This window comes from Paenibacillus sp. FSL R5-192, from assembly GCF_000517845.1.
Lineage (GTDB): Bacteria > Bacillota > Bacilli > Paenibacillales > Paenibacillaceae > Paenibacillus > Paenibacillus amylolyticus.
This window is the reverse complement of the sequence record NZ_ASPR01000047.1, coordinates 57,672-115,342: the sequence shown is the minus strand read 5'-3', so window position 1 is coordinate 115,342 and position 57,671 is coordinate 57,672. Positions and strand designations below refer to the sequence as shown.

Annotated in this window: 58 protein-coding genes (2 of these 58 cut by a window edge); 25 read left to right on the top strand and 33 right to left on the bottom strand. The window is 44.7% G+C overall.

Features of this window, described 5'->3' with window-relative positions:
• Together C161_RS23305 and C161_RS23300 are read left to right on the top strand one after the other, a co-directional pair.
• On the top strand, nucleotides 1-181 hold the final stretch of the coding sequence (locus C161_RS23305) for an ABC transporter permease (RefSeq protein ID WP_036673135.1). 551 nt of this gene lie to the left of the window's left edge; only the last 181 of its 732 coding nucleotides appear in the window; its start codon lies off the left edge, out of view; its stop codon occupies nucleotides 179-181.
• A 29-nt stretch (nucleotides 182-210) separates the two neighbouring features.
• Nucleotides 211-564, top strand: coding sequence for a YxeA family protein (locus C161_RS23300; protein WP_036616662.1), 354 nt, complete (start codon nucleotides 211-213; stop codon nucleotides 562-564).
• A gap of 84 nt (nucleotides 565-648) precedes the next feature.
• Here C161_RS23300 and C161_RS23295 read toward each other — a convergent pair whose 3' ends face one another.
• Complete coding sequence (locus tag C161_RS23295) at nucleotides 649-1,905, bottom strand: DUF445 domain-containing protein (RefSeq protein WP_036673132.1); 1,257 nt, start codon at nucleotides 1,903-1,905, stop codon at nucleotides 649-651.
• Between the two features lie 334 nt (nucleotides 1,906-2,239).
• Between C161_RS23295 and C161_RS23290 the strand changes: the two genes are divergently transcribed.
• From C161_RS23290 to C161_RS23280, 3 genes are all read left to right on the top strand, one after another.
• Entirely contained in the window at nucleotides 2,240-3,067 is an 828-nt protein-coding gene (locus tag C161_RS23290; protein ID WP_036673130.1) for an aldo/keto reductase, read from the top strand.
• A 274-nt stretch (nucleotides 3,068-3,341) separates the two neighbouring features.
• Complete coding sequence (locus C161_RS23285) at nucleotides 3,342-3,860, top strand: sigma-70 family RNA polymerase sigma factor (protein WP_036673127.1); 519 nt, start codon at nucleotides 3,342-3,344, stop codon at nucleotides 3,858-3,860.
• Nucleotides 3,857-4,708 (top strand): DUF4179 domain-containing protein, encoded by an 852-nt coding sequence (locus C161_RS23280; RefSeq protein ID WP_036673126.1) that lies wholly within the window; start codon nucleotides 3,857-3,859, stop codon nucleotides 4,706-4,708. The genes C161_RS23285 and C161_RS23280 overlap by 4 nt, the downstream gene beginning before the upstream one ends.
• Before the next feature lie 151 nt (nucleotides 4,709-4,859).
• Here C161_RS23280 and C161_RS23275 read toward each other — a convergent pair whose 3' ends face one another.
• Complete coding sequence (locus tag C161_RS23275; protein WP_017691032.1) at nucleotides 4,860-5,321, bottom strand: cupin domain-containing protein; 462 nt, start codon at nucleotides 5,319-5,321, stop codon at nucleotides 4,860-4,862.
• Between the two features lie 257 nt (nucleotides 5,322-5,578).
• Here C161_RS23275 and C161_RS23270 point away from each other — a divergent pair, with 257 nt between their 5' ends.
• Nucleotides 5,579-6,430: an AraC family transcriptional regulator gene (locus C161_RS23270; protein WP_036616653.1), complete on the top strand. Its 852-nt coding sequence runs from the start codon at nucleotides 5,579-5,581 to the stop codon at nucleotides 6,428-6,430.
• Nucleotides 6,431-6,580: 150 nt separating this feature from the next.
• Here C161_RS23270 and C161_RS23265 read toward each other — a convergent pair whose 3' ends face one another.
• Nucleotides 6,581-8,194, bottom strand: a complete 1,614-nt coding sequence (locus C161_RS23265; protein WP_036673124.1) for a glycoside hydrolase family 28 protein — start codon at nucleotides 8,192-8,194, stop codon at nucleotides 6,581-6,583.
• A gap of 480 nt (nucleotides 8,195-8,674) precedes the next feature.
• On the opposite strand from C161_RS23265, the gene C161_RS23260 reads away from it, so the two are divergent.
• The 4 genes from C161_RS23260 (at nucleotide 8,675) to C161_RS23245 (ending at nucleotide 11,860) form a co-directional block, all read left to right on the top strand.
• On the top strand, nucleotides 8,675-9,403 hold the full coding sequence (locus tag C161_RS23260; protein WP_051449904.1) for an amino acid ABC transporter ATP-binding protein: 729 nt from the start codon (nucleotides 8,675-8,677) through the stop codon (nucleotides 9,401-9,403).
• Between the two features lie 40 nt (nucleotides 9,404-9,443).
• A complete protein-coding gene (locus tag C161_RS23255; protein ID WP_036673119.1) occupies nucleotides 9,444-10,274 on the top strand; it encodes a transporter substrate-binding domain-containing protein in 831 nt (276 codons plus the stop codon).
• Nucleotides 10,275-10,375: 101 nt separating this feature from the next.
• Complete coding sequence (locus C161_RS23250; protein WP_036616642.1) at nucleotides 10,376-11,098, top strand: amino acid ABC transporter permease; 723 nt, start codon at nucleotides 10,376-10,378, stop codon at nucleotides 11,096-11,098.
• A 111-nt stretch (nucleotides 11,099-11,209) separates the two neighbouring features.
• The gene (locus C161_RS23245; protein WP_036673117.1) at nucleotides 11,210-11,860 is read left to right on the top strand and encodes an amino acid ABC transporter permease; all 651 of its coding nucleotides are present in this window, start codon (nucleotides 11,210-11,212) and stop codon (nucleotides 11,858-11,860) included.
• A 516-nt stretch (nucleotides 11,861-12,376) separates the two neighbouring features.
• On the opposite strand, the gene C161_RS23240 is transcribed toward C161_RS23245, so the two are convergent.
• The 8 genes from C161_RS23240 to C161_RS23205 form a co-directional block, all read right to left on the bottom strand.
• Nucleotides 12,377-13,714: an FAD-dependent oxidoreductase gene (locus C161_RS23240; RefSeq protein WP_156946156.1), complete on the bottom strand. Its 1,338-nt coding sequence runs from the start codon at nucleotides 13,712-13,714 to the stop codon at nucleotides 12,377-12,379.
• A 58-nt stretch (nucleotides 13,715-13,772) separates the two neighbouring features.
• Nucleotides 13,773-14,627, bottom strand: coding sequence for a carbohydrate ABC transporter permease (locus C161_RS23235; RefSeq protein ID WP_036616638.1), 855 nt, complete (start codon nucleotides 14,625-14,627; stop codon nucleotides 13,773-13,775).
• Entirely contained in the window at nucleotides 14,611-15,525 is a 915-nt protein-coding gene (locus C161_RS23230) for a carbohydrate ABC transporter permease (RefSeq protein ID WP_036616636.1), read from the bottom strand. Before C161_RS23230 ends, C161_RS23235 begins: the two co-directional genes overlap by 17 nt.
• 238 nt (nucleotides 15,526-15,763) lie before the next feature.
• Nucleotides 15,764-16,474 (bottom strand): hypothetical protein, encoded by a 711-nt coding sequence (locus C161_RS23225; protein ID WP_036616634.1) that lies wholly within the window; start codon nucleotides 16,472-16,474, stop codon nucleotides 15,764-15,766.
• 30 nt (nucleotides 16,475-16,504) lie between these two features.
• The gene (locus C161_RS23220) at nucleotides 16,505-17,800 is read right to left on the bottom strand and encodes an ABC transporter substrate-binding protein (RefSeq protein ID WP_036673116.1); all 1,296 of its coding nucleotides are present in this window, start codon (nucleotides 17,798-17,800) and stop codon (nucleotides 16,505-16,507) included.
• A gap of 103 nt (nucleotides 17,801-17,903) precedes the next feature.
• Entirely contained in the window at nucleotides 17,904-18,671 is a 768-nt protein-coding gene (locus tag C161_RS23215) for a response regulator transcription factor (RefSeq protein ID WP_036673113.1), read from the bottom strand.
• A gap of 5 nt (nucleotides 18,672-18,676) precedes the next feature.
• Nucleotides 18,677-20,500: a sensor histidine kinase gene (locus C161_RS23210; RefSeq protein ID WP_036673111.1), complete on the bottom strand. Its 1,824-nt coding sequence runs from the start codon at nucleotides 20,498-20,500 to the stop codon at nucleotides 18,677-18,679.
• 244 nt (nucleotides 20,501-20,744) lie between these two features.
• Nucleotides 20,745-20,933 (bottom strand): aspartyl-phosphate phosphatase Spo0E family protein, encoded by a 189-nt coding sequence (locus C161_RS23205; protein ID WP_036673231.1) that lies wholly within the window; start codon nucleotides 20,931-20,933, stop codon nucleotides 20,745-20,747.
• A gap of 325 nt (nucleotides 20,934-21,258) precedes the next feature.
• Here C161_RS23205 and C161_RS33120 point away from each other — a divergent pair, with 325 nt between their 5' ends.
• Nucleotides 21,259-21,348, top strand: coding sequence for a putative holin-like toxin (locus tag C161_RS33120; RefSeq protein ID WP_235193912.1), 90 nt, complete (start codon nucleotides 21,259-21,261; stop codon nucleotides 21,346-21,348).
• Between the two features lie 219 nt (nucleotides 21,349-21,567).
• Here the strand turns inward: C161_RS33120 and C161_RS23200 are convergent, their stop codons facing one another.
• Nucleotides 21,568-22,275 (bottom strand): ATP-binding cassette domain-containing protein, encoded by a 708-nt coding sequence (locus C161_RS23200; protein WP_036673109.1) that lies wholly within the window; start codon nucleotides 22,273-22,275, stop codon nucleotides 21,568-21,570.
• A gap of 186 nt (nucleotides 22,276-22,461) precedes the next feature.
• Here C161_RS23200 and C161_RS32450 point away from each other — a divergent pair, with 186 nt between their 5' ends.
• Nucleotides 22,462-22,899 carry a hypothetical protein gene (locus C161_RS32450; protein ID WP_235193911.1) on the top strand — a complete coding sequence of 146 codons (438 nt, stop codon included), beginning with the start codon at nucleotides 22,462-22,464 and terminating at the stop codon, nucleotides 22,897-22,899.
• Nucleotides 22,900-23,063: 164 nt separating this feature from the next.
• Here the strand turns inward: C161_RS32450 and C161_RS23190 are convergent, their stop codons facing one another.
• The 10 genes from C161_RS23190 to C161_RS23150 form a co-directional block, all read right to left on the bottom strand.
• Nucleotides 23,064-24,164, bottom strand: coding sequence for a YcaO-like family protein (locus C161_RS23190; protein WP_036673106.1), 1,101 nt, complete (start codon nucleotides 24,162-24,164; stop codon nucleotides 23,064-23,066).
• Nucleotides 24,165-24,184: 20 nt separating this feature from the next.
• Complete coding sequence (locus C161_RS23185; protein WP_036673104.1) at nucleotides 24,185-25,225, bottom strand: YcaO-like family protein; 1,041 nt, start codon at nucleotides 25,223-25,225, stop codon at nucleotides 24,185-24,187.
• Between the two features lie 10 nt (nucleotides 25,226-25,235).
• The gene (locus C161_RS23180; protein WP_036673102.1) at nucleotides 25,236-26,066 is read right to left on the bottom strand and encodes a SagB/ThcOx family dehydrogenase; all 831 of its coding nucleotides are present in this window, start codon (nucleotides 26,064-26,066) and stop codon (nucleotides 25,236-25,238) included.
• The gene (locus tag C161_RS23175; protein ID WP_036673101.1) at nucleotides 26,056-26,949 is read right to left on the bottom strand and encodes an McbB family protein; all 894 of its coding nucleotides are present in this window, start codon (nucleotides 26,947-26,949) and stop codon (nucleotides 26,056-26,058) included. The genes C161_RS23180 and C161_RS23175 overlap by 11 nt, the downstream gene beginning before the upstream one ends.
• A 103-nt stretch (nucleotides 26,950-27,052) precedes the next feature.
• The gene (locus C161_RS23170; protein WP_036673099.1) at nucleotides 27,053-27,268 is read right to left on the bottom strand and encodes a hypothetical protein; all 216 of its coding nucleotides are present in this window, start codon (nucleotides 27,266-27,268) and stop codon (nucleotides 27,053-27,055) included.
• Between the two features lie 182 nt (nucleotides 27,269-27,450).
• Complete coding sequence (locus tag C161_RS32075) at nucleotides 27,451-27,624, bottom strand: aspartyl-phosphate phosphatase Spo0E family protein (RefSeq protein WP_084650459.1); 174 nt, start codon at nucleotides 27,622-27,624, stop codon at nucleotides 27,451-27,453.
• Nucleotides 27,625-27,825: 201 nt separating this feature from the next.
• Nucleotides 27,826-29,136: a helix-turn-helix domain-containing protein gene (locus C161_RS23165; RefSeq protein ID WP_221823827.1), complete on the bottom strand. Its 1,311-nt coding sequence runs from the start codon at nucleotides 29,134-29,136 to the stop codon at nucleotides 27,826-27,828.
• Nucleotides 29,137-29,202: 66 nt separating this feature from the next.
• On the bottom strand, nucleotides 29,203-30,567 hold the full coding sequence (locus C161_RS23160) for a helix-turn-helix domain-containing protein (protein WP_036673098.1): 1,365 nt from the start codon (nucleotides 30,565-30,567) through the stop codon (nucleotides 29,203-29,205).
• Nucleotides 30,568-30,588: 21 nt separating this feature from the next.
• Nucleotides 30,589-31,923, bottom strand: coding sequence for a helix-turn-helix domain-containing protein (locus C161_RS23155; protein WP_235193910.1), 1,335 nt, complete (start codon nucleotides 31,921-31,923; stop codon nucleotides 30,589-30,591).
• A 296-nt stretch (nucleotides 31,924-32,219) separates the two neighbouring features.
• Complete coding sequence (locus tag C161_RS23150; RefSeq protein ID WP_036673096.1) at nucleotides 32,220-33,605, bottom strand: hypothetical protein; 1,386 nt, start codon at nucleotides 33,603-33,605, stop codon at nucleotides 32,220-32,222.
• 264 nt (nucleotides 33,606-33,869) lie between these two features.
• Between C161_RS23150 and C161_RS23145 the strand changes: the two genes are divergently transcribed.
• On the top strand, nucleotides 33,870-34,994 hold the full coding sequence (locus C161_RS23145) for an LLM class flavin-dependent oxidoreductase (RefSeq protein WP_036673095.1): 1,125 nt from the start codon (nucleotides 33,870-33,872) through the stop codon (nucleotides 34,992-34,994).
• Nucleotides 34,995-35,094: 100 nt separating this feature from the next.
• Here the strand turns inward: C161_RS23145 and C161_RS23140 are convergent, their stop codons facing one another.
• The gene (locus C161_RS23140) at nucleotides 35,095-35,673 is read right to left on the bottom strand and encodes a TetR/AcrR family transcriptional regulator (protein ID WP_036673094.1); all 579 of its coding nucleotides are present in this window, start codon (nucleotides 35,671-35,673) and stop codon (nucleotides 35,095-35,097) included.
• Between the two features lie 281 nt (nucleotides 35,674-35,954).
• On the opposite strand from C161_RS23140, the gene C161_RS23135 reads away from it, so the two are divergent.
• Nucleotides 35,955-37,169, top strand: a complete 1,215-nt coding sequence (locus C161_RS23135; RefSeq protein WP_036673093.1) for an MFS transporter — start codon at nucleotides 35,955-35,957, stop codon at nucleotides 37,167-37,169.
• Nucleotides 37,170-37,290: 121 nt separating this feature from the next.
• Here the strand turns inward: C161_RS23135 and C161_RS23130 are convergent, their stop codons facing one another.
• Nucleotides 37,291-37,701: a DUF2000 family protein gene (locus tag C161_RS23130; protein ID WP_036673092.1), complete on the bottom strand. Its 411-nt coding sequence runs from the start codon at nucleotides 37,699-37,701 to the stop codon at nucleotides 37,291-37,293.
• Nucleotides 37,698-38,261: a hypothetical protein gene (locus tag C161_RS23125; RefSeq protein WP_036673091.1), complete on the bottom strand. Its 564-nt coding sequence runs from the start codon at nucleotides 38,259-38,261 to the stop codon at nucleotides 37,698-37,700. Before C161_RS23125 ends, C161_RS23130 begins: the two co-directional genes overlap by 4 nt.
• 217 nt (nucleotides 38,262-38,478) lie before the next feature.
• Here C161_RS23125 and C161_RS23120 point away from each other — a divergent pair, with 217 nt between their 5' ends.
• The gene (locus C161_RS23120; protein ID WP_036673090.1) at nucleotides 38,479-39,720 is read left to right on the top strand and encodes an ATP-grasp domain-containing protein; all 1,242 of its coding nucleotides are present in this window, start codon (nucleotides 38,479-38,481) and stop codon (nucleotides 39,718-39,720) included.
• Between the two features lie 66 nt (nucleotides 39,721-39,786).
• Nucleotides 39,787-41,070, top strand: a complete 1,284-nt coding sequence (locus C161_RS23115) for an MFS transporter (RefSeq protein ID WP_036673089.1) — start codon at nucleotides 39,787-39,789, stop codon at nucleotides 41,068-41,070.
• Nucleotides 41,071-41,115: 45 nt separating this feature from the next.
• Here C161_RS23115 and C161_RS23110 read toward each other — a convergent pair whose 3' ends face one another.
• A complete protein-coding gene (locus C161_RS23110) occupies nucleotides 41,116-42,168 on the bottom strand; it encodes an oxidoreductase (RefSeq protein WP_235193909.1) in 1,053 nt (350 codons plus the stop codon).
• 165 nt (nucleotides 42,169-42,333) lie between these two features.
• On the opposite strand from C161_RS23110, the gene C161_RS23105 reads away from it, so the two are divergent.
• The 4 genes from C161_RS23105 (at nucleotide 42,334) to C161_RS23090 (ending at nucleotide 46,527) form a co-directional block, all read left to right on the top strand.
• Nucleotides 42,334-43,197 carry a LysR family transcriptional regulator gene (locus C161_RS23105; RefSeq protein ID WP_036673084.1) on the top strand — a complete coding sequence of 288 codons (864 nt, stop codon included), beginning with the start codon at nucleotides 42,334-42,336 and terminating at the stop codon, nucleotides 43,195-43,197.
• Nucleotides 43,198-43,260: 63 nt separating this feature from the next.
• A complete protein-coding gene (locus C161_RS23100; RefSeq protein WP_051449902.1) occupies nucleotides 43,261-44,844 on the top strand; it encodes an AraC family transcriptional regulator in 1,584 nt (527 codons plus the stop codon).
• An 87-nt stretch (nucleotides 44,845-44,931) separates the two neighbouring features.
• Nucleotides 44,932-45,948, top strand: coding sequence for an ABC transporter substrate-binding protein (locus tag C161_RS23095; RefSeq protein ID WP_235193908.1), 1,017 nt, complete (start codon nucleotides 44,932-44,934; stop codon nucleotides 45,946-45,948).
• 6 nt (nucleotides 45,949-45,954) lie between these two features.
• The gene (locus C161_RS23090) at nucleotides 45,955-46,527 is read left to right on the top strand and encodes a nitroreductase family protein (RefSeq protein WP_036673082.1); all 573 of its coding nucleotides are present in this window, start codon (nucleotides 45,955-45,957) and stop codon (nucleotides 46,525-46,527) included.
• Nucleotides 46,528-46,833: 306 nt separating this feature from the next.
• On the opposite strand, the gene C161_RS23085 is transcribed toward C161_RS23090, so the two are convergent.
• From C161_RS23085 to C161_RS23060, 6 genes are all read right to left on the bottom strand, one after another.
• Nucleotides 46,834-47,697 (bottom strand): IS3 family transposase, encoded by an 864-nt coding sequence (locus tag C161_RS23085; protein ID WP_235193907.1) that lies wholly within the window; start codon nucleotides 47,695-47,697, stop codon nucleotides 46,834-46,836.
• Nucleotides 47,698-47,708: 11 nt separating this feature from the next.
• On the bottom strand, nucleotides 47,709-48,026 hold the full coding sequence (locus tag C161_RS23080; RefSeq protein WP_036673079.1) for a transposase: 318 nt from the start codon (nucleotides 48,024-48,026) through the stop codon (nucleotides 47,709-47,711).
• Nucleotides 48,027-48,146: 120 nt separating this feature from the next.
• Nucleotides 48,147-50,261: a methyl-accepting chemotaxis protein gene (locus C161_RS23075; RefSeq protein ID WP_235193906.1), complete on the bottom strand. Its 2,115-nt coding sequence runs from the start codon at nucleotides 50,259-50,261 to the stop codon at nucleotides 48,147-48,149.
• 183 nt (nucleotides 50,262-50,444) lie between these two features.
• Nucleotides 50,445-51,551 carry a Glu/Leu/Phe/Val family dehydrogenase gene (locus C161_RS23070; RefSeq protein ID WP_036673078.1) on the bottom strand — a complete coding sequence of 369 codons (1,107 nt, stop codon included), beginning with the start codon at nucleotides 51,549-51,551 and terminating at the stop codon, nucleotides 50,445-50,447.
• Nucleotides 51,552-51,838: 287 nt separating this feature from the next.
• A complete protein-coding gene (cdaS, locus tag C161_RS23065) occupies nucleotides 51,839-52,468 on the bottom strand; it encodes a sporulation-specific diadenylate cyclase CdaS (protein WP_036673077.1) in 630 nt (209 codons plus the stop codon).
• Nucleotides 52,469-52,677: 209 nt separating this feature from the next.
• The gene (locus tag C161_RS23060) at nucleotides 52,678-54,192 is read right to left on the bottom strand and encodes a DUF6359 domain-containing protein (protein WP_235193913.1); all 1,515 of its coding nucleotides are present in this window, start codon (nucleotides 54,190-54,192) and stop codon (nucleotides 52,678-52,680) included.
• 224 nt (nucleotides 54,193-54,416) lie between these two features.
• Here C161_RS23060 and C161_RS23055 point away from each other — a divergent pair, with 224 nt between their 5' ends.
• The 3 genes from C161_RS23055 to C161_RS23050 all read left to right on the top strand — a co-directional run bounded on the left by C161_RS23055 (nucleotide 54,417) and on the right by C161_RS23050 (nucleotide 55,700).
• On the top strand, nucleotides 54,417-54,710 hold the full coding sequence (locus C161_RS23055; protein ID WP_036673074.1) for a hypothetical protein: 294 nt from the start codon (nucleotides 54,417-54,419) through the stop codon (nucleotides 54,708-54,710).
• A 153-nt stretch (nucleotides 54,711-54,863) separates the two neighbouring features.
• A complete protein-coding gene (locus C161_RS32815; protein WP_017691064.1) occupies nucleotides 54,864-55,019 on the top strand; it encodes a hypothetical protein in 156 nt (51 codons plus the stop codon).
• Between the two features lie 123 nt (nucleotides 55,020-55,142).
• Nucleotides 55,143-55,700: a GNAT family N-acetyltransferase gene (locus C161_RS23050; protein WP_036673069.1), complete on the top strand. Its 558-nt coding sequence runs from the start codon at nucleotides 55,143-55,145 to the stop codon at nucleotides 55,698-55,700.
• Between the two features lie 87 nt (nucleotides 55,701-55,787).
• On the opposite strand, the gene C161_RS23045 is transcribed toward C161_RS23050, so the two are convergent.
• Complete coding sequence (locus tag C161_RS23045; RefSeq protein WP_235193905.1) at nucleotides 55,788-56,564, bottom strand: Crp/Fnr family transcriptional regulator; 777 nt, start codon at nucleotides 56,562-56,564, stop codon at nucleotides 55,788-55,790.
• Between the two features lie 376 nt (nucleotides 56,565-56,940).
• On the opposite strand from C161_RS23045, the gene C161_RS23040 reads away from it, so the two are divergent.
• A complete protein-coding gene (locus C161_RS23040; protein WP_051449899.1) occupies nucleotides 56,941-57,372 on the top strand; it encodes a GAF domain-containing protein in 432 nt (143 codons plus the stop codon).
• A 215-nt stretch (nucleotides 57,373-57,587) separates the two neighbouring features.
• Nucleotides 57,588-57,671, top strand: partial view of an AraC family transcriptional regulator gene (locus C161_RS23035; RefSeq protein WP_036673067.1) — the 5' portion only. 1,527 nt of this gene lie beyond the right edge of the window; only the first 84 of its 1,611 coding nucleotides appear in the window; it begins with the start codon at nucleotides 57,588-57,590; its stop codon lies off the right edge, out of view.

The window sequence follows — 57,671 nt, the reverse complement described above, 5'->3', positions numbered from 1 at the left end:
GCTGAAAATCGGCATGTTATTCCCCTACTCCTTGTTAACTATAGGCATGGGCGTTCTGAGTCAAAAGGGACTGACATCCTCGGAGAATATCGTTTTTCTTTTCATGAACAGTCTCTTTATCCTTCTGTTTGCTACCTGGTCGATCCGCCGCCTGAAATATAAAGACATCGCATCGTCCTAAATTTACCGAGATTAAAGGAGGACAAGAACATGAAAAAAGCATTCACTATTCTCGCATTGGTACTCGTTATTCTGACTTGCCTGTGGCTCTTCTTCATGGACCCTGCTAAATTGACTCCCGATAACCCTGCCGGCAAAACAACCTACTATACCACTGTGAATCAGACTACAGTCAACAAGGATGACAATGGCAGATATGCTTATGAACTGATCGGCTATACAGACGAAGGAAAATCCAAAACACTTAGCTTCTCCACCAGTAAGCTACTCAAAAATGGGGCCTATCTGAAACTATATGTATCCACGCTGCGTGGTGTTACACACTGGGAAGAGGTCACAGCGGACGATCTGCCAGGGCAAGCCAAGCAGTTAACCTCTAAATAGAAAAAGATGCGTATCTATATCTCCATTGATATTTGCATAACAAAAAGAGCCTTGCCCTATTACTTCAAGGGTGGCTCTTTTAGGTTATGCTAATGCCATCTGCAGCGCAGTCAGCGCAATCCCGATAACAAATCCGGTAACGGCTCCGTTGATCCGAATCCATTGCAGATCCTGTCCAACCTTATCCTCAATCATCGAAACCAAAGTGGCATTGTCCATTTTGTCCACATTTTCGCGTACCAGTTTACCGATTTTGGAATGATTTTTCTCCAGCAGTGTTGTGACGCCATTTACGATCTTGGCATTCATGCCTGTCATCAACTCGTCATCTGCCCGCAGATCAACCAATACCCGCTCAATGGCAGGCAGTGCATACGTATCTACATACTGTCCATCTTCCATCGCGGCGAGCGCCTTGTCTCTCAGGTCGGTGAGTTTGTTCAGCACCGTTTCCTCTGCGTTCCAGCCCTCCAACATATTGTTCTTCCAGCTGTTGATTCCATCTTGCATAGCCTCACTCATTGCCAAACGCACCGTCTGGGTACGTACCATATCAAGCACCTTGTATCTTAGAGCGCTGCCTTCACGTTTCATATCCTCTACCCGATCGAAGAGATATCCTTGTAAAATGCCACCCAGACGCTCCTCGTTCATATAACCCAGGAACGCATTCATCGCAAACTGCATCAATCCGTTCATCTGAATGCCGCTGATGGCTTTCATGCCGCTTTCACCCAAAAACATGATCGTCTCGGGCTTAACCAGCCACTCCTCGGCTTGCTTCAGTCCATAGTCCAGCGCTTTGGCGTCGTAACCCCGCTCTGTCATCTGGTGGGCAGCCCGTTCCAGAATCGGACCCAGATCAAAGGCGCCCGCTTGTGACTTGATCTCACGTGCCACGAGCGGAGCAATCTGCTCTAACGGCAGACCAGCCAGAATTCGCTTGCAGAGCGTATCAATCATCGTCTTGATCCCGTCACTGTGAAGCTCACGGGTCAACGTATCGAGCACCGTCTCTGCTGCTTTGAAATCTGCAATTTTCTCGGTAATGCTGTCTTTGTTGAGCAAGTTATTCTCTACTGCGGAGACCAGACCTTCCGTCATTTTATCGCGATTTTTCGGCAGCAATGCCGTATGTGGAATTGGAATGCCGAGCGGGTGACGGAATAATGCGGTAACGGCGAACCAGTCCGCAAGTCCACCCACGAGTCCCGCTTCAAATGATCCTACCAGCAACTTGCCCACAGGAACGCCCTGGAACGGCAAGGATGCAGCAAATCCTGCCCCCATCACCACGAGAGACCAAGCAGCTGCTTTTTTGGTTTGTTTAGGTTTAGCCATTGTATTCTTGCTCCTTTATCGTTAATCGTACGGCCCGGTCTGTACCCGATTCCGCACTTCGTCTGTTCTTATGTAAAACTCTCCAATTACAAAGTCTTGACTTCCATATTTCGTATACTTCATCTTATCACCCACAAGCGTCAAAACCAAACCTCTGGTTGAAGAAAAAGGATAATAGCGGCGTTTACTTCGTAAAATGGATCACTCCCTTTTCCAAGACCAGGCAGATTTTAGTATAATCAATCAAGACGGCCCTTCGATATCGATTGGCTACTGAACAGCAGGGTAATTACATAGTGGAACAATGAATCAATAAGAGGAGGAATTTCGGACCATGAAACACGTGCAGGACACAACCACACTCTATAACGGAGTCAAAATGCCATGGCTGGGTTTTGGGGTATTCAAAGTTAAAGACGGAGACGAAGTCGTTCATGCTGTCAAAACAGCCATTCAAGCTGGTTATCGCAGCATCGACACAGCCAAAGCGTATAACAACGAAACAGGTGTCGCTCAGGGTATTCGTGAATCTGGAGTAGCTCGTGAGGATCTGTTCATTACCACTAAAGTATGGAATAGTGATCAGGGATATGAATCCACGCTGGCTGCCTTCGAAGCCAGCATGGAACGACTCGAACTGGAGTATCTGGATCTCTATCTCATCCACTGGCCGGTTAAGGGCAAGTACAAAGATACATGGCGAGCGCTGGAGAAACTTCATAAAGAAGGACGCATCCGGGCGATCGGTGTGAGCAACTTCCAGATTCACCATCTGGAAGACTTGATGATCGATGCCACGATCAAACCAGCAGTTAATCAGGTGGAGCTTCACCCACTATTGATTCAGTCAGAGCTTCGTGCGTACTGCAACAAACATCAGATTCAGATCGAAGCCTGGTCTCCGCTCGGACAAGGTCATCTGATGGATCATCCGTTGCTGAAGGATATCGCAGCCAAATACAGCAAGTCCCCCGCACAAGTAATTCTGCGCTGGGATCTGCAGAACGGCATCGTGACGATACCAAAATCCGTTACGCCTGAGCGTATTCACGCGAATGCTGATCTCTATGATTTTGAGTTAACTTCGGAAGAAGTAGAGCAGATTAACAGTCTGAACGAGAATAAACGCTTTGGTTCGGATCCAGACAACTTTAACTTCTAATATAAGCAAATTAATTCGATTACACCCGCCTTCGATCTTAGAAGAGCGGGTGTTTTGGTATGTGATGTTATAGGCAAACTATTCGTTGTTAAGAATGGAGGCGAGGCTCGTTATCCTCTTCAGGGCCGAAAGAATAAAAGTTTTTTGAACGTTTAGAACTATTTCTTCTCCTCATCAGTCTAACGAGTGTCAAGCGAACTCAAGCACTTATATAGAATCCAGGCCTGGAACGAGCTGTGACTTGAATATTTAGGTTGATCAGGGGGGATCAGGAGTGATTAGACTGAACCATAGAAAGACAAAAGAAGAACAGTTCAGCGAAAAAATAACAGAGATTCAAAATAAATTATATCGACTGGCATACTGCTATGTTAAAAATGAACAAGAAGCGCTGGATATCGTATCCGAAGCGGTCTATAAAGGGTACATCGCTTATGGAAAGATGGAGTCCATGACTTATTTTGATTCCTGGATGTCACGAATTGTGATTAACACAGCGATAGATCATATTCGACGTAACCAGCGAGTGACCTATATGGAGGATCATGTGCAGGAGTTTGTGGCTCCAGAGCGAGGGGCGTCCGTGGAAGAGAAAATGGATCTGTATGATGCACTGGATCGACTCGTGCCCGAAGATAGAGCCTATATTATATTAAAGTTCTTTGGTAATATGCGTTTCCGGGAGATCGCTGAAGTGCTCTCACTGTCGGAGAATACCGTTAAGTCAAAATTCTATCGGATTATCAACAAATTAAAAATGGATTTAATTGAAGGAGAGGTTGAGAACGTATGACAGGAAAAGATCGTTACGAAAATATTGAAATCCCTGCTCAACTTACTGACGTTATTCATCATGCACAGAAAAGAGCCACTGCTCGCAAGAATTCATCTCGAATGATTCGTTATGCCTCAGTCATAGTGGCATGTGCTGCTTTTCTCTTCGTGGTCAACATCCCTTCCGTAGCAAACGCCATGTCCAAAATACCTGTGGTTGGATCTATTGTTCAGGTGTTGCAATTTGGCGATGGCGGCAAGATTACCGATGGAGTAACTGTGGGATCGGAAGCAACCGAAAATACGCTAAAAATCAATTTTAGCACCGACGAGCAAGATCAGACTAATGATGCACCCCATTATAATGTGGTACACAAAGAAGCACCGAATCGTATCCTCTTCACTTTTAGCGGTGCACGTTACATGGATATAAAGAAAGTCAAAGCCGACTTCATGACCCAGCCTTTAGTGAAAGATGTTTATGGTTCCATGATTTTAGACGACTCTTCCGTCGGATTCGTAGTTGTTTTAAAAGAAGGGGTACAGTATGCCGTAACGGAATTCAAGAACCCTGGGTACCTGGAAGTGAAATTGACTTCCGACGGCAAACCGGTCACACCTCGGAAGGTATACTCTCTCCGCACAGAATCAATGCCTTTTGGAGAATCGATGGGTATAATTAAAGAGTCCTATCCGGATGAGGACATCTCTTTCCTCAAAACGTCCACTGGTGAGTTTACAGCAGTTATTGGAGAATATCTTACCGCTGAAGAAGCTGAACAGAAGCTCAAAGAACTAGCTCAGCAACCGGATTATCATGAGGAGTTTTATGTGGACAGCTGGATGAGTAACGAGAATCCGAAGTGATTAGTTATTGCCAAAAGTGATGCTGATCCAAAAGGGAATCCTACATCCCTGAACTGGGCATAGACCTCAGCATATTTAATACGCTCGATCCAAAAAAATCCCGATTCGGATGCCCTGAGCATCTCGGATCGGGATTTTCACATATTAAAACCTATTCGCTTTTGGATACCAGCTTGAAATCATCAAAGTGGAAACCTGGCGCTACTACGCAAGTTACCAGTACAGGCTCATCGCCCAGTGGGCGCGCTGTCTGCCATACGCCGGCAGGAACGAGCACCTGTGGTGATTGCCCCGCAGCAATATCCATCCCCAGAACAAGAACTTCCTCGTTCTCCGGGTTCTCCCCGTTGCCGCCCAGCTTCAGTTCAACCGGACTGCCGCTGTGCCACAGCCAAAGTTCATCGGACAGAACCGTATGCCACTCGGAGATTTCATGTGCGTGTAGCAGGAAATACGTGGAACTTGCCGAGAATCGTGGGCCGGAGTATGTATCCGGCAGAACGGACTGTGGAATCTGATAAGACGCCTTCCATTCTTCCTTATACCAACCGCCTTCAACGTGAGGTTGCATATTGAGCGCAGCAACCAATGGCGATAATTCATGTGTCGTCATAACCTGTTTCCTTCCTTCCAAATCATATTGAAGGCACTCCTTAACCAGAGTTTCGCCTCTCTCCCCCTACTCTAAAACATCATTCAAGTTTTGTCACCTTGACAGCACATAAGTGCCATGCCGAATTCATTCTCTCGGTATTTAACGATAGGATTAAAGAAATATTTCATTTCCAATGATAGCGTTTACAAAAAGATGGATGTTCCGTTATGATATGGATATCGTTGTTAATCCGTGAAGCAGAGGGGAGCTGTACCATGAGTCTCATAGAGGACCGGATTGGACCCAAATACCGAATCGGTGAACATTCATTTACCATTGAACATATGCGCAGACATGATGGGAATGGTATGCCACAACCTCACGCTCATCCATTCTACGAACTGTATTACTTACTTGAAGGTGAACGAGTGTATTCCATGAATGGTCAGATTCTGTCCGCCCGCAAGGGTGATTTCATTCTGATTAATCCACACGATGTACATACCACCTCCAAAGGAAGTATTCCCGGCTTCGAACGGATATTAATCGGTTTTTCTCCTGCTTTTGCAACGGGGATGGAACTTGGCATATGTGGTCTGCTACCTTTTAATTGTTCAAGACTCCTTCGCCTGCCTGAAGCGGAACAGCCCGAGATGGAGCGTATATTGTGGCAGATGCTGCAAGAATGCAAAGAGCGACGCCCTCACTATGAGATCGCCGTAAGAAGTCTGCTTGCCCAACTTTTGATCCGTATTCATCGGGTAGAGGAGGACATCCGGCAGTCATGCCCCGGTCCCTTGCATCCAATGCAGGACAAAATCAGTGAAATTGTCACTTATGTGAATAAAAACTATACCGAACCACTTACACTGGAGGGTGCAGCCAATCGTTTTTATATCAGTCCATCCTATCTGAGCCGAATGTTCAGCCGGTTTACCGGGTTTCGATTTAGCGAATATTTGCGGGTTGTTCGTGTCCGGGAAGCACAACGAAGATTACTGTCCACACAAGAGCGTGTCCAGATGATCGCTGAGAAGGTAGGATTTGAACATACGGCTCATTTTAACAAAACATTCAAACAGGTTACCGGTACAACACCGCTGCGCTATCGTAAGGAACACCGGTAGATCATCAGATAACTTCATATAAAATCCGAGTGGGTAGCCTCGCTCCAGAGATTACGCATTCCTTATATCAAAAGGCATCACGATTACTGGATCATGGCTGCACCACTACGGCTGAATTGGACCAAATTGTATAACCCTACTACATACTTTTTATCTGCGAATGATCACACCACTTCGTACCTCGGGACCCACAGAGATCTGACGACCGTCTGTGTCTGCATCGCCTTCACGACATACAATGCCTGCGGACTCGTGTCCGGTCACCATCAGAAGTCGGCCATCCGCACCTTTTCCCTGAATGCTCTCTAGCTCCGCCCCTTTGCACTGGTGCAAATGAACCAATGGACCTTCGGTGATCTGCGCTTGCAATTCAGCGATATGCAGATGTTTCGCATGAGCACATTGGATACCACTGCGAGCTTGCACGTTGTAACGCTGGATGATCACCCCATCCAAAGGCTGTTCCGGCAATCCACTCACAAGCAACGCAGTGTCGGCACCCGCACAGATCACATCCGATATTCGAATATCTCGGAACACTGGCGTCTCTTCGCTAATCTCCTGAGATAGATCACTGCCCCGGGCAGACCCTTCCTGATTTGCATAGAAAAAGGAAAACGAGATCGCTTCCATAATGATATCTTTCATATATATGCGCTCAATCTGAATGTCCTCAACCACTCCGCCGCGCCCACGTGCGCTTTTGAAGCGAAGTCCAATGTCCGTTCCGATAAACGTACAATCCGACACACGCACATGCCGCACACCGCCGGACATTTCACTGCCAATCACAAACCCGCCATGACCGTGATACACCGTGCAATCCCGAATGGTGATGTACTCCGATGGAAGACCCAGTTCACGGCCTTCGGCATCCTTGCCTGATTTCAGACAGATCGCATCATCACCGACATCGAATACACTCTTCTCGACCACCACATGACGACAGGATTCAACGTCCAGCCCATCTCCATTCTGAGAAAACCACGGATTTCGCACACTCACGTTACGAATGGTGACATGCTCAGATGCCCAGGGATGCAGATTCCATGCAGGCGAGTTCTGGAAGGTTGGACCGTCCAGCAATACCCGGTTGCATCTCCGTAAACTGACCATGTTGGGACGCAAAAAGTCTCTGACTTCTTCATAGGCAGCGACATCACGTACCTGCTCCTGATGCAATCGATTCGCGATGGTGCCACCCTCAAGTGCAGCTGTGGTAGGCCACCAGATTTCTTCATCTCCGCCGGATTGCTCTACAACACCACCGGAAGCGACCAATTGGTTCCATTGTGAAGTGGTCATTTTGGAGCGTTTCACCGGACGCCATGCCTCCCCGCCCCCATCCCATATCCCCTCACCAGTAATCGCAATATCCTCCAGTTGATCACCATCGATCGGGGATTGGCAACGGACCACCTGCCATCCTTCGAAGCTTGATGCAATTAATGGGTATTGATCAAAATCTCGGCTAAATGTAACCAGTGCCCCTGCTTCCACATGTAGTTCGATACGGCTGCGCATTACAATCGGGCCTGTGAGCCATACCCCGGCAGGAATTACGATTCTCCCACCTCCTGCTTCAGCACATGAAGCGATGGCAAGTCGGAACATCTCCGTATTATCTGTTACGCCGTCTCCAACAGCTCCATAGTCTGTAAGCTGAAAATCCTGAGCAGGAATGACGGGCAAATTAGCTTCATAAGCTCGAACATCGGACTGGGCACTTGCTCCTGTCGACATTGGGGAGTGATATGTATTCATCGTGCAGAATCATCCTCTCTACATGTAATGGAATTGTTATGGGATCAATACATCGCTTTTACTTTCCTTACTTACGTTCAAACGGACGCTCTCTCGCTCCATCATATCAATGGCATGACGTGTAGGGTTGAGCTTTCTTGCCATGTACACGTGGAACTTGATGCTATTTGTTTTGTTAATCAGAGTCATAAATCAAACATCACTTTCAGTATACTCTATACAACTATTCCAAAGGTTGGAAAGCAACTAGGAGAATAGATTCATTTTTCTGTCAGGATTCGTCACAAGGAGTTTAATAACATGACAGATATATAACATATTTTCTGGCTATAGCCCTAGGGAACCCATTACTTATGTCATGTTTTATCACAAACCAATTGCCATAAGCAGGATGACTATGTATGATTAAATAACTAGTTTCAATTTATTCCTTATTATTCCTTTTACACACAGACGTTGCAGAAAGGATGGGGTGTACTCTTGATTGAATTTAGGGGTGTCCAGAAACATTTCGGTCATTTTCATGTCCTCAAGGATATCCATCTTCACATTGAAGAAGGAGAGGTTGTCGTCATTATCGGACCTTCCGGCTCCGGCAAAAGCACGTTACTCCGCTGTATTAACCGCCTGGAGACCATTACCGAAGGTGAACTTGTCGTCAGTGGGATTCCTCTACATCAGAAAAAGGTGGACATTAACCTCTTCCGCCGTGACATCGGCATGGTATTTCAACACTTCAATCTTTATCCTCACAAAAAAGTCATCGATAACATTACCCTTGCACCCATGAAGGTGCGCAAACAACCCAAAGAACAGGCAGCCGCAACAGCAATGAAGTATCTGACCCGGGTGGGCATTGCCGACAAAGCAGACAGTTATCCCTCCCAGTTGTCCGGTGGACAGCAACAACGGGTAGCCATCGCCAGAGGACTTGCCATGGAGCCCAAAATCATGCTTTTTGACGAACCTACCTCTGCTCTTGATCCCGAGATGATCGGGGAAGTCCTCGATGTTATGCGCTCCCTTGCCCATAATGGCATGACCATGGTCGTCGTTACCCATGAGATGGGATTCGCCCGCGAAGTTGCGGACCGGGTCATCTTCATGGACGAAGGCCGAATTGTTGAAGAGGCCAACGCTGCAGAATTTTTTGACAACCCCAGAGAAGAACGAGCACAGCAATTCCTGAGCCGTCTGATTCATCATTGAGAATAATCCACTATTCCATTTTGAAAGGGGTCTTTTATTCATGAAGAAATTATTGAAATGGCCATCATTTATGCTTGTCCTCATTCTCTCCCTTGTATTGTCAGGTTGTAGTACAGGTACAGATACACCTTCAGCGAGCGGTGGTGGTGACGCCGAGGCGAAAGGCACGATTGAGCGGATTAAGGAACGTGGCAAGCTCATCGCCGGTGTGAAATACGATACGAAGCTGTTTGGCTTGAAAGATCCTGCAAGTGGCAACGTTGAAGGATTCGATATTGATATCGCCAAAGCACTCGCCAAACAGATCCTTGGAGATGAGACCAAGGTCGAACTGAAAGAGGTCACTTCCAAGACGCGTATTCCCATGCTGCAAAATGGAGACATCGACATCATCATCGCCACGATGACAATTACGGATGAGCGTAAGGAACAAGTAGATTTCAGTGATGTTTATTTCGAGGCAGGCCAATCCCTGCTGGTGAAAAACGACAGTGCGATTACCGGCCTGGAAAGCCTCAGCGGGGTAAAAGTACTCGCGGTGAAAGGCTCCACATCCGCTCAGAATATTCGCGAGAAAGCCCCGGATGCTGAGGTGCTTGAATTCGATAACTATCAGGATGCATTCACTGCTCTCAAAGCAGGTAAAGGCGAAGCGCTGACCACAGATAACATCATCCTCATCGGTATGCAACAGACGGATAACAGCTTCCAATTGGTTGGTGGCAATTTCACAAGCGAACCTTATGGTATGGCCATTCGCAAAGGTGACACTGCCTTCGTGGAGGAAGTCAACGCGCTGCTCAAAAGCATGAAAGACAGTGGGGAATATGACACTTTACATGAGAAATGGCTGGGCGCGAAGCCCGAGTAACCCGAATTAAGATAGGTAAGCGGCGAATTCGTCTGCTGGATGCGAAGCATGAGCAGACGTAATCGCCGTTTCTACATCTGGAGAACGGAGGCTTCGCCTATATGGGCACATTGGATTTCAGCGTACTAATGCGACACTCGGATCGTTTTCTGGAAGGATTCCTGAATACGATTCAAGTGAGCATTATGGCTCTCATTGGCAGCTTTATCCTTGGCGCGATCCTGGCTATCTTTCGGATATCCCCTGTGAAACCGCTGAACTGGATCGGCACGGCTTTTGTGGAATTTATCCGAAACATCCCATTGTTACTGGTTGTGTTTTTCTTCTATCTTGGACTGCCTGCACTAGGCATCTCGCTGGATGGATTTGTCTCCGGTACTCTGGGTTTGACAATCTACACCGCCGCTTTCATTGCCGAAGCAATCCGAGCGGGCATTCAGACCGTGCCGCGTGGACAACTGGAAGCAGCAAGGTCTTCAGGTTTGTCCTATGTACAGGCCATGAACCTGATCATTCTGCCCCAGGCCATCAAGATTGTACTGCCGTCCATCGGCAATCAGTTCATCAATTTGGTCAAAAACTCATCCATTCTTGCCGTTGTCGCTGGTATGGATCTTATGTATTTTGCCGACCTGGTTAACTCGGATACGTTCCAGCCGCTAAGTGTGTACACCATTGTTGCGCTGTTCTATCTGGTGCTGACGCTACCACTCAGCTTCCTGGTGCATTATATGGAGCGCAGGTTTGGACAGAGTGATGCAGAGGCGCGCAGCACCAAAGGCAAACCGAAAAAGAACAAACCGGCAGGTCAGGTCACCATGTAACAGATCGACTTGTACCTGCGCAGATTTTTAGGGAGATGTATTGGCTTGTCCATGCCCCATCTATTGATCTTCGATATTCCATTCCTGCATACAGAAGGAGGCTAATAAAATATGGACTTTAGCGGGGCCTATGCGTGGCCCAACCTTCGTTTCCTGCTTCATGGATTCCTGATTACCCTACAGGTAGCAGGGCTATCCATTATATTCAGCTTTGTGCTCGGCACTGTGCTGGGTACAATCCGGTTTACCCGTATCCCTGTTCTGTCACAGATCGTGGCAGTGATCGTGGACACGATCCGAAATCTGCCGCTGTTGCTCATCATTTTCTTCATCCACATGGTACTTCCACAGCTCGGGATTAAAATGTCCGTCTTCTGGTCCACAGTTGTTGGACTGAGTCTGTTTGAAGGCGCGATGATCGCTGAGATCGTCCGTAGCGGTCTGAAGTCTGTTGAGCGCGGTCAGGTGGAAGCTGCCCGCTCCTCGGGCCTGAGTTACATGCAGACTCTCGGTGGCATCATCATGCCACAGGCGCTACGCCGCATGTCCCCGCCGATGGTAAGCCAGTTCATCTCACTCCTGAAGGATACTTCACTGGCGATCATCATCTCTCTGCCGGAACTGATGCACAACGTGCAGATCCTTGGCGGTCAAAGTTTTGATTACATTATCCCGGCCCTGCTGCTCGCAGCCGTATTGTATTTTGTCATCAACTACGCGCTCTCCATTGTCGCAAGGCGACTTGAGGCACGGATGAATTGATAATCGGAGAGAATAAGGCATGAAGGAAAAATGAAGGAACAACTAGGAACATCAAGGAACCGAGACCCCATGATTGATCAGATATGAAGAAATGAACTTGAAGGAAAGAACCTAATAGATGAAAAGAATGAGAACGCCCCAAAAACTCTAAATTCACCTATGCTATGCAGTGGATTTGGAGTCTTTGGGGCTACAGTTATGCTCATCAATTCACGAGCTTCCCACCAATTTCTAACGAACTGTGGGAAGCTTATTTAGCTATTTTGGGGATAGTTTCTAATCTAACGAATCGTAGACGCTCTATTCTTCCGATTCACCCCGCTTTTACCCCCTATTACAGGGTTTTGAGTAAAATAACTTCACTGAGATTCGTTACATTTTTCATTTCAGCTTATATTCCCGAATTAGACGCCTCAGGTTCGTTAGAACGTACGCCACCGCGAATTAAATAAACACCCACTCCCACTATTAATGATTCACCCGATTCGCCCAATTCGTCCACAATCAGCTCATCCGCTAGATCGCTGCTCCGTTGCGACGTAATTCCGCCTGTAACAGCGCGATCGGCAGTTCCACCGGGTCCAGATTCATCTTCACTGTGAGTGCAGCCGCTGTTCCCGCGGCCTCCCCGGTAGCCATACAGCTTGGAGTCAACCTTGTCGTTGCATGCGCCTCATGTGTGGTGGAGATGCAGCGTCCTGCCGCCAGCAGATTGCGGATATTTCGAGAGATCAGACAGCGATACGGAATATCATATGCTCCATCTCCCTCTATAAAGGCAGCCACAACGCCTTGACCCGAAGGGTCATGAATATCAATCGGATAACCACTTCTGGCAATCACATCTTCAAATTTTTGTCCTGCAACCACATCCACCTGGGTCAAAGCGTAATGACCTATGATTCGCCTGGATTCACGGATACCAATCTGCGGTGCTACTGCCGAGATCGAAGCCCGTTTGAATCCAGGCACATCACGCTGCAAAAACTCAGCGATCATCAGCACCTGCTTCCGGCCTTCCTGTTCCGCAGAGGTCAGATCCTCGGCATCTGTCGCATCAAGTCCCTGCACCCGCGTACAATTAATCAGCACTTCATCCTCTGCCGGTCCGGTAAAAAATAACACCTGGTCGCGATTAATCGGCACACCTGCTTTTTTCCACTGGGAATAGAAGCCGCTCACCCCGGTTAATGGAATGCTGTCCAGTTCAGCAAAAGGAGTTTTCACATAGAAATCCTCCGGGTGCTCCAGCATGTATTGCTTCACTAGTCCAAGATCCACACCACGCATACGGAATTTCATGGTCATTGGCTGTGACTGATGGTCGCTGTCTCGTCCCTTTGCCACAGAAGCACCCGCAAGATAAGCCAGATCCGCATCACCGCTTGCATCCACAAATACATTCGCCTGGAACTCCTTTCTTCCAGACTTGTTGGTCACTCGCACCGCTTCCACCCGATCATCTACAACGACCACCTCGTCCACAAAGCTGTGCAATAACAGCCGGACACCAGCCTCCTGCAACATCTCTGCCGCAACCACCTGAAAGATGGCTGGATGGTACGGCGTGACGGTATGCACAAATCCAACCGTATCGCGCAGATGCCCCGGGGAGCCGCCACGTACCTGCAAACGATCCACAATCTCCTGCGCAATACCTTTAATGACCTGCTCACCGCGCTCCGTATGGAAAGTCATCCAAGGATAAACCATAGCGGCGGTTGACATCCCGCCCACGAATCCATATCGCTCCACCAGCACTGTTCGTATCCCCTGCCGTCCAGCCGCAATGGCTGCCGCTATACCCGCAGGACCCCCTCCCACAATAACGACATCTGCTTCTTCCTTTTTCATGCTCATCCGTTCACGCAAATGTTGTCCCTCCTTCGTTCTATTGCACGTATTACACGGCTTACTCTTTCAGTCCCGTCATGGCAACCCCCTCAATGAAGCGCCGCTGTGCCAGAAAAAAAACAATTAACAGTGGCAAGGTTGCCATGACGGTGGCACTCATCAGATATTGCCAGGCTGTACCCACTTCATCTGTAAACAGGGATAATCCAAGCGGCAGCGTCATTAGATCACGCGAGTTAATGAAGATCAACGGATCAAAAAACTCATTCCAGATCGTCACAAACGTGAAGATCGTCAGCGTAGCCATACCCGGCTTGGCAATGGGCAGCATAATTCGCGCATATATCCGGAATCGGTTGCAACCATCAATCATCGCCGCTTCTTCCAGTTCCGTTGGCACCGTAATGAAGAACTGCCGCATCACAAAGATGCCAAACACACCACCCGCGCCAAAGATCGGCAATAATATCAGCGGAAGATGGGTATCAATCCACCCCAGCTGCCGCATGAACAGAAACATCGGTATCGCCGTCACCTCATGGGGAATCATCATCGCACTCAGCAGGATGAGAAATACCACATTACGTCCTTTAAACGGAATTTTGGCGAATGCGTAACCGGCGAGGGAAGCAAAAAATACTGTTCCTAGCACAACCAACGCAGAAATGTAGATACTGTTCCAATAAAAACGGTGAAACGGAATCAATCGAAAGACATCGATATAGTTCTGAAATCGGAAAGTATCCGGTATCCACTGCGGTGGATAGGTGAATATGCTCTGGGGTTCCTTGAATGATGTCGATATCATCCAGATAAATGGCACAATCATAATCAGCGAAATCAGGGTCAGCAACAAATACGTCCCCAGAGTACTTCCTATCTTCCGCCCCGAAGGACTAGGCATCGCCTTCATTGAATACCCACCTCTTTCGGAGCTGCCATTGCAGCAGCGTCAGAATTAGCACGATAAAGAACAGTACATATGCGAGAGCAGAAGCGTAGCCAAACTGAAATAATTTGAATGCTTTTTCCCAGATATAATAAACCAATACCTTGGTGCTGTTGCTCGGCCCGCCCTGTGTCATCACATAGATCTGCCCGAATACTTTGAGTGAACCAATCACGGTCATGACTACGGTCAAAAACACGGTTGGCGTGATCATGGGCAGTGTGACGTGAAAGAAAGTTCCCCTCTTGCCCGCCCCGTCTAATGTTGCCGCTTCGTACAGCGAACGCGGTACCTGCTGAATGGCTGCTATGAATAGCACCATGTTCAGACCGACATTTTTCAGCACACTTGTCACGATAATCGCTGGCATTGCCAGATCCTGATTGTAAAGCCAAGCCGGACCCTTGATGCCCAGCATCAACAGAAGCTGATTAATCAATCCAGACTCTGTCGCATACATCAGCTTCCACACGATGGCCCATACGATCAACGAGGTCATGACCGGAACAAAGATCGCTGTTCGGAAAATTCCGATGCCCCGCAGATTTCTGGACAGCAACAACGCAAGCAGCAGGGCGAGCACAATATTAAGCGGCACCAGCCCCGCTGTGAAATAGACCGTATTGGCAAGCACTTTCCAGAACATGGCGTCTGTCATAATATTCCGGTAATTCTCCAATCCAATAAAATGATGATCCCCCAGCAGCGGCCAATCGGTCAGGCTCATATATAACGCGAGACCCATGGGAAATAACAGCAGCAGGGTAAACCCAAGCACCATCGGCGATACAAACAGCCACCCCGCGATCTGGGCCTCTCTGGCGAGCGGCCCCCCTCTTTTGCGCTTGCGTGAATGGGTCACAATTAGGCCCTCCCCTTTTAATCCAATTTCCTCCAAAGCTGAACTCTGCGACGATTCTATATAAGGTGAACTATACATTTACACAAGAACGTAGAGGACAGAAAAGACCTGAAGAAGCGAAGTGGTCGCCTTTATCCCCGGATTTCCCCTTTATATATGGGATTCAAAAAAATCTGGGGATAACAGCGATCGGAAGGTTGTTCTGGTATCGGAGTGGCAAGTGTAAATATTCTTTAGTTCAACTTATATAGTCCGGACGGTTCAGACTGTCCACCGCATTGCGGAACCCGTTCACAGCCCTTCGCAGCTGTTCCTCCGTGTTGCCTGTCACGACCGCCCCAAGCATAATTGCTTTGACCCCGGTATCGCGCAGCACCCGAACATCCTCCGGCACCAGCTTTCGCTGGGAAGGAACCAATACCGGTATCTGAGCTTGCAGGACCAGACGGCGATACTTAAGCACATCCGCGAAGCTGAGCGGTGTACCATATTCTTTTCCAGGTACAATGGATGCCTCCAGAGCGGTAAAGCCGAAGTGCGCTGCTGATGTTACGAGGGAAGCATCATATTCCTCATTGATCGCAAACGTTGGGTCAAGCCCCAAGTCACTCAGCATGAAAGATGGCAAGTGATGTGCATAGATGGAATAGAAGTCAAAACCCAGCCCGGAAAGCCTCTCCACATCCTCTCGCCTTGCTCCATCAATACTTCCAGAAGGTACGATTCCAAGTGGACCACCAAACTCACTGCGGATCGCCCGAAACACCTCGGCGTACATGTCCAATGGACCAAAATGATTCCCGCTGGCGCGATGACCGACATTATAATGCACCTTCAGTGCATCAGCACCCTCTTCCATAGCTGCCCGAGCCAAAGCAATATCATTCTCAGGCAGGCTGACCACCAGCGACAGCGGTTTCCGTTCAAGTAATTCTTTGAATTTGCTCATCGTTCTCACCTCCGGTTTCAATCAAATTATTTAGGGTTGCAACACGCTTTGGATCTCTTCCTGCATTTGTTTCAGGTTATCCTCAGCTGTCGCTGTCTTTGCAAACAGTCGGTCAAATCCCTGCAATACCGCATTGTCGATATCCTGCCAACGGATATGACCGGGAATTAAGCGCGCTTTTGGCATTTCATCAATGACCGCCTGCACGATATGCTCTTTGCTCGGGTTATTCGGCTGAAGAATGAATGCATCTGAGTTCAGAACAGAGGTACGCGGAGGTACAAAGTAGGTGGCCGTCGCCTGAATCCCCTGCTCACTGGCAAAATACTTCAACAGTTTCTTCGTTTCCTCTGGATGTTTGCTGTCGTTGAACATGGCATATCCGGCCTGCCCCAGCATCGGCACACTGCCTTGAGAACCGGAAGGCATAGGAGCGATGCTCCATTCAAAATCCGTAATTTCTCTTGCTTTGGAAACATAGCTGTAATTATCAAAGAACATGCCCACATTACCCGCATCGAAGCTGACTTGCTCACCCGCCTTCGGGTGTGATTCATCGGTGAACATCATGCGTTCCAGCAATTCAAAGGTCTGTACGCCATAGGCATCGTTCCAGGTGAACGTTGTCATGCCTTCGTCGAATGGACCGCTTCCATTGGACCAGGAATAGGAGGAAAGCACCGCCCAGGTCTTCCAGTCGCGAAAAAAGTTGGCGCCGTAGACTCGGTTGGTCGCATCCTTGCTGGTAATGGCTTTGGCGGACTCTTCGAACTGTTCCCATGTCCATTGTCCTTGGGTGGCAAGTGTGTTTGGATCAGTCAGGCCGGCTTGGTCGAACAGCGTTTTATTGTAAAACATGACCACCGGAGGTGTAGAAAAAGGTAGTCCCAGCAGTTGATCGCCATCACGGAACAAATCCAATGTACTTGGAATATAATCATCCAGCTTAAACTGTGCATCATCCTTGAACTCGGATACATCGGCCAGAATGTGGTTGGACTTGAATTGTGGCACCATTCGCTCCGATACCCAGGCGAGATCGGGAAGAGAGCCTCCGGCGGCAAGCACCGAAATTTTTTGCTGGTATTCTGCGAAAGGTACGGATTCCATCGTGACTTTGATGCCTGGATTTTCCTTGGTGAAGCCATCAATCAGCTTGTTGTATACATCCATATGTGCCTGGTTGCCCCACATCATGAACTTCAGCTCCACCTCTCCATTCTCCCCGCCTGCACTGCCAGGTTCACTGCTGGAATTGAAGCTTGTGCACGCGATTGAAGCCACCATCATGAATATAAAAACCAGTATCAGTCCTGCTTTTTTCATGGAAATCCCCCTTATGGACGTCGTGGTATACAGGTGCAACCAAAGTATAACGAAAGCTTCGTTCCCTCATAAATCACGCCAACTACAGAAATGGTATGGTTTTTCAAGAGATACTGAATCGGTCTCGGTATTCTCCCGCAGTCCATCCCACCTGCTGCTTGAACACCAGCATGAAGTGTTTGGGACTTTGATGCCCGGATAACCTTGCCACATCATAGATTTTGAGACCCGTGTTGATCAGCAACCACTTGGCCCGCTCCATACGTGCCTCTGTGATGTATTCGGAATAATTAATGCCTATTTCGTTCTTGAACAACTGGCTCAAATAAGTAGGGTTTAAGTGAACGAGATCTGCTATCGTCTGGAGCCGCAAATCTCCATCGGGATGTTGCTTGATGTGCTCCTTCACATCTCGGATAATCTTCCGTGTATCTCCACCAGCGTGTTCTGCTTTCCCAGATGGCTCAGGGATCGAAAGAGTTGTAATACCGTATCTGCGATCCAGCAGCAATTGAATCTTTTGTATGCATAATGCCAGTTCATAACGATCGATTGGTTTCAACAGGTAGTTCAACACCCCGAACTCCATCGCTCTGCGTGCATATTCAAACTCGCCGTAGCCGCTAATGATGAGCATTAACAATTCAGGGTACATGTCTCTGGCTTTGCTTACCAAAGTTAATCCGTCCATTTCACGCATGCGGATATCCGTGATTAACACATCCGGCACCTCACATCTCAGAAAATCCAGTGCCTCGGTACCGCTCGATGCTTCGCCCGTTACCTGAAACTGAGAAGACACTTGTACGATCAGCTCCCTCAGTCCCTGACGGATGACCGTCTCATCCTCTACAAGCAATACTTTATACATGCGCTTCATTCCCCTTTCGGTAGAAGTTGAATGGATATCGTGACCACCAGTCCCTGCCCAGGACTTCCATCAATGCTTAGGCTGCCACCTTCTCCATACATGAGGCGAAGCCTCTGGGCGATATTGTTAAGCCCCAGACTATCACCGGCATGGCAACGTAATGCCTCATTGGAAGGCTGTTTTGATATGGATTCATTTAACTCGTCAATCTTTGCCTGAGCCATGCCCTTACCGTTGTCTCGTACACTAATCAGTAGCTCCTGGTCGAATTTCAAGGCAGATACCCAGATTACTCCTCCATTTTCCTGCCCTTCAATGCCATGGTAGACTGCATTCTCCACCAGCGGTTGCAGTACCAGCTTGGGAATCAAATACTCGGTTATCCCTTCTTCGATATCATAGATAATCTCTAACTTGCCGTCGTAACGGACCTGCTGAATGCGTACATAGGATTGTACAAAAGCAAGTTCTTCCCCAAATGGAACCATCCGGTCCACCTTATCAATCGTATAGCGCAGTAGCTTGCCAAGCGCCGTCACCATGTCCGACACCTCAGCATGCTTCTGGCGAATGGCCATCATGTTAATGGACTCCAGCGTGTTGTATATAAAATGGGGATTCATCTGGCTTTGCAACGCTGACAACTCTGCCTCCCGCTCTTGAATGCCCAGCAGAAACACCTCATTGAACAGTCGATGAATCTCTTCCATCATTCGGTTAAAGCCCCGGCTAATCTGTCCGAATTCATCACTGCTGAAGTGTGCTACACGCTGGCTAAAATCTCCCTGCTCCACCCGAATCATGTGGTGCTTCAGTCGAATCAGCGGCCGGGTGATACGATAAGATAACAGAACCGCCAGAATCGCTATACCCGCCATACATAACACAGCGAACCATATTGTGAAGGTGAGCATCTCACCCGACTCCTTTTGAATCACAGCAATAGGTGTAAGACTGATCACCGAAAGCCCGGAATAGCTGGAATGGTGTTGTACATAGAGATAGGGCTGCCCATCCAGAACAACTTTTTGGTTTCCTGCATAGCTTGGAAGCTGTCCCTGCATTAGCAACTGGTCGTACGCAGACATTCCTCCGATTGAGGTCCGTTCGAACAGAAGACGCTGTTTGCTGTCTACAATCATCAGGCTTGCATCTTGCTCATAATTCAGATTGGATAACAGTTGACCGAAGGCCTCCAGCCGGATATCAATCAAAATGTAACCCAATCGTTGGAGCGTGCCCGGATCTCGAAGCACTCTGCCCACCGATATATACGATTCTTGCTGACCGCCCGTGTAATAGCCGGGGTCATGCGGAGGAAGCAGGCGCCATGTCCCTTCGGAGTCGTTAAGCTCTGCAAACCAGTCATCCTGCCTACTGTCCCATACCGGCTTGACCGCCAGTGAATCGAGATTGGAGAACAAAATGCCGCTGTTGCTGATCAGATGAATTCCCCGAATCTCGGGCCGGTCATAAGCTTGACCCGATGTGTAAAGCTTCATTTTCAGATAATCCTCAGACCTCGCCCATGTTCCCGACCCCATTGAAGCGTTGTATTTGCCCAGAATGCCAAGCACCATCTGATCGTAAAGCGGCAAGAGCGACAACCGCTCAAAGTCCTTCAGCAGCCGATTCAGATTGGCGTTAATCTGGCGAACCAGTTCAATGGTAAATTGCTCGGTCTTGCGATCCATCGTCTTCGAGAAATGCTTGTAGTTCATCAATCCCTGTAAACTTAGCGGCAGCAACGTCAGCGCCAGGAACAACAGGAGCAACTTGGTGCGCAGGTTTACATTTTTTCCGAAAAAAATGCGTACCTTGTCCATCATTTCCGTTCATCCCTCCCTCTCCCGATCATTGTATGAGCCCCCTTCACAGATCAATCTGGATATAACTGGGGTCATCATATCCAGTTTTAATGATCATCCGCTATCCTGCCAATCCTGGAATTGGTACGGAATTTCAAGTTATCCGCATAGGTTTCAGGGGGAACGCAAAAAAAGCCGACTGTATCGCTACAGTCGACTACGCTATTTATATAAGAACACTAATTAGACCAAAAAACCGACTGCATTATGCAATCGGTTGTCTGTTCCTGAGATGGCTTTTATATTTGAATCGATTATATTCATTAATAAGCTCGTCCAGTACCATGGACTGTCGGAGGACTTGGTTGTCCTGCATGCCATGATTCTCCGCCAAACGACTCAACTCTTGCCTGTTCCGTTCGATTTTATCTGTGATCTGTATCGGTTCACTCACAGCATGCACCCCCTCTTTGTATAACATTTTAGGATACATTGCCAAAAAATTCATATTATATTCCTTTGCAGAACTAATTGATTGTTTGCAAAGGTGGTTTTCATAAAACAAAAATTAATTTATATCTCCCTACTTTACCTGTCTCAAAAAAGCTAAATCAGGATTGATGCCATCTCCCGTTTGAATAAACGCCTCATATGATCCGCTTAAAGATTACTGATCTCAGCCGGACTCATTTCTTCATCTACATAGGGTTCATTGTCGATTGCAATCACTAGACACATAAATCAGATGTGTACTGATCGTTGCAACGGTATTGACATTTATGATCAGTTTTGCGGGGTTCATTGTAACCTTGATTGGACTGATTGTAACTATTGTCATTGCCTTAAATAATCAAAACAAAAAGAAATAGACCGCCCCAGCTAAGGTAATGGTCTATTTCAGCTACCTATGCACAGCCACCGCCCATAGAAGCGGCTGTTGTAAAGAGCAGGATGTTCGCGCATCCTTGCTCTTTGTTATTATCTCCAGTTTAACACAGTTTGTTACATAAGTTAGCTCTTTACTGGTAATTATTGTCGCTCAGTTTTGGAGTAGAAGGGACGTGGCAAAAATGGAGAAACACCTCTCCTCACTTCACCTGCTTCAGAAACGCCAAGTCCGGATTCACTCCATCTCCCATTTTAATAAACGTCTCATATGATCCGCTAAAGGTTATTTTACCTTGATGAATAAAATGCAGAACACACTGGATATTTGCAATATCCTGCAAGTGATGGTTCGAGACCAGTACAGTGCACTCATTATGGAGTGCCAGCTTCTCAATCCTTTTCAAGATATGATAACGCATTTCCGGATCGATACCCGCTAATGGCTCGTCAAAGATGTATAATTCCCTCTTCATTAATGTGATTGCCAGAATACACAGATAACGCCTCTCCCCAACAGATAATTGCCCAAACTCCATATGCCATACCCGCTGTACCAATTCAACCTCTGCTGGACTCATATCTTCATCTACATAAGGTTCGTTGTTCACTTCAATGCGGTTTGAGTGATCGGAATACAGGAAAAAGCGAAAGAGATCTTTGGCCTTCAAAGTTAGAGGAAATAACAAACCCTGGAGCTGGTAGATGATCTCCTTCTCATCCGGAATACCTTGTATTTCTGGCGGACGTTTAATCACATTTGCGATCAGATCAAATAAAGTCGTTTTGCCAGAACCATTTTTGCCAATGATCATATTCACGGTTTGTTGGGGAAACTCCACATGTAAATGATCCAGATTTTGACGAGAGGCTTTGGGATAAGAGAAGCTCAAATTTTCAATTTTAATCATAGATCCTCCTGCTATGTCCGATGTGTTCTGGATATGACTTTCACAAATTTGAGTGCGATAAGTCCGCAGGTAACATAACAAAGTGTGATGAAGCTCATGTTGATCAGACTCAAATGTGGGAAAGGGCTATTCATAAACCATTCTGCTAATAAAAAAGTTAGATTCCTGACGTACTCCATAGGGTTGATGAAAACCAGAAGTAGACCATACTCTGTTGAATACGCCAGTCCCTTTGCAGATAGAAAAAACATGACCAGTAAACTCATACTGACCACCGCATTCAGCGACTCCTGCCTTACTGGAAGAAGCATTAGGATAAGCGTTAATAAAATGACCATTACAGACCCCAATATACAGCTTGTTAAAGACACGGCGAGAAACAAAGCAACCTGTCCAAAGCTATCCAGGAATATCACTCCCGATACTAGCGAGAACAGGAGAATGGTCAAGAACAGAAAACCAATCTGGTTCAGAGCCTTTCCCCAGATAATAGGGTATTTACTACCTGAGATAAATTTGAACATCTTGAAAAAACCGCTCTCTCTTAAAGAGATCAGATTGGTCGTCACATCGATGGACATCACGAAGATAATATATGAAACAAATACACTGGTTTGGATGTAAAATTCATTGATCTCAGGCCCCTGAGTAAACCATTGATAATTAAAGATAAAAAAAGCAATGAGGGGAAATAACAGATACCATACGAAAGCTACTTTGTTGCTTAACATCATTTTAGTAAACAGACGGAAGTATTCACGAGTTATTTTCAAAAAACAACCTCCAATTTATCCAAACGGGAGCATTTTCCCAATATTGTGTAATCGATTCTTATAAGGCTTCAAGATTTCGACTTGAGTTGGGTCTATTTTTGCAGCATACATGTGATGGAAGCCTTTATTTGTTATAATTTTAACAATTTTTGTATTTAACTCTCCATCAAGAGCTGGTATATAACAAAGATTAAAATCCATTGCCAATTTTAAAGAGATTTTCTTAACTGTATTATAAAATTCATTAGGATCAGCTGTGTCTCCATCTATTAGTTCACCACGCACTTGATCTGATTTCTCTAGGTATTGAAACTCGCTTTTTAATTCATCTACACCAAGTCTCTCCATAAAATAATGAGAGTAAAGTAATGGATCAACTGAGTATTCCGTATTTTGATAATTTGATTTTTTTATAGGCTGCTCCACAGTTACATATTGGAATAGCTCTTTTAAACTGCCTGTTATTGCACCTTGGTAGTCCCAATCAGCACTTATCCCAACACCTTTAGTTTTTGCTCCAAAGGCGATTGTAATTACTACCTTGACCTCATCACACAACGATATATCGTACATAAAAATCTCATCTACATGTATCCGAGACATCTGGATAATGGATTGAAGATCTATAAATTTTATATCTTCAAGATGAATCTTTTTAGCAGGAGATTTAGTGAACCAACTAAAGAGCAAGCTTTGTCTTTCAAAGAATTCTAAAAATGCAGAATTTATAGACTGATGGGAACTAACATGAGAGGCCATTCCGCAGGTATCGCTATATATATTATCTAGATTTAATTTGTTAAGTATAGGATCATTCCAGTTCAACAAAATACGATGTAGAGGAAATTGTTCTATTGTACCATTCAGCATGTTGACTCCCTCTACTAATTGATCCCTGAATCTATGATAATTGTTAAAAACAGATACCCTCTCTATATGCTCTCCTATTGCTGCTTTAATTGATTTTCTTTTATCAAAATCAATTGCGCTTGCAGGCGGACCATTCTCAGAATACGTAATAACATCACTCTGAAAATAGTCAAGAAGAAATGAATTTTGTTTGATATGAAACCTTTCAATCATAAAAGGTGTGCCGTTAACTGGATTATTTATCAAAGCGTATTCTCTCCCCTCTATCACACTACAATACAGTTAGGTATTTTCAACATGCTTTGCTCGTTAAGATTTATCGTATTTACATTCATAGGGTTTCTTAGGTTAATGTACTCTTTTAAAGGAATATGATTAAAAAGATAAGGAGAGTATATTTTTATACATTTAATTTTTGTAGTTACCGTTTGTTTTAGCGGAATCATATATACTTCAGCCACCCAAGGAGGAAGTATATTTAACAAATTGGAGATTGTTAATTCTTTCATCGTTTTTTCATAATCACTAGTTGAGATACTTCCGTACCCTACAGATAAGTAATCAATAATCCCAGATTGATTTTCATATTTTTTCTTGAACACTTGGCGTGACATAGCAACGAGTTCATTACTTTCTTCTTTCCACTGTAATAAAACGGCTTCTTGTGTGGATTTAAGGATAGCCTCTTCAATGGAAAAAGAGCTACCCACCCCAGAAGAGCACACAAAATTTTTGTGAAGAATAAAACAAAATACTACCTTTAAGGGATAGAAATATTCATTGATAAAAAAAAGAACTTCTTTATTTTTTTGATACATTAATCCAGATAAAATTTTATGTTTGTTTATCAGAGATACATCTAGTTTAATTTTAGAGCCTTGTTTACCATACCAAAATAGATACAAGGCATTTTTTTCAATAATTTCTCGGAGAGAACTAACAATTGCTTTTTGTGACGAAATATGACTAGAGGTTCCGGTAGTATCAATTGGGAATTCTTCTGATAATGAATACGTTGAGTATTTCTTATCAATAAGTACACTACTTGAATTAACCATATTAATAGCATATACACTCTTCTCATCAAAAGGGATGCCCCCGGCAGATATTGCCCTTCTCTCGATCATTTCTGAAAAAGCTTTGATTAGAGACTGTTGCTTATTAAAATCTATTGCAGTGGAACTATCCGGCCCTATATAACCATTTTTAAGAAAGTTCCCAATTCTTGAGAAGGATGTGTATGTGTCGTCAGTAATAAATTTTTGCTCCGGTATATTAAAGTGAAGAGGATTTGATAAATACAACATGATATCGACCTCATTTTCCTGTTGAATCCGTGTATCCAAACCATTGAAGCATCACTATTGGACACAATCTCACATTAAGACCACATCGCTTAGTCAGTTCGTTATCATTGAATCCAGACCAACTTACCTCTCCGACACCTTTACTCATTTTATGGAGAGAATTTTTAAACACTTGGCTCATGGCTCCTACCTCTATTAGAGCATGTCTGTACCCTCTGATATGATATTTGATTATTGATCTGCGTAAGTCTGCTGCATATGCGATACAAATTTCCGGTAGATCTATTGCATCATGACAGACATACTTCTTGATATGAAGTGCTTCGTCTTTGGCCCAAGACGTTATTTTTAACAATGTTTGTTCTATCCCATCATATACGTAAACTCCTCTTGTCAAAGTATCATGATCTTGGAACACGAGTACCAACGGAACTATGGGATAGAGAGCACCAGCAGAACCATATTTTTTAGACCCCGTTTGTTTATCTCTTATAAAAGCACCATTTAATAATTGGGATAACTCTGCAAAATTGAACAGTCTCTCTTTGTTAAATGATCTGTAACTTCCGATTACATTCACTTCTGTGCTTGTATTAAGATTAATTTTCTGTTCGTAATAATCAGGAGTGATATCTGTGTACTGCGCATATTCAAGCCATGGAATTACGTTATCATCGATGGATTGGTGCTTGGAATCAGGCAACTTTAGCAAAGTACTGCTTTGATGAAATTTAAGAATATAGTTCTCAACTTTCTTTGGTATATAAGAAGCGTAAATGTAATCAGTGAATGACCTTTCCACTGTGTTATGTTCTAGACTTCCAACATACTTATTTTTCATAGCAGTCACATAGCTCCCAATGTAATGAATAATCTGTATAGTAATTATTCGTTTGAAGATCAAATACGGAACATTCATGCAACTCTTCATTATGGATTATTCTACCATTTTCTAAGGTGAAATATTTACTTATTTTATTACTTAATAACGAGAGTATATTCAAAATATTATTTTTGTTTAGAGGAGTATGAACCTTGAATTTGGGTTCATCTTTATAAATCGAATCGATAATTTGCTGATAAGAGATATTCCCAGTAGAATCTACACGCAATTGCGATTCAATGTGGCCTATGTGGCAAAAATGACATGGATTAGATGCTTGAGGGCTATAAAGAGAATCAATATAAAAATTGTTGTTATACGTGTAACTCATTAATAAAATTGAATTCTCACTCTTTCTTACAAGTGAAGTAATCTTATTGGCCATTTCTTTACTGTAAGGATTCATAAATACTACATATAAAGTATTACTATTCTTCTCTGAAAGTAGTGTGCTATTCGATTCTTCATTAAGATTTACAATTGAATTTTTCATATTTTGGTTCTCAAAAAGAAACTCTTGGGACACTTTAAGTATTTCATCATTGTTACTTAAGAAAACGCATTTTTCTATTGAGAAGTTCACCTCTTCTTTAGTAATGAAGATGTAATTATTCTCTAAAAATGCTATAGCATTTGAATAATCTTCTTGAAAAACATCCATAAGTTCTTCTTCATGGACTGATTTAATATTATTGTTATCCCATTTCTTAATTTCTTCTATTAATCTTGCTTCTTTTATTTTCACTATCCCATAATTATGCATTAAAACTAGTTCATTTGAGTTTATTTCATAGATAACAAAGTTATTCAATGTATACGTAGTGTACTCTTCTGTAATCAAAGTGATATGACACCTCCGCTTTAAACTTCAAGTGCGGCTAATATCCTAAATACGCATATTGCCGCACTCGAATCAATATAATTATTGGGAATCAAAAAAAGTCCTATAGTTCAATTTGTTTTTGTACATTATCCGCTCCACCACCTTTGCCACAACAACAGCAAAGTACACAACTTACATTAACACCACAGCTACCGGTGTTCCCTGTTCCCCCGCCTGTATTTGGGGGGTTTTGAAATCTGATTGCTCCAACACCGAAATCCCCGCTAGTCAAATCGGGATATTTATTACTACCTTTACCAGGTTTACTTGCTCCCATATGCTCACCTCCTTATTTAATATAGATAAAAAATTCATTTAACCTTTTCAAAAAATGAACTAGTATGTTGATCCCTTTTTTAAAATATAATATTTTGCAAAAGAATATTATATTTTATTTATTTGAATAATTATACAAATTAACATGTGTAATTATTTAATTAAACTTAAATAACATATCGTTCATTTCCTCATATTTACTCCTAGAGTAAATCGATTATATTCATTAATTAGCTCGTCCAACGCCATAGACTGCTCAAGCACTTTCACATTCGGGATTCCATATTGATCTACCAAGCGACTCAACTCTTGCCGACCTTGCTCTATTTGGTCTTTTAAGATACTTAGTTCTCTCATGGCATGTACCCCTCTAGGACATTCTAGAAAAACATTTAGAATAAGTATGTTGTTTAGTTTTGGTCATGATGAAAAGTTCTCTTAAGAACATATTATGTTTTGCATAATATTGTAAAAAGAATTCTTTAGAAAAAGGCATTGCGCTCTATCTTTTCAAGGAAGCGAAAATAAAAAATAGCCTACTGATTGCAGTAGGCTAAACTATAAACTCGCTTCTATATAAATATTATCTATTAGTATTTTATAATTATCATGATCTTGATTAGTTAAATGCTCCTTAAACTGCCCATAGAGATTTACACATTTTGAGATCAGAACGTCATCTTTGACAAAAATACTTATCTCTAAACTTATTAACAGAGAAGTAGCTCCGAGTTCAAACCTCTTCTTGTTAAAGTAGTAAAAGGCCAATTCGTAGAATAGCACCACTCTTCGATAATACCAACTCTGTACAGTATATCTTCCTTGTGAACGTACGTCATTGAATTTAGCATCGATCCGAGCTTTAAATCTCATCAAGACCTCATCTATATCATATTGATATCTATTTGCTGATTGAAGAATTTTGACCATTGCAGGAAGAATTTCCTCTTCACTATGTTCAATGTAAGTGATGTATTCAGGGATGACCTCTTTTCTTCCCATCATGACTTTATACAAACATTTGTTGAATTTCGCCCATTCTCTAAATTTATGAAGAACTTCATAATCTGCAACTTTCGCTTCATTCTCAATGATTTTCTCATATATATCAGTGTACTTTAAGGCTTCTTTGTAATTTTTAGCATAATCACAATAGTTAGAAAAAAGTAAGTTGGCATAGGCTTTGTATACGAAGAAAGGATATTGAGATTTAGATACACGCTTTTTAGTTTGTTTCATAGCCAGGTTAGCTCGTCTCTCAAGTTCTTGCGATAAACCCTTCATTTTATTCCACTCATGCAACCCCCAGTAAGCATTCGCCAAATCCTTAATTGCATCCAATTGATAGTCCTGATCTAATCGCTCTATAAAAGGTTCAAACTTTGAAATAATTACTCTGTTTTCTTTTTGGTCAGAACCCATACTAATCAGAAATATACGATACTGGCACATAGCCAAGCGTTCAGAGTGCTGATATTTTTCGCATTCAGACACACATTCATACAAGATAAGTGCTGCTTGCTTCATTCCTTTGTTATACAAATCTTCGGCTACTTCAAACAACTCATCTATATATGAATGATCATCTGTCACATGAGTAATGACTTGTTGAATAATATCCAGCTTACCGAGCTCAGCACAACGGTATATAAACGGTTCTAATCGTCTCCAATGGGGTGCTGACTCAATAAAACATTCCACACCATACATATCATAAAAGTACCCCTGTTCCAAACCCATTGCAGAGGTAATCTGGTCTAGTTGGTTCATTGAAATAAGCCTTGTTCCTTTGACGATAGCACTTAATGTACCCACATTAATGTCGACAATTTCCGAGAATTGTTGTAGCTTATATCCCTTATTATTCATGTGATTTTCAATATAGGAACGTATATTGGACATTTTCTTCACCGTCCCTTCCCAGATATTTCATCATCAAAAAGTCGGTAAACTTAACTTTTCTATTACTTTTTTGTACTTTCTGATCTGTGTTTCATTGGCTTCACTCCTATACTCCCCATACAAATCTAAACATTTAATGCACATTAGATCATCTTTACTTGAAGAAGAGAGATCTAAGCAAATAAGTAAGGCATCAATTCCAAGTGAATAATTATATTGATTTATTTGATATTTTGCCAATTCATAATAAAAAACTCTATATCCATGGTCTATCATTTGATCGGTATAACTACCTTTATTATGAGCGTCCGTATTAAACAAATTAATCGGATGTTCAAACTTTTTCAAAACATGATCAATATTAAATCCATACTGATTAGATGCTTCCAAAATATTTAGCAAACCCGTTAATATCTCTTCCGGATTTTTTTCTAAATATCCTAAATAAGGGGAAATCACACTCTCCTGACCTACCATTATTCGGAATACATATTGATTCCCCTCTCCCCATTTCTTAAATAGATCTATTATATTTTGATCCTCTTCTGTAGGATTCTCAATCTCAATTATCTCCATGTATTTTTGCAGATAATTTATGGCCTTATCGTACTCCTTGCGGGTACCATAAACGCTTGATATTAATAAGTTTGCATAGGCTGTATATGTAAAAAGAGGATAGGCTGTTAGCCTTCTTTTATTTTTCCGCCTACGATATTGAATTTTTAATTGAATTTCTGCTTTCCGTTCCAGTTCCCTTGCCCATGCATCAACCTTGTCCCACAAATGTATCGTATTATACACGTTGGCCAAGTCTTTAATTGCATCCAATTGCACTTCTTCATTTAATTTATCAATATACGGTTCGAACTTTACTGTTGCATTGAGATTATCAAATTTACTCAGTGTTTTATGAAGCAGGAAGATACGGTACTGGCAAAGGGCCAACCGTTCAGAATGTTGATACTTCTCACTGTCGGCCACACACTCATATAAAATGAGTGCAGATTCATTCATACTTTTACTATAGAGACTCTCTGCCACATCAAACAACTCATCAATATAGGATTGATCATCTGTCACATGAGTAATGACTTGTTGTATAATATCTAGCTTACCAAGTTCAGCACAACGAAATAAATACGGTTCTAATCGCCTCCAGTGGGGCGCAGATTCAATAAAACATTCAACTCCATACATTTCATAAAAGTAACCCTGTTCTAAACCCATTACAGATGTAATTTGATCTAGTTGGTTCATTGAAATAAGCCTGGTTCCTTTGATGATCGCACTTAATGTACCAACATTAATGTCAGCGATTTCTGAAAATTGCTGTAGTTTATATCCCTTATTCTTCAAGTGACTTTCAATATAGGAACGTATATTGGACATTGTCTTCATCGTCCTTCCCCAGATGTTTTACTATCGAAAAGTTGGTACACTTAACTTATCTATTAGTTTTGTATACTGCTCTTCCTGGGTCTTACTAGCGTGATTTCTGTATTTTCCGTACAAATCAATGCATTTGATACACATAAGATCTTCATTACATAAAGAAGAACGTTCTAAACTTGTAATTAAATGTCCTATTCCCTGTTCAATCTGACTTTGACTTAATCTGTACTTTGCTAGTTCGTAGAATAAGCGTATATATCTAAAATTTGATGCCTGTTCGTTATATGCTCTTTTTACTTTTACATATTTCTTTGTTCTAATCTCGTTTATCTGATTTTTGAATCTATTCAGTGTGTAGTCAATATTGTAAGAGTACTGATTGGCAGCTTGTATAATATATACGAATGCTGTTGAGATTTCCTCATGATTAGCATCTAGGTAATCTAGATAATTATTCAGGACCTCAAAATCACCTGATAGTATCTTGTACAAATATCGATTTCCCTCCGCCCAACCCTTGAACAGTCCTATTAGTTCTTGTTCTTCTCCAGTTGGATCTTTAACATTGTTCACTATATCCTCATAAATATCTGTGTACTCTAAAGCTTCTATATATTGCCTACATTCTCCAGATACATGTGCCTTGTGCAGAATGGCATAAGCTTTATAAGTGAAAAGAGGATAAAAAGCAACTCTAGGTTTCCTTTTCCTTCTTAAGGATTGAAAATGAATTTGTAAGTCAGTTCTTCGTATCGACTCCTCAGCCAACTCAAAAACCTTATCCCACAGATTCATTGTGCTATACAGGTTAGCTAAATCTTTAAGCGCATCCAGTTGCATTTCCTCATTCAATTTATCAATATAGGATTCAAACTTTACTGCGGCGTTCATGTTAATGAGTTTATTCAGTGTTTTATGAAGCAGGAAAATACGGTACTGACAAAGGGCCAGCCGCTCCGAGTGTTGATATTTCTCACAGTCTGCCACACATTCATACAGAATAAGAGCTGCTTCTTTTAATCCTCTAGCAAAAAAGCTCTCAGCTACATCAAATAACTCTTCTATATAGGATCGATCATCCGTCACATGAGTAATAACTTGTTGTATACAATCCAGCTTACCAAGTTCAGCACACTCGTATAGGTATGGTTCCATACGTCTCCAGTGAGGCGCAGATTCAATGAAGGACTCTACCCCATAACTCTCATAAAAATAACCTTTTTCTAATCCCATTACAGAAGTAATTTGATTCAGTTGGTTCATAGACATCGGTCTGCTACCTTTAAGAATGGCACTTAAAGTCCCAACATTAATTCCTGTAATATCGGAAAAATGCTGCAACTTGAGATTTTGTTCTCTCATAAATCTCTCAATATGTACTCTTATTGTAGGAACCAATTCCACTATCACACCTCCGCCACCTAAATCACTTATAATTCAATAACATATAATAAATGTTATTTTAATCCTGTATTTTACATTGGTCAATCTATGAAAATACAAAAAAGCTTACTCTCGTTACTTGAAAGTAAACCTTTTTGAAAAATTTAATATATTTTTTCTGTTATAATCTTCCTGCACCATGCGGATAATTCAGTATTTGTAAAGGTGCATCGATATCAAAATTACCTAATTGACTGATATTAATAATCATAAAGCTAAGCAAGATTACATAGAAGATTTTCTTTTTTTTCATAAGATTTCTGAACCTCCATCATTATAGTTTTGTATTGGTGCTCGATTTCAGTGGTACCCATGTTTTTGTACTTCTCATATAGGGAAATACAATGAATGATAGCTGTTTGATTGTTAAATCGTACAGATTCTCTCAGACAGTGCATAAGCTGCTTCAAACCCTCTCGATATTCATGGCGATTCAAGTGATAGAGAGAAAGTTCTAACAAGAATGCAACACAAATCTCATTTTTCATCTGCTCAGTGTAGCCTTTTAAACGTTTAATTTCCGAGTTAATTTGATCCCTGAATTTATACAAAATATCATCAATATTTTGATCAAACTTATTAGCTGCCTCCAAAATATTAATGATTGCAGGTAAAATTTCTTCTTCATTTTTCTCGATAAATTCCAAGTAAGCAGGTAATACACTGTGTTCACCCATCATTAATTTATATAAATAAGTATTGGCTTCCGTCCATCCAGCAAATTTATCAATGAAAATCTGATCTTCTTCATCCGGTTCAGAGACATTAGCGAGTTTGGCATAGATCTCTGTGTAGACTAATGCCTCGTCATAACGCCCCTGCCCCTCACATGCCGATGATTTAAGCAAGTTGGAATAAGCTCTATATACGAACAAAGGATAGGAGGTGAGTCTATCACTTTTGTCTATTTTTTTCTTTGTATATGACTGCAAAATTTTAGTTTTCTGATCTAACTCTTCTGCCAAATCAAATACCTTGTCCCAATACCTTAAAGCCAGATACGTATTCGCCAAATCCTTGATCGCATCCAGTTGCCGTTCCTCATCCAGCCGATTAATATATGGCTCAAAGTGCACAGCGGCCCGCAGGTTATCATGTTGATTCTGACCAAGCGAGAGGGTGAAGATGCGATACTGGCACAGAGCCAGACGTTCCGAGTGTTGATATTTCTCACACTCCGCCACACATTCGTACAACATCCGTGCAGCCTTCGTCTGTCCACGTTCAAGCATGCCTTCTGCCATCTCAAACAACTCCGAGATATACGAGCGATCATCCGTCACTTCCTGGATAACCTTATGAATACATTCCAGCTTGTCCAATTCAGCACAGCGTTGCAGGAATGGTTCCAGTCTCCTCCAATGAGGTGCCGATTCCACGAAACATTCAGCCCCATAAATCTCGTAGAAATACCCCTCTTCCAGCTTCATGCCTTGGGTAATCAGATCCAGTTGCGCCATAGCGATGGGCCGAGTCCCCTTAATAATTGCACTAAGCGTTCCAGCGTTAACTCCCGATATATCGGCAAAATACTGCAGGGTGTACCCCTGTTTCCTGATGTAGTCCTCAATATATGAGCGTATCGTAGTTGTAGGTTCCATGTATCCCACCTCCACAATGAAAATCCATAATTTTGAATTTATATGATAAGCACAATTTTAATCCTAAATTTTACAGCGGTCAATAAAAATCGTGGCAATTTCCTTCACATTTATGCAAGGAGGCCTGGCTGCTCCTGCTTATAGAAAAAATCCATTAGAAGAATCCGTGAGAACGTGATACATTTAATTCAACTTACATATCCTACTATTTCAATAGGATTAGACAACACAGGAATTATCAATTCAGTTCGAGGAGAAGGTCAGATGAAATTTGCCTTGTTTAGTCTCATGATGAATCTGCCTAATGCCGTAACCGGGGAAGCTCTGACAACTCAGCAGAAATTCCACAATATATTAGAGCAAGCGAAGCTGGCTGAACGACTGGGATTCGATGCCTACGGAATCGGTGAACGACACGGTGCGCCGTTTCTATCTTCCTCGCCACCTGTCGTATTAACGGCAATAGCCGCAGCAACCACACGCATTCGGTTACTAACCACCGTTACTGTTCTTAGTATACTTGATCCAGTCCGGGTTGCCGAGGATTATGCCACGTTGGATCAATTATCGGGCGGACGGCTGGAGATGATCATCGGGAAAGGCAATGACCCTCGGCACTATCCGCTGTTTGGCATAAGCGAAGAGGAACAATGGGACTCACTCGATGAACGCTATCATCTGCTAAGACGGCTGTGGTCTGAAGAGAATGTAACCTGGCAGGGAACGTATCGCCCTCCGCTTGAGGGGGTGACCACGTGGCCAAGGCCGCTTCAGCAATCCATCCCAATCTGGCATGGTAGCGCGTCGAGCACGGTCTCGACCGAACTCGCTGCCAAATATGGCGAGCCGCTCTTCACGTCGAACTCTTTTCACCCGCAAGCCAAATACAAAGCGTTAATTGATCATTATCGGGAACGCCTCGATTATTATGGTCATGATCCGCAGCAAGCAGTGATTGGCTCTGGTGCCGGCAGCCTCTATCTTGCGGATACGGGCGAAGAAGCCATTCGCCGCTATAAGCCATATTATGAAGCGTTCCATGCCACTGCCGCCGCACAGCATAACCAGTCCCCCTTCACCGATCTGGAGGATAACATTGCACGAGGTCCTGCGTTAATCGGCAGTCCGGAGCAGATCATTGGGAAAATTCTGGACTATCATGCCGCTTACGGACATCAGGTGCTGAGTATCAGCGTAGATGGACTGACGCATAGCGAGCAACTGGAGCAAGTGGAGCGTTTTGCCAAGGAAGTTGCCCCTGTATTACGCCGCGAACTGCCCAGTTCGGTATGGAATGAACCCCCGGTGTTAACCCAGCACTCATCCTTCCTTTCCTCTAATGTTACAAATTCATGGCCCACAGCCATCTCACCTATATTCCAGGTCTAACAATCTCCCACGTACAATATACATGGGCTCCTTCCAGGGTGATTCCTACGAATCGCCCTCTTCCCTCTTCCTCCCACTTGTATCGCGACTATCCCTATATCTACTTGGACTGAATGCCTTCCAACAATGAACGAAGCATCAGATCTACAAACGCATCATCCATCGCTTCCCCCGTCACTAACATACGATAGAACACCGGCCCATAGATCAGATCAATGTACAGTCCAATGTCCACCCCTGCCTTCAATTCGCCGCGCACCACACCCTTCTCCAGAATCCCCCAAGCTTCACGCCGACGTGGTTGGATGTATCTTGTACGGTATTCTTCGGCGAGCCCTGCATCCGACTGCCCTTCCCCAATAATCTGTGTAATCACTTTTCCTTCCCGACTGGTCAAAAAACGAACCAGATTACTCGCATGTATGCGTATATCCTCCAATACCGACCCTGTATCTGGCACTGGCAATCTTGCCGTTGCCGCAGACATATATCCGTCCATGATGACAGCGCCTTTATTCGGCCACCATTTGTAGATAGTGGCTTTGCTCACCTGTGCACGTTCAGCAATCTTCTCGATTGTAACCACCCCGAATCCGTGCTCCAACAACAACTCATACGATGCTGTAAGAATGGCATTCTGGGTTTCCATGTTACGCGGACGTCCTCTTTTGGCAGTCATCTTGAGCCCTCCTGGATGTATAAAATATATTTAATCATCAGTATTTTTCATAAAAACGATACGTTCATTATACTAAACTGCCATGAATACACACAATTCCATCCTCCGCTCACCTTTTCATCCTCATTAACTTTCTCATTAAAATATGTAGAGCCTATTTACAATACTATACGTTTAGTTTATTATATATTTGTAATTAGTGAACACACCGTTTAGTAATTAACGTTTTTAAATATCACCTGTTTATTGGGAATACCAATTTAGAACTGTGGAGGATGATTATGATGGATATGAGACAACAAGTGAAGAAGGCACCTGTACCCACCTGGATTATTTTTTTGCTGGCATCCGCTTGTGGATTGATCGTGGCAAATCTGTATTACGCTCAGACCGTTATCGGTCCGATCAGCATGACAACGGGTCTGTCTTCTGCCGCTGCCGGATTGATCGTAACGTTGACTCAGATTGGTTATGTCATTGGTTTGCTGTTTATCGTGCCGCTCAGTGACATTACCGAGAATCGACGCCTGGTCGTTCTTTTCCTCATCGTACTGGTTGTTGCCCTGATTGCTGCGGCTTTCTCGCCCACTGCTGTTGTATTTCTGACTGCCTCTCTGTTCATTGGTATAGGTTCTGTGGTCGCTCAAATTCTGGTGCCCTATGCGACATATCTTACTTCCGAGGAACAGCGCGGACGGGTTGTTGGCAATGTAATGAGTGGTCTGCTGCTGGGCATCATGCTGGCTCGTCCTGTCGCAAGCTTTATCACCAGCCTCTTCGGATGGCAGACGGTCTTTGTATTCTCCGCCATTGTCATAACACTTCTCATGTTGCTCCTATCACGCGCTCTTCCTGCTCGCCAGCCTGAACCCACCTTGAAATACGGGCAATTAATCGTGTCCTTGGGCACACTGTTCAGAACGATGCCGCTGCTGCGCCGCCGGGCGTTCTATCAGGCCAGTCTGTTTGGTGCTTTCAGCTTGTTCTGGACTACGGTTCCGCTCAGGCTCGCTAACGATTTTGATATGTCACAGCAAGGGATTGCCTGGTTCGCACTGGCTGGTGTCGGTGGTGCTATTGCCGCTCCCATTGCCGGGAGACTGGCTGATCGCGGACTAACACGTATTCTGACAGGTGCTGCCATGGTGATCGCTGCTGCTTCGTTTGGTCTTGCTTATGCGTTCCAGAGTCACTCCACGTTAGCACTGATACTGCTTGTGATCGTGGCGATCACACTGGATATGGCTGTCTCGGGAAATCTGGTGCTGGGTCAACGCATCATCTATTCGCTAGGAAATGAAGCGAGAGGGCGCGTGAATGGCATATTCATGTCGATCTTTTTTGTCGGCGGTGCGATTGGCTCATCCCTTGGAAGCTGGTCTTATGCTAACGGAGGCTGGAGTCTCACAACGCTGATTGGCCTGATTATGCCGCTGCTCGCTTTGGTGTATTACTTTACGGAAAAGAAAGCTGCCGTTATCAGCAATCATCTATAAATGCGATGCCTTCAGGCATCCTTCATAATCAAAAGCGGACTTTTGAACAACCTCTATAACAATTCTTTCATATATAAAGAAGGGCAGAGTGATCTCTAAGATCCGCTTCTGCCCTTTTCCCTTATTTCATGACACTGAATTTTTTGGTCGCTGCCCTAACTCGATCATCCTCGCCCCATACAATGACACCTACCACTTTGGTATCTTCCAATTCCATCGAAGCGATCTCAACTGCATATTGTTCAAAGGCATTGTTGAGCGACTGGCCTGTCTGTGAAAAAACAACATGGCTCAGTCCCCCGCTGTCGTCTGAGCAGAGTTTGGCCAGATTGATCAGTTGATTCTCCCCGGCCTTCAGAATGACAGTGCTATATCGGATGCCGGCATGCTGAACGCCGCTATGATCCAGCACAGGTTGATCAGAATATAACTCCGGCTCATTCAGCGATGCTTGTCCCATTAACAGGGCAGCCACATTAGCGGCGGCGCCAGGTTCCAGATTTTTATCTAGTATAATAGCAATTCTTTTCATATGACTGTATTCACCCTCTGTGTATTTTGTGTAAAACATACCCATGGCATATTGATTCCCTCGCGCAATACTTTGTAGGTCACAAGCCCGTAATGATCAGCGCATAGCTGATTCGTGAGCGCAATGGACTTCTCCGTGTTGTGCATGACCTTCCTGCAAGCTTCAGGGTTGGACGATACGGTGCTGTTCTCTCTATAGGTTGTATCAAGTTCAGATAACAAGTATGTGGTTGCTGGATGATGATAGATAATATCGATCTGATCGGGACATACCGCATGGAAGCCGGATAGAACCAGCGCAGGAATTTTCTCCACAAAGCTCTCAGACACCGCTAGTTCAGAATCCATGATGAAGCTGTTGAGCTTGGGATACGCCCCGGGGACCAGCAAGCAGGATATGATCCCTGATCTCAAGTCTTCCGCAGCCGCTTCAAATTCAGGGTATGGCTTGATACGTTCCGAGTTGCCTAATTTCTTCGCGATATGCATGCTGCAAGTCAGGAATCCTTCATCGTCTCCTAGCGTTCCCAGTATGGCATATTTCTCTTTAACGATCTCCATTTATTTCTATTTCCTCCTTTTTATTTCTAATCCGCTAAAGATCGTATACCAAAAATTTCCTATTGTCAATTAACACTTTAACGCAACATAAATATGTATTTTGGTTCATATTTTTAACCAAAAGGTGTATTCAAAATGGAAAATATTGAGCTATAATGTTATGAAATGAATTTTTACTATATTTAGTATTTTATTGAAAGGGGATATACGAGAACGTATGAAAACCATTGTATACATATCTGATTTCAGGCTTCCAACTGGATTAAACTTCGTTAAACCTTTGCAGAAATTGGCGGATCACAAGAAAATTCTGATTATTGAACGGCATAATTTGCATCATGATGAGGTCCTCAGGGACTTCTTTGACGAAATTAGATATGTCGATCATCTGGAGTCCGTAGATGCCATCCGGGAGCATATGATGCAGATCCGAGAATCCCATTCCATCTCTGCTCTGTTAACGCCGGGTGAGAATGCGATTGAGATCGGTGGTCAGCTCCGTTCCGAGTTCGGGATCCCCGGTATGCAGCGCAATCAGGCTGAGGCTGTTCGCAACAAATGGATCATGAAACAAATGCTGCATCAACGCGGAATTCGGACATCCGAAATTGCCATTGCTCTACATGAACAGGACTATATTCATTTCACTGCTGTACACGGGTTTCCGATTATTGTGAAGCCACTCAGCGGATATGGAAGTATCAATACGTTCAAATTGTCCAGCATGGATGAACTGGTATATTATCTACACCATACAAGACAAGCACAGCAAAGGGATTTGCTGGAGGAATTCATCCACGGTACGGAGTTTCATTGTGATTCCATTGTGTCCAAGGGCAAAGTTGTATTTGCATCTGTTTCCCAATACCTGTATAACTGCCTGGACATTGCGACGAAGCAGAAACCTCCGGCCAGTATTACGTTCCCTGAAGGCACGGAAGCTGATTTTATCCATCACATCAAAGAACTCAATGAACAGGCCATTGCTGCCTTGGGTATCAATCAATCCGTAACACATGCCGAACTTTTTCTGACTCCAGAAGGAGAAGTAGTGTTTGGAGAAATTGGTGCAAGAATCGGGGGATCACATGTTATGCCTCCTTGTATCAAGAACACTCATGGCGTTGATTTCTTCGAAGCCGTCACTGATCTGGAAGTTGGAATATATGAATTTAAGCAACAGGAGACGCGCCATAAATTCACAGGCATGATCTGCTTCCCTTCACGCGCAGGGGTAATTCAACACATATCCGGAATAGAAGATTATGCCGATATCCCTGGCATCATTGAGTTCAATGTATCCTATCAAGTGGGGCAGCGGGCCGGGGACGTCAACGATACCATGACCCGATCAGGGTATGCTATCGTCGAGGGTGATTCGTTCGAGGAATTGCGTCAAACCCTGTTGGAAATGTACGATCGCTTCAAGATTGAAGTGACAGTTGCTGAAACCGTATAAGTTGTACGGATGAACCTCACTGTTTTTGGTCTGGAGTGAAGGTTATCTTGGGGAGGGCTGGAATTATTGTCGTTATTCAAAACCTACGCGGGTCTGAGCCGCGATATCTATTATCTCTGTTTAGCCAGAACGATTAACAGCACGGGAGATTTTGTATTCTCCCTGATTACCTTGGTGCTTACGTTACAGATGGGCATGAATGTGGTCAGTGCAGGGATCTTTGTGTCCATGGCAGCCCTGATTAGCGGACCCGGTGTACTTCTCGGCGGCTATTTAAGCGATCTTATGGGCAAAAAAACGATTATTGTCATCGGGCAACTATTGTCTGCCATCCTGATTATAAGCTGCTCTTTTTGGTCAGGCACCATTACCGTTGGTTATCTTCTGATTGCAGTCATGTTTTTCATCAGTATTACCCGGCCTGCTTATAATGCACTGATTATTCAACTGTGTACGGAGGAGAAAGAGCGAAAGTCCGCCTTTTCCCTCATGTATCTGGGGGCCAATCTGGGTATAGCCATCGGACCACTGATCGCCGGTTTTTTCATCAAGGATCACGTCAACATTGTCTTTATAAGTATCGGTACCGTGTTTCTGATATCTACCTTTATCATCATCAACCAGGTTAAGATCGGCACACGCAAGGAATTGGCATCAACAAGCAGCGAACATGCTGGACAACAAGAACAACAACGATCGAGCCAACCGCCTTCGCCGTTATTCAGACTACTGCTGAAAAATCCACTCGTTGCCTTCTTCATCGTTGTGTCATTTCTTAACTATTTTATCTATATGCAATACTCATTTAGCCTCCCACTCCAGATGAATCACTCATTTGGCGAGAACGGGGCAGCCTATTACGGCTCTGTCATGACCATCAATGCCATTAGCGTCATTATTCTTACCACCGTTATCCTGTCCGCTACACGCAAATTAACTGCCCTAAACTCCATAGCTACAGGCGCACTCTTCTATGGAATCGGATTTGGAGCCTTGAACCTGCTCGGAACCTTCCCCCACTTTTCCATCGTCGCCTTATCCACGGTGCTGTGGACCATTGGAGAGATTCTCGTGCAGACCAATATCAACCTGTATATTGCTTCGCGTGTACCCGATACACATCAGGGACGGTTTAATGGCTTGCTGTTATTCGTAGGTTGCCTGGGTTATACACTTAGCCCATATTTGACAGGCATTTTCATCAGAAGCATGGACATGGAAAGTGTATGGATCATTATTCTGGCTGTCAGTCTGTTCTATGCGTTGTCTATGACCATACTCTGGTATATCGAAAAAAGCTCAACAAGAAGAAACGAAATGAAACCGCTGGATCACTCAAAAAGTATCTGAAACTCAGGGCAGGGCAGCCTATTCTGCCCTTTTTTCACTTTATTTTCACACCAAAATAGGCAAATGTGCATTCGCATCATACTCAATCAATTGCTGACCCGTATGCAATCTCTGTACCAGATCTGGATTGGCAATAAACGGTCTGCCGAACGCAGCCAGATCTACGCTTCCCTTACCAATCGCGTGCTCCGCGGTCTGAACATCCAAATCCCCCACACCAATAATGATTCCATCCCACCGACTTCGAATCCGCTCGTGAAAAGTCTGCTCCCCTTCCCATGCTTTCGCATAATGGTCTGTTGAGGGATGCAAGATCGTAATTCCCGTCTCGCGGAACAAGTTCAGATATGCATCGATCATTCCAGCTTTGTCTGCCCAAGCATAGGATGCATCATCATCCTTTTTCTCCGAAAATCGTACCGATATGCGATCCACAGAGATCTCTTTTTTCACAGCCACAATAATATCCCGCAGGAACCGCAATCTACCCTCAGTATCTCCTCCATATTCATCTGTTCTGTGGTTGGTCTTCTCATTGATAAACTGGTCGATCAGATACCCATGCGCAGCATGCAGCTCAATCCCGTCGAACCCCGCCAGAACCGCATTGCGGGCAGCTGTCTGAAAATGCTGAATCGTATCCGCTATATCCTGTGTACTCATCGCTTGAGGAACCTGATACGGTTTATGCAGCTTATGCACTCTTCCCTCTGCCGCAAGGCTGGAAGGTGCCACTGGAGTGGTTCCGATCAGATCGGAGTGGGACAGCCTGCCAACATGCCACAGTTGAGCAATAATGGTGCCGCCATGTCTGTGAACAGCATCCGTTACCCTTTTCCAAGAAATCGTCTGTTCATCTGTATATAAGCCAGGGATGCCATAAGTGCCTTTGCCTGCCAGATTCGGGTTAATGCCCTCGGTAATAATCAGCCCCACACCATCTCGCGCACGCTGCTCATAATACGCCACCATCTCATCCGTCACGGTCCCCTCCTGATCATCAGCAAATCCCCGGGTCAACGGAGCCATCACAATTCGGTTCCTTAGTTGCCACTGATGAATCGTTACCGGGCTTAATAATGTTGAACGTGTATTCATGTTATCCATGTCATATCCCTACTCTCTTTGTCATTAAGGATATTGTACGGCGGCTCCGATATATCGTAAAATGATTGAAATATATAGTTGTATCTCTCAAAGAGATACCTAACATCAACATCTGCGGAAGTAATTAAAGTTAACCCACGTTCAGGAGGATACAGCATGGAACTTTCCGATATCGATATTGTTCTCGCGGTGGCGCGTTCAGGCAAAATCTCACAGGCCGCCAAAGAACTGAATTACGCGCAATCCAATGTCACTACGCGCATCAAAAAACTGGAGCAGGAATATCAAATCCAGTTGTTCAACCGATTTCCCAAAGGTGTTGTACTGACCTCCAAAGGAGAACAGTTCGTCCAGTACGCCACACAGATTCACAACCTTTTACATGATCTGAAGCAGGATATGACCGATCCCGGTGAGCCTTCCGGCACGCTGAAAATCGGCATTGTAGAAACGGCGGCATCCAGCCGTTTTATGGAGATTCTGAATGAATATCAGATAACCTACCCGAAGGTGTCCATCTCACTCGTCAACGCCACTTCACCCAAAGTACTGCGCAAGAAAATACAGGACGATGAGATTGATGGTGCTTTTATCAGCGGGGCTTGTGTGAAAGAGGGTCTGAAGGTGGAATATGAGATGCAGGACACGGTTCATATCATCTCCAAGAAGATGGATACACCACCTGAAAGTCTGTGCCAAGTATCATGGGTTGTTTTCCCCGAGGGATGTCCTTATCGTGAAATGACCGAAGAATTTTTGCAGGAAGAGGGACTGTCCGCACGTAATATCATCGAAGTGAGTACGATGGAAAACCTGCTTAGCTGTGTGGAGTCTGGAATTGCTTTTACCATTATGCCGTGCAACGTTATTCACAAGAAACCGGATGATTTCTCCGTATTTGATCTGGCAGATCGTTTTACCCATACCACGACAACCTTTGTCCGCGGTGAGGATCGGTATGTCAGTAGTGCGCTGGATCAATTCATGAAGCTGCTGAATCAGAAGTGCATCACGTTTTGATATAGATAACTTTTATAAGCAGCAGTATAGTATGTACATTCACAGCAGTCAGGAGAAGATCAGATGAAACTCATGAATCTTTTATATAGGCTCATTGATGCCCGGCGTGTCGACAACAATGCTGAACAAGTGTCCTTTCCATCCCGTCCACATCATACGCTGCTTATTGTGATCAAAGGGATCTTAACCGTCAAAGTCGAAGACAAAGTCATCTCCCTATGCGCTCCTCAAGTCCTTTCCGTCCCGCCTTCTCACACCTGTATCGCAACCACCGAGGTACAGCATGATTTTGAATGTGTCACCTTAACCTACAATGTCTACAACGAAGAACTAGATGGCAACATGCAACAAGTTATTGATCCACATCTTGAATTCATTGCCGCTGTTGTTCCCTCAGCTCCCGTTCTCGCCATTCAAATCCATGAAGGTGGGCAGAAGGAAGATCCATGGGCTGGAATGGCACGTCAGATCCTCTTTCAGGAACTTTGTCTTGTCCTATTGAAGCAAAAGAAGCAAAAATCCCAGGAAGGTACCGCCATGGAAGCGGTAAGGCAGAGCCAAAAATATATCAATACACATTATCAGGATAACTTCACACGCGAAAAACTGGCTGAAATGGCTGGACTGAGTGTCAACCGTTATTCCAGATTGTTCAAAAAAATGATTGGACAAGGCCCCATTGAATACTTGAACGCCGTACGCATCCGGGAAGCCGGTGATCTGCTACTGGCCTCGGACAACACGATCAAACAAACAGCCCGTCAGGTCGGGTATGAAGATGAATTCTATTTTAGCCGAAAATTCAAAGCAACCACCGGATTGTCTCCCATGGTTTATATTAAAAAGCATCGCTCCGTAACACGTATCGCTTCACTTGCCCATCCCTATACGGGACATCTGCTTGCCCTTGGTATTGAGCCTTATGCGGCACTGATTAATCCGGTCCATAGAACCTCATATGAATTCAAAAATGTGATTCAAGTGGGCAGAGATCAGCCTGATCTGGAACTATTAATGAACGCACATCCGGAACTGATCATTGGGTATGAAGGAACCGATTATGAAGAGCCCAAAAAAGCCGAATTATTTCGGCATATTGCCTCCACCTGTACCGTATCTTTTACAGGAGATTGGCGTAAACAAATGTACTCCATTGCACAATCCGTAGGCAAAATAACAGCTGCTGAAGAATGGCTGGAACGTTATGATCTATCGGTCAAACAAAAAATCTCCAGTATACAGCATGCCATCGATGACCGACCTGTGGCTGTGGCGCAATACGAAGATGGACAGTTCCGGGTCTACGGCAACCGTAATCTGGGGACGGTACTCTATGATGATTTGCAGTTATCCGTACCCCAAGCCCTACACCACGTATCCCATTCCCGTATAATGTCACTGGAACAGCTGGTTCAGTCGGATATTGAACACTTCATTCTGTTTACAAGTGGCCAAGCAGACGAGCGTGCGCACACTGTAGCATCGCTTATGCAAAATTCAATTTGGCAGCAATGGGAGGCGGTTCGTATGAATCAAGTCTATGAATTGGGCGATTCCTCCCCCTACTCCTGTTATACTTCCTTGGCCCATGATCTGTTTCTGAATCGGGTTAGTCAATTGTTCCTGAGCCAAACGTCCATGCATTAAACAGGAATATCCATGGATTACGATTTGGAATGGACCTATAATTATTTTGATAATGATAATCAAAATCAATTAAAGGGTGTGTACAACGTGTCTTTACCTAATAACCAACGCTTCTCTACCTTTTTCAAATCAGGACGATTCCTTATAACCGTTCTTGTTCTATGCAGCATGCTTGCGGGCTGTGGGACTTCCCAGAACAGTGGGAACTCCCCTTCACCCGAATCCAGTGGGGCAGAGCCATCAACCGCTGAACAGGGAAGTGAGAATACACGCACCATTTCTACGATTAAAGGGGATATCGAAATTCCTGCCGAACCCCAAAAAATTGCGGGTATGCTCTACGTCTTTGCTGACCAGTTACTCGCTCTCGGCATTGAACCAACAGCCATGGTAACGTATAACGATCTCGGATTCCCTGAATATCTGGCAGATCAGATGAAAGATACCACTGCCGTAGGTTCCGGCGAGTCTCCCAATTTTGAAGCATTGCTCCAGGCTGAGCCGGATCTCATTCTGGCCTCCAAAACGTTAAATGAAGCAAACTATGAGCAACTCTCCAAGATTGCTCCAACGATCCTTTTTGATAATGAAGAAAAAGGAGACTGGGAGCGATTCATGGAAACGGCAACTGTTCTTGGCAAAGAAAAAGAAGCCCAAGCGGTCAAAGATGCCTATGATACCAAAGTCACCCAAACCCATGATGAGCTTGCCGTAAAAGCCAAAGACGAAACGGTGGCCTACATGCGCGTGCAGGATAAACAGCTTCAGTTGATTAAACCTGATGATAACTTCACTCTGTTTGGTGCTCTGGGATTAACCCCTGCTTCAGTAGACAGTGTAGATTTCGAGGGATCATGGAATGTGGCAATTTCCGAGGAAATTCTGCCTGAGCTGAACCCGGATCGACTGTTTATCATTCTGCGTCCAGGGGAAGAAAACAAGGTTGTGCTTAATAACATCATGGATACATCCATCTGGTCCAATCTGAATGCAGTCCAGAACGATCATGTATATATCGGTGATGCCAACCTGTGGTTTGCAGGATACGGTCCCATCGGTCTTAGCAAAATCATTGATGAGATCGCTGCTTCCTTCGAGTTATAGAGGGACATGATGAAACCTAAAACAAGTCTTAAGCAGACCGTGATCGAACGACGTACGATTCAGGAATTTAATGGCCTACCCATTCCCTTGGAAACGATTCATGAGATTCTGGGGGACGCGATATGGGCTCCTTTTCACTCCAAAAAGGAACCTTGGCGTTTCATTCTGTTTATGAATGAGGGCAGAGAAACATTCGCAAGCGCTGTATTGAGTACACGCAATCCTGAATTTGTAACAAAGTACGGACAACAAATCAGAGCGGCCTATTGTGCACAGACACCTGTGCATCTGGTTGTGGTTATGACAGCCAACCTGCCCTCCAAGGCGTGGGAAGAGGCTTTTGCTGCAACCTCGGCACTGATCCAGAACATACAGTTGCTCGCCTGGGGACAACACATCGGCGTTGTATGGAAGACAAGCCCTTTCAACGAAAATCCGCTATTCTGTGAAGCCATTGGTGTGACATCTGAGGAAAAAATAGTAGGTACACTACACATGGGGTATTTTAACGCTGAAGATCAGCCTATGCCCAAGCCTCGCACACCTCTCCCTCAACTGTTGCATCTCATTGATCACTAAATGGACTAGAGCACATTGATCGAGAGCATAAAAAAAAGGGATGTCCTATAAGTCATGAATATGACAGGGGACATCCCTTGTTCGTGTTATTTTGTTTTAATGAACCTGAGACACGCTATTCGCTCCCGTTTGCCCAGATCTGAGATCTAACGAATCACAGAGACGTTATTTCGTCGATTCACTCGATTTTCTAGGTTTTGACAACGTTTTTTGACGAAATAGCGTTACTGAGATTTTTTAAATCTTGCAAGCGTTGATGATCCGCCTTTTAAGGTGCGGTATGGACCTATGTCAAAAAAGTAGACACTACGCTGCGGATTTGTCCGTAAATTGCATCGCAAAACGAGCAGGGGAAAGATACCCTAGCGCGCCATGCATTCGCTTGCGGTTGTAATAGAACTCAATGTACTGGTAGATGGCAGTATAAGCCTCTTCCGGTGTCTTAAAACGAGGGTTGCAGTAAATGAGTTCCTTCTTTAAAATACTGTGCCATGACTCAATACAGGCGTTATCATAACAGTTTCCTCGGCGGCTCATGCTTGATTCCATTCCGTATGATTTTAGTTGCTCCACGTATTCTTTGGACGTGTATTGAGAGCCGCGATCCGAGTGATGGAGTAATCCCGGAGCGGGGCGTTTGGCCTTGTAAGCTTCCTCCAGTGCACCCATCACCAAACTGGTTTCCATATGGTTATATAGACGCCAGCCTACAATTTCACGTGTGCACAAATCCAGAACGCTGGCGAGATATAGACGACCTCCTCGGCAAGGAATGTAGGTGATGTCGGTAACCCATACCGTATTCGGTTTGGACGTTTTAAATTGCTGATTCAGCGTATTTGGTGCAAGGGGATGGTTGTGTTTGGAATCCGTAGTCTGAACGCGATATTTGGGCATGACCACAGAACGTAGATTCATTTGACGCATGTATATACTGACGGTACGTGAAGAGATTCGCAACCCTTCTAAATGGAGCAGATACGTAATTTTAGGACTTCCACACCGCATCTGGTGGTCGTAAAAATGATAGCGAATACGCTTCATGACCTCGCCTTTGCGGTCCTGCCGCTTGCTGGTTCGGTCCATTCGCCATTTGTAATATCCGCTCCGTGATACTTGAAAGGTTCTGCACATCTTCTCCAAAGAAAACTCGGAGCGATGGTCTTCCACAAACTGAAATCTTAGCTCTTTGGTTTGCTGAAGATGTGCACTGCTTTTTTTACAATCGCCAGTTCTTCTTGTGTATCCGCAAGCGTGTGCTCTTTCTCTTGAAGCAATCGGCGCATCTCTTGAAGCTCTGCTTCCAGTTCCTTCACTCGATCTACACTGGCAACAGGCTCATGTTTTAGTTCGCGGTACTTACTCATCCATTGGTGCAACGTACTTTTTGGAATGTTGAGTTCTTCTGCCAAATCTCCAAGTGTCTTCGTCTGCTCTTGAATGAATTTGACCGTTTGTTTCTTGAATTCTTCGTTATATCGTTGCCGCTGTTCTCCCATGTGGACACCTCCGTTAGTCTTATTATCCTTCCGTCCGTTAACGGGTGTCCACTTTTTATTCTAGCTCCAGTAGGTTCGTTAGCGCTTGGAGTGAGGCGGAATTCCTTTTGAGACAGCACCTTACTCCACCTTGAATCGCGCAGCCGATTCGGCCAGCTTTTGCGTCAATTGATCGATCGTATCAACCATGTTGGCCAACTGCTGTACTGTTGAAGATTGCTCCATCATGGTTGCTGTTACCTCTTCAACCGAAGCGGATACCTGCTCTCCTGAAGCCGACAAACTATGGGCAGACTCCAGTACGTCATCCTTGTTCTGTAACATCTCCTGCATCTGTCCTGCCATCGTGGCAATTTGTCGATTGATAACCGTTACCTTCTCCAGAATCACATCGAACGCTTGACGAGTCTGCAAGACAAGCTCATCCTGTCTGGAGGAGATGGTATGAATCTCTGCAACACTTTGGTTGTTCTCGGCGACATCGGCCAGATTCTGCTCGATAATGCTGGAGATTTCCTTGGATTGGCGGGAGCTCTGCTCTGCCAGGTTGCGGATCTCTTCGGCCACAACCGCAAATCCTCTGCCATGCTCACCTGCCCTTGATGCTTCAATGGAAGCATTCAATGCAAGCAGATTGGTCTGCTTCGCAATCTGGCTGATGGCTTCCGTGATCTGACTAATACTGCCCGAACTGGTTTGAAGTTTGACGGTAATCTCCGAGATTTTCTCCACTTCCCGTTCGTTCACCTCATTGATACGCATCAGTTCATTCACGACTTCATTCCCGTTGTGGAATACCGTTTCGATCTCATCTGCTCTTGCCTTCACATCCTGTGCACTGCTGTTCATGGCAGCCACTTTATCGCCAAAGCTGTTGAATTTGCCTGCAATCTGCTCGGTATCTTCCGATTGAGCCTCCATGGCTTTGGCAATCCCCATGGACGTTGCCGATGTCTCATCAATGGATCTTGCCGTCTGTCTGGATGTCTCCTCCAACTCCTGAGTGCTGGCCTGAAGGACATGAATCGAACTATTCATATCGGTAATAAGGTTCCTGTTCTGCTCCACCATACCATTGAAGCTCTCCGCCAGATCCTTGAATTCGCTGTTATACTTGCCATTGGCCTTAACGGTCAGATTGCCTTGAGCAAGCTGTTGGAACAGACCGCTCAGACGTATGATAGGTCTTGTAATACTGCGAGAAATCAGTAATCCCACACCAATAGCCAGAGCAATCCCGATCAATATCACGATAACCATCTGGCGCTGCATATCCTCTATCGGACGCTTGATATCATCATAATCGTCAATAATGAGCACAGAGAGATCTGCACCCGGAATCTGATTAATACGATAGTAGGTATCTTCTCGATCCATCGAAGTGATTTTCACTTTGTCGGTGGCTCTAGCCTCGATAATTCCCATCGCGTCCTTATCTTCTTCCAGCGTTTGTCCCACAACGGAAGGGTCCAGTGAATCATACATAATGATGCCGCTCCGACTCAGTACTTCAACTCTGCCTTGACCATTGATTTTAATGTCTCCGAGTTGCCCCAGGAAGAAGCTGCTGTCCACCGACATAGCAAGCACACCCAGGTTATTCCCCTCTTCATCGGTGATAGGCTCCGAGAATACAATAATGAGCTTCTTGCCAGTCTTAGAGACGACCGCGTCACTGATGAAGGATTTCCCCTGTATAGATTCCTTAAAATATTCCCGATCTCCCCGTGACTGACCAATGACTTCTGGCATGGTTCCTGCCACCATGATTCCTTCCTTATCAAAAACGAACAGATCTGGCTTACTTCCTTCCGTTTCCGATATACTGTCGGTCAAGATCGTATTGGCCTTATTGAAATACGGGTTCTCATCCGATAAAAATTCTTCATCCGTCATGTCAGTTGTATCACGCAACTTTAAGAGTTCTTTAAAAGTACTATGTACGGATATCGAATGACTCAATTGTTGTTGAAGTTGCATAGCTGTCCAAAGCCCTTCCCCAAGGCGGTCAGCCATCACATTCATTTCATCCTTGCTTTTCTTGACCACAACATCAGATGAAATCATATAACTTGTGGTCGTTGCACCAAGCAGAACCAAAACAACCAATACACTGATCATGAAAGGCAGCTTGATTTTAAGCGACATATTTTTGAGCTCATGTCCTACACCTTTTCTTTTCCCCATTTCCTTCTCCCCACTTCCCTGAACCATCTGCATCTGAACGATGTACATACATTATCGGAAAAATCCATAGTAAAATTGATCAATTAGGGAGATATTGCCACTGTTTTTCTTTTTTTTGAAATTCTGATAGCAACATAAAAAAATGGCCTGTCAGATCGACTATCCATCTTGGGAATGGATGTTGCCGTTATCTAACAGACCGTTTTAAGTTTTTTTATGAATCTATTAAGTTTACTTGCGCAATCTCCGGGAACTCAATGAGTGATGACCATTCTGCAAGAATGTACTGCGCGTATTCTTCATCTGTTCAATCCGTCGCTCAGCCAGACGATCTGCGGCAACATAGGTAGCGATGCCCTCGGTACGTGAGCTTTCGAATATTTTCTCCAGATTGGAATAGATCTCTCCGATCTTGCTCCACGCCCGATCCGCGTTATAACCGTTCAACTCATCCGCAATGTTAATTACACCACCTGCATTGATAACATAGTCAGGCGCATATACGATGCCCATATCATACAGCTGATCCCCATGACGGGTCTCCAACAGCTGATTATTGGCACAGCCCGCTACAACCTTTGCCTTGAGCGTTTTGAGCGTATCGTCATTAATCGTGCCGCCCAGTGCACATGGTGCATAGATATCACATTCCACACTCGTGATGTCTGCGGGATCAACTGCTGTTGCGCCGAAGCGGTCCACAGCCTGTTTCACCGAGTCCTTATGGATATCCGTAACGATCAGATGTGCACCTTCCTCATACAGATATTTGCACAGATGCATCGCCACATTGCCGACACCTTGGACCGCTATCGTTTTACCCTCCAGCAGATCGGTACCAAATGCTTCTTTGGCCGCTGCCTTGATCCCCCGATATACACCCCAAGCCGTTGCAGGCGATGGGTTACCGGATGAACCATAACTCGCGGAGATGCCTGTCACATAATCGGTTTCCTGATAGATCAAGTTCATGTCCTCTTCCGTTGTTCCCACATCTTCGGCCGTGATATAACGTCCGTTCAACCCTTGAATATATCGTCCAAACGCCCGAAACATCGCTTCGTTTTTGTCGCGCCGCGGATCTCCGATGATAACGGTTTTGCCACCGCCCAGATTCAGGCCGGATACCGCATTCTTATATGTCATACCACGGGCAAGGCGCAGGGCATCTTCAATGGCTGCTTCTTCTGAAGCGTAAGTCCACATCCGTGTGCCTCCCAGCGCAGGGCCGAGTGTTGTGTCGTGTATGGCGATAATTGCTTTTAACCCTGAATTTCGATCCTGGCACAGAACCAGTTCCTCATAATCGTGATGCTCCATTGCTTCAAACCAACTCATGTGCTAACCGTCTCCTCCAACCATTTTTGCGATCCAATCGCATTGTTCTCTATTCATTGACCATCCTCTATTGTACCCATGAATACCCAGTTTGTGCAAAATCACATCGCAATGTCAGAGAAGCATCGATCGATGTTTCTCATATGGCGGGAGCATAGCGGTCGAATTTCAGATTATAATTTTATCGTCTATCCATAGAAAAACCTCTCTCCCTTACAGGAGAAAGGTACACTTCCCTCAACTGCATCAACTTAATCGCCCCAAGTAGGCCACTTGATCATTCACATTTAAGGGAGCGTTTCGACCACATTGATTGGATGCAAATCGCCATCCACAGCGAATGAAGCCTGTCCTGTCTCCTCGGAGACAACCAACACAACCGCATCCGTCAATTCACTTAAACCCAATGCAGCCCGATGACGAGTGCCTATTTTTCGTTCATGCACTTCCGCTTGCGACAACGGCAGCACATTACCAGCGGATACAATTTGATTGCCACGAATCAACACAGCCCCATCATGCAGAGGTGCACCGGGAATAAATAGCGATTCCAGCAACGCATGCGTCACTCTTGCATCCACAGCCACACCTGAATGAATGATCGACTCCAACGGAATCTCCCGTTCAATCACAATCAACGCCCCATATCTCCGGTCAGATAGATGCTGTACGCTCGATGTTAATTCGGCAAACTTCTCGGTAAAAGGTGACAGATAACAATCCAGATAAAACGAAGAGGCGAGCACCTCGATTTGCTTGATTTCCGCTCGAATCTCTGCAAATTGCCCCAGCAGGCAGGCACTGTCATTGTCAAATCGGGATAACGTCAGATTCATACGCTCTGCTACACGATGGAGATCTGCCTTAAGCTTCTGCCTCATCGAGGAACTGTCACAGTCTGCTTGCTGGGTCATCATTCGCCGCCTCCTTGGTTGGGTTGGGCTTCACGCCGCATCATTAGTACCCATACCTTCCCCTCTGGAGCACATATTTATGCAATGGCGGGGCTGTAGGAGCTAATCACGAGCTTCATTGTAACTGATATAACAAGCAAAAAAAGAGCCTGTCCGCAAAACTCCACGGTCAGACCCTATTCGCATAATAATTTGATGTTTGTCTACTTTAATTATTGCGCTTTGCCGTATGAACCTGTCTTAAATGTAGTTGGATCATACCATTTGTACCCTGCCGCTGGTGCAGCCCATGGCTCAAGTTGCGGCTCGGTTGATGCGGCTGGAGCTTCGATAGGAAGCAGGCTTGTTGCCGTATCCAATGTCAATCCTGGCACTTGTGCCAGACTGGTGTAGCTCTCTTTGACCGCGAGCCATTTCACAGTATTCACAAGGAACGTTGCATCATCCACTTCTTTGAATCCATCATAGGTCTTCTTGGTAGCACCGGTCTCTTCACGCAAATATTTCGGAGTCGCGTCTTCTACAGGTGAAGAGTCACCGATAAATGCGGCTTTGCCTACACCAACCTTTGCAATGGCAGCATAGGCTCCTTCAGCTCGTCCACCACCATTGTATACGCCCTGGTCCACGGCATTGCCCCACTTGGATACACCACTTGGTACATAGACCAAGCCTTTGGCTTTGTTCGGGTCTATAATCGCAATGGTCGATCCCGCATGCATGGCTACAGAATTAACACCAGTCGTAATGCCGAAGGATTGTGCAGGTGCAACGATATCCGATGCATTTACATCTCCAAGGGCATTGTAGCGGAAACGGACACCAAAGTTCGTCGCGAGCCAGTCTGAACTCGTCACACTCTGCATCGCTGGTGATTCGGCTTCAGCCGAGGACATGCCTTTGGCCGGATTCAGGAAGGCACCGCGGCGATAGCCGTTAAATACTTCGGAAGAATCCCAGCGGTTTTTGTTGCGGTCTGCATTATAGTGGTCGGAGATGAAGAAGATACTTCCTCCGTTCTGCACGTACTGCACAAGCGCTGCCTGCTCAGTCGCTTTGAACGGCACGTTGGCTTCGCCGATGACAAAGACGTCGTAATCTTTCAATTTATTATAGGTGATAGCTTGCTCACCGAATGTATACGGGATGCTGCGTTCCAGCTGATCCACGGCAAAGCCTGCGTTTCGCAAACCATTGGCAAAATCCGAAAATGCCCCGTCAATAATCCAGTCGGCAGCACCTGCTGTCTGGGCGTGGGTATTATCAAACAATACTTTCTTGCCGGTACCGTCCGGCAGTGTTGTGCCCGGGTTTGGTTCTGGATCAGGATTGGTTGTTCCGGAGGAAAGTGTGATGGACGTTGGGTTTTTGACTCCTGCATAGCTGTTGTAGGCACCTAAGGTTCCGGTTACGATGATCTTTTTTCCTACAAGACTGGGGTTGGACGCCAATCCATATTGCGAACGGAAAGATGAGGGAATCTGTACATCCAATAATCTGGCGTTGGTCCGCTCTGACGCTGAATCCGCAATCAGAACATTAAAATCATTGGCATACGGAGATGTAAACTTCGCGGTAAGCGACCCGGTAGCATGTCCAACAATGATTCCTTCAACCGTTGCTGTTCCTCCACCGCTCTGGGCAGCGATGGCCTGAGATACCGTAAGTGGTGCTGCAGCTTGTACCGGACTTTGCGAACCCGGCCCCAGCAGTGCGGTTGCCATCATGATAAAGACCAGGAATGCCCCGATCCAGTGCTGCCATAACGCCTTCTTCATATTCCCTTTCTCCTCCTCCAAATTACCTGATAATGGGTTATCCTCCTTTAATTTAATTGTTCATATGCTGAATTCCTCTTTCTTTTTGTAAAGTTTATGAAAAAGTTTAGAAGTTGAGTCTATTGGCCCATACTGATTATCATTAGAATTCCATTTACCGAAGGAGTAAAACGATGATGAAGTTAATATTTTTGTTGCTCTTGTTGATTGTTCCGCTGATTATGGCTTATGTTGCTCTTCGTTCCCGCATGGTTACCCGAGTATTCCATATTCTTGCGCTACTCTGTTTCTACAGTGCGGCAACCGTCATCGCTGGTGATGTGTATGCGACGAATGCTCATATGACCACATTCACCACCGAAATTCACCATTTCCTGCTGAATGGCTGGTTCTTGTATCCGTCTGCATATCTCGGTGTATACATTCCCTATGTGCTGTGGGTGAGCCTATTTTCAGAAAAAAGTTAAATTCGATGCGGACTTGGGATTGCATTTTGCCAGCGTTCATTGCATAATGAATATATAAACATGATAATGATTATCATTCTTGAACTTGTCTCTTTGTAACTTTCTACTGCATATGATTTTACGATTTTATAGATAAAGGGGAACGAACATCGAATGAATACAACTCTGCAAAAGGCTGATCTGCAGCTTGACGATTATTTGGATCTTCTGAACCTGGCAACCAACCTGGGTGATACGAGATGGCAAAAGGAAATTATCCGTAAGCTGGCTTATACTTATCCCGCAGTTCAATGTAAACAACCACAATAGCATGCCACATACATCATAGATCTACATCAGGCTCATGACCGATTCATTCGTTGAATCTGTTATGGGCTATTTTTGTTGTACAATGGACAGTAAAGTTATTCAAACGTGAAGGAGTGAACAACGATGCAACTGGAGACTGACAGACTGATCATCCGGGAAATTCGGGAGACCGATTGGAAAAGTATACATAGCTACACATCCATGACAGAAGTTACTCAGCATACGGCATGGGGACCGAATACGGAAGAAGATACACGAGCATACGTGCAGTTTGTGTTGGACACACAGCAGGCACATCCAAGAAAGGGCTTTGAACTTGCAATATGTTTGAAAAGTGATGGAACTCTCCTTGGCGGAGTCGGTATTCACGTTATGGAGAAAACCAATGCAGAGATCGGCTATGTCCTTAATCCCACCTATCAAGGAAAAGGGTATGCCGCCGAAGCAGCCAGTGCTCTACTAGGCTTCGGTTTCAACGAACTCGGAATTCACCGGATTTACGCCAAATGTCGTCCGCATAACACTGCTTCGGAGAATGTCATGAAGAAGATTGGCATGCAGTGTGAAGGTCTGCTACGGGAGCACTGGTTCTACAAAGGTTCCTTTCATGACTCTGTGATCTATTCGATTCTCTCCAGTGAATATGCACATGAACAATTTCAAAGAAACACAAAAAGCTGACTCCCATATATGGGACGCCAGCTTTTTTTCTTTTACTCCGTAACGACCCCAATCGCCAATGGAGGTGAAGCCTCTGAACAAACTAATTTACAGTCGGCACAGCTCTACCGGACAGCTCGGGAACGTCGGACATCCGCACATACAGCGCAGGGCTGCCAGGTCTCGAATCATCAGTTTGCCGTCCATCATATCCAGCGTACCTTGTTCCTTCCATGCCCCCAGCATCCGCGTTACACTCTCCCGGGTAGCTCCAATCATCTCGGCAAGATCGGTATGGTTCAGCTTCATGTCCAGCACAATACCATCCGGTGTAACCCTGCCATACGAATTGCTGGCACGGATCAGTGTCGAAGCGAGCGCACCCGCCTTGCCATAGAGCAGCAAATCACGGAATCTCGACTGGGTGATCCGCTGCGACAGTGCCATCCATTGCAAGAATTTCAAGGCAAGGTCGCCATGTTTGCTGAGTATACTTTCCAGATCGCTAAGCGAGATAATGGCCAGTTCCCCTTTTTCCGCCATCTCTGCACTGTAGCTATGATTCAATCCTCCGATGCCGCCGAATTCACCGATGAGATCGCCGCTTTGCTGAATGGATAAAATAATTTCCTTGCCATCCTCCGTCGACTTGGTCATTTTCACTCGTCCCGAACGAATGTAGTACAGATATCCGGCTTCATCGCCTTCGAGAAAGAGACTATACCCCGACTTCACCCGTTTGGGCTGCATTTTTGCTTCAATCAGGCCCCATTGCTCAGATGTAACGAACGAAAGGATTCCGCCTGTTTCTCGTGTCATTTTGCCCGCCTCCGTTTGTTTCTGCTCTGCTCTCTGGGTTGTTCTTTCTACAAATACTGTACCCATAACCTTCGTCCCCCTCGGTGATTCCTTATGTATCCATCATACCGCGAAAGTAGCGCGAGGGTTATCGGGGGATTACCTGATCATTAACGAGAAACTCCCTGAATTTGCTGTGAGAAAAGTCACATTTCACCGATATGCCTCATCCTTCGCATTTCTTCAATCCCTTGGTGCACCTGATTCAGGAGTCCTCCACTGCCTAAGTTCAGTAGATTATAGAACGGAAATAGGGGTTTTCCCTGAATTACAACGTACGAGAAAGGGTCTACAATAGAATTAACATTGTAATACCCTTACTTTAAGATGATCCTGTTCAAAGGTTAATGATAATAATTACACGTCACGTACGTTATAATTTCGAAAAAGGAAGTGTCCTCTCATGCATGATGAACTGCCATCTGGCATTCAGGAGATGATCGACGGCCTGCGCCTGAACACATCCAGCGACTTCTGTGGACTTGCCTGTCTGAACGGGACGATGCTACGCTGGAAGTATACCTCTGGGGCTAGTAATGAACGGGTGAAACGCATGGAAATGCGCGCCGGACAAGATCTGGTGGGCACAGCCCTTCGGACTGGACGCACAGCCCGATCTGATGCACAATCCACCGGGGAGCATACACCCGGTCGTTGCCCGTTAATGCTTGCTGAGCGGCTGGTATGTGCCATAGCGGTACCTGTGTTCCAGGAAGGAAGCGTGCCTGGCGCCGTGCTGCTCGTTGGCAGCAGATTGCCTTGCACCTTCTCACCGGACATGATCCGGCAGACGGAGCAAGTCGCTCTACATCTTCAGCCAAAGGTGTTTGGATAACAACATCTGTCTTTAATATGGAAGAAGTCTTGTTATTTCCTTAGGGGAGTATCAAGGCTTTTTTTATTATAGTTATTTACAGCGGAGCAAGCCTTAGTCTGTTCACCTGTCTTCGCTCATCTGTATACATCGACGTCACTCACACAGATTGATATAATCGAGTCCATACATTCGTATATTCATAGATAGTATATACAGCTAAGGAGGCTACAGATATGTTTGTACTGACAACTGCCAGTGTTATTCCATGGGAATCCACACAGCACAACAGTACCATTTCCATAAAAACGCCTTCATTG

What these genes read in the sequence shown, in the direction of transcription:
- C161_RS23100 (WP_051449902.1), top strand. Translation starts at nt 43,261, where the DNA reads ATGAAACTCATGAATCTTTTATATAGGCTCATTGATGCCCGGCGTGTC.
- C161_RS23300 (WP_036616662.1), top strand. Translation starts at nt 211, where the DNA reads ATGAAAAAAGCATTCACTATTCTCGCATTGGTACTCGTTATTCTGACT.
- C161_RS23090 (WP_036673082.1), top strand. Translation starts at nt 45,955, where the DNA reads ATGATGAAACCTAAAACAAGTCTTAAGCAGACCGTGATCGAACGACGT.
- C161_RS23155 (WP_235193910.1), bottom strand. Translation starts at nt 31,923, where the DNA reads ATGAGAGAACAAAATCTCAAGTTGCAGCATTTTTCCGATATTACAGGA.
- cdaS (WP_036673077.1), bottom strand. Translation starts at nt 52,468, where the DNA reads ATGATGACCCAGCAAGCAGACTGTGACAGTTCCTCGATGAGGCAGAAG.
- C161_RS23140 (WP_036673094.1), bottom strand. Translation starts at nt 35,673, where the DNA reads ATGACTGCCAAAAGAGGACGTCCGCGTAACATGGAAACCCAGAATGCC.
- C161_RS23080 (WP_036673079.1), bottom strand. Translation starts at nt 48,026, where the DNA reads ATGGGAGAACAGCGGCAACGATATAACGAAGAATTCAAGAAACAAACG.
- C161_RS32815 (WP_017691064.1), top strand. Translation starts at nt 54,864, where the DNA reads ATGAATACAACTCTGCAAAAGGCTGATCTGCAGCTTGACGATTATTTG.
- C161_RS33120 (WP_235193912.1), top strand. Translation starts at nt 21,259, where the DNA reads ATGATCAGTTTTGCGGGGTTCATTGTAACCTTGATTGGACTGATTGTA.
- C161_RS23225 (WP_036616634.1), bottom strand. Translation starts at nt 16,474, where the DNA reads ATGAGCAAATTCAAAGAATTACTTGAACGGAAACCGCTGTCGCTGGTG.
- C161_RS23255 (WP_036673119.1), top strand. Translation starts at nt 9,444, where the DNA reads ATGAAGAAATTATTGAAATGGCCATCATTTATGCTTGTCCTCATTCTC.
- C161_RS23220 (WP_036673116.1), bottom strand. Translation starts at nt 17,800, where the DNA reads ATGAAAAAAGCAGGACTGATACTGGTTTTTATATTCATGATGGTGGCT.
- C161_RS23130 (WP_036673092.1), bottom strand. Translation starts at nt 37,701, where the DNA reads ATGAAAAGAATTGCTATTATACTAGATAAAAATCTGGAACCTGGCGCC.
- C161_RS23270 (WP_036616653.1), top strand. Translation starts at nt 5,579, where the DNA reads ATGAGTCTCATAGAGGACCGGATTGGACCCAAATACCGAATCGGTGAA.
- C161_RS23245 (WP_036673117.1), top strand. Translation starts at nt 11,210, where the DNA reads ATGGACTTTAGCGGGGCCTATGCGTGGCCCAACCTTCGTTTCCTGCTT.
- C161_RS23235 (WP_036616638.1), bottom strand. Translation starts at nt 14,627, where the DNA reads ATGAAGGCGATGCCTAGTCCTTCGGGGCGGAAGATAGGAAGTACTCTG.
- C161_RS23290 (WP_036673130.1), top strand. Translation starts at nt 2,240, where the DNA reads ATGAAACACGTGCAGGACACAACCACACTCTATAACGGAGTCAAAATG.
- C161_RS23045 (WP_235193905.1), bottom strand. Translation starts at nt 56,564, where the DNA reads ATGGGTACAGTATTTGTAGAAAGAACAACCCAGAGAGCAGAGCAGAAA.
- C161_RS23240 (WP_156946156.1), bottom strand. Translation starts at nt 13,714, where the DNA reads ATGAAAAAGGAAGAAGCAGATGTCGTTATTGTGGGAGGGGGTCCTGCG.
- C161_RS23055 (WP_036673074.1), top strand. Translation starts at nt 54,417, where the DNA reads ATGATGAAGTTAATATTTTTGTTGCTCTTGTTGATTGTTCCGCTGATT.
- C161_RS23125 (WP_036673091.1), bottom strand. Translation starts at nt 38,261, where the DNA reads ATGGAGATCGTTAAAGAGAAATATGCCATACTGGGAACGCTAGGAGAC.
- C161_RS23215 (WP_036673113.1), bottom strand. Translation starts at nt 18,671, where the DNA reads ATGTATAAAGTATTGCTTGTAGAGGATGAGACGGTCATCCGTCAGGGA.
- C161_RS23185 (WP_036673104.1), bottom strand. Translation starts at nt 25,225, where the DNA reads ATGTTGTATTTATCAAATCCTCTTCACTTTAATATACCGGAGCAAAAA.
- C161_RS23200 (WP_036673109.1), bottom strand. Translation starts at nt 22,275, where the DNA reads ATGATTAAAATTGAAAATTTGAGCTTCTCTTATCCCAAAGCCTCTCGT.
- C161_RS23105 (WP_036673084.1), top strand. Translation starts at nt 42,334, where the DNA reads ATGGAACTTTCCGATATCGATATTGTTCTCGCGGTGGCGCGTTCAGGC.
- C161_RS23075 (WP_235193906.1), bottom strand. Translation starts at nt 50,261, where the DNA reads ATGTACATCGTTCAGATGCAGATGGTTCAGGGAAGTGGGGAGAAGGAA.
- C161_RS23180 (WP_036673102.1), bottom strand. Translation starts at nt 26,066, where the DNA reads ATGAAAAATAAGTATGTTGGAAGTCTAGAACATAACACAGTGGAAAGG.
- C161_RS23050 (WP_036673069.1), top strand. Translation starts at nt 55,143, where the DNA reads ATGCAACTGGAGACTGACAGACTGATCATCCGGGAAATTCGGGAGACC.
- C161_RS23170 (WP_036673099.1), bottom strand. Translation starts at nt 27,268, where the DNA reads ATGGGAGCAAGTAAACCTGGTAAAGGTAGTAATAAATATCCCGATTTG.
- C161_RS23040 (WP_051449899.1), top strand. Translation starts at nt 56,941, where the DNA reads ATGCATGATGAACTGCCATCTGGCATTCAGGAGATGATCGACGGCCTG.
- C161_RS23150 (WP_036673096.1), bottom strand. Translation starts at nt 33,605, where the DNA reads ATGGAACCTACAACTACGATACGCTCATATATTGAGGACTACATCAGG.
- C161_RS23210 (WP_036673111.1), bottom strand. Translation starts at nt 20,500, where the DNA reads ATGATGGACAAGGTACGCATTTTTTTCGGAAAAAATGTAAACCTGCGC.
- C161_RS23120 (WP_036673090.1), top strand. Translation starts at nt 38,479, where the DNA reads ATGAAAACCATTGTATACATATCTGATTTCAGGCTTCCAACTGGATTA.
- C161_RS23280 (WP_036673126.1), top strand. Translation starts at nt 3,857, where the DNA reads ATGACAGGAAAAGATCGTTACGAAAATATTGAAATCCCTGCTCAACTT.
- C161_RS32450 (WP_235193911.1), top strand. Translation starts at nt 22,462, where the DNA reads ATGAAAACCAGAAGTAGACCATACTCTGTTGAATACGCCAGTCCCTTT.
- C161_RS23135 (WP_036673093.1), top strand. Translation starts at nt 35,955, where the DNA reads ATGATGGATATGAGACAACAAGTGAAGAAGGCACCTGTACCCACCTGG.
- C161_RS23275 (WP_017691032.1), bottom strand. Translation starts at nt 5,321, where the DNA reads ATGACGACACATGAATTATCGCCATTGGTTGCTGCGCTCAATATGCAA.
- C161_RS23250 (WP_036616642.1), top strand. Translation starts at nt 10,376, where the DNA reads ATGGGCACATTGGATTTCAGCGTACTAATGCGACACTCGGATCGTTTT.
- C161_RS32075 (WP_084650459.1), bottom strand. Translation starts at nt 27,624, where the DNA reads ATGAGAGAACTAAGTATCTTAAAAGACCAAATAGAGCAAGGTCGGCAA.
- C161_RS23165 (WP_221823827.1), bottom strand. Translation starts at nt 29,136, where the DNA reads ATGAATAATAAGGGATATAAGCTACAACAATTCTCGGAAATTGTCGAC.
- C161_RS23070 (WP_036673078.1), bottom strand. Translation starts at nt 51,551, where the DNA reads ATGAGTTGGTTTGAAGCAATGGAGCATCACGATTATGAGGAACTGGTT.
- C161_RS23145 (WP_036673095.1), top strand. Translation starts at nt 33,870, where the DNA reads ATGAAATTTGCCTTGTTTAGTCTCATGATGAATCTGCCTAATGCCGTA.
- C161_RS23295 (WP_036673132.1), bottom strand. Translation starts at nt 1,905, where the DNA reads ATGGCTAAACCTAAACAAACCAAAAAAGCAGCTGCTTGGTCTCTCGTG.
- C161_RS23160 (WP_036673098.1), bottom strand. Translation starts at nt 30,567, where the DNA reads ATGAAGACAATGTCCAATATACGTTCCTATATTGAAAGTCACTTGAAG.
- C161_RS23110 (WP_235193909.1), bottom strand. Translation starts at nt 42,168, where the DNA reads ATGAATACACGTTCAACATTATTAAGCCCGGTAACGATTCATCAGTGG.
- C161_RS23265 (WP_036673124.1), bottom strand. Translation starts at nt 8,194, where the DNA reads ATGAATACATATCACTCCCCAATGTCGACAGGAGCAAGTGCCCAGTCC.
- C161_RS23060 (WP_235193913.1), bottom strand. Translation starts at nt 54,192, where the DNA reads ATGATGGCAACCGCACTGCTGGGGCCGGGTTCGCAAAGTCCGGTACAA.